54 protein-coding genes and 1 tRNA gene (1 of these 55 only partly in view) are annotated in these 57671 nt (G+C 48.9%); 27 read left to right on the top strand and 28 right to left on the bottom strand.

Translation table 11 applies throughout. From position 1 onward, the window contains the following. From BSZ32_RS05065 to tgt, 4 genes are all read right to left on the bottom strand, one after another. Positions 1-151, bottom strand: the beginning of a protein-coding gene (locus BSZ32_RS05065; RefSeq protein ID WP_105042427.1) for a hypothetical protein. 683 nt of this gene lie to the left of the window's left edge; the window shows 151 of its 834 coding nt (coding positions 1-151); its start codon is at positions 149-151; the stop codon falls past the left edge of the window. Between the two features lie 77 nt (positions 152-228). Then, entirely contained in the window at positions 229-1362 is a 1134-nt protein-coding gene (lpxB, locus tag BSZ32_RS05060) for a lipid-A-disaccharide synthase (protein WP_105042426.1), read from the bottom strand. A gap of 114 nt (positions 1363-1476) precedes the next feature. Beyond that, positions 1477-1800 carry a preprotein translocase subunit YajC gene (gene yajC / locus BSZ32_RS05055; protein WP_240610567.1) on the bottom strand — a complete coding sequence of 108 codons (324 nt, stop codon included), beginning with the start codon at positions 1798-1800 and terminating at the stop codon, positions 1477-1479. A gap of 11 nt (positions 1801-1811) precedes the next feature. Continuing rightward, positions 1812-2987, bottom strand: coding sequence for a tRNA guanosine(34) transglycosylase Tgt (gene tgt / locus BSZ32_RS05050; RefSeq protein ID WP_105042425.1), 1176 nt, complete (start codon positions 2985-2987; stop codon positions 1812-1814). A 679-nt stretch (positions 2988-3666) separates the two neighbouring features. Here tgt and BSZ32_RS05045 point away from each other — a divergent pair. After that, positions 3667-4008: a hypothetical protein gene (locus BSZ32_RS05045; protein WP_129589601.1), complete on the top strand. Its 342-nt coding sequence runs from the start codon at positions 3667-3669 to the stop codon at positions 4006-4008. Positions 4009-4150: 142 nt separating this feature from the next. Here BSZ32_RS05045 and BSZ32_RS05040 read toward each other — a convergent pair whose 3' ends face one another. Next, positions 4151-6133, bottom strand: coding sequence for a BamA/OMP85 family outer membrane protein (locus BSZ32_RS05040; RefSeq protein WP_105042423.1), 1983 nt, complete (start codon positions 6131-6133; stop codon positions 4151-4153). Beyond that, positions 6133-10263 carry a translocation/assembly module TamB domain-containing protein gene (locus BSZ32_RS05035; RefSeq protein ID WP_105042422.1) on the bottom strand — a complete coding sequence of 1377 codons (4131 nt, stop codon included), beginning with the start codon at positions 10261-10263 and terminating at the stop codon, positions 6133-6135. Before BSZ32_RS05035 ends, BSZ32_RS05040 begins: the two co-directional genes overlap by 1 nt. Before the next feature lie 653 nt (positions 10264-10916). On the opposite strand from BSZ32_RS05035, the gene BSZ32_RS05030 reads away from it, so the two are divergent. From BSZ32_RS05030 to BSZ32_RS04995, 8 genes are all read left to right on the top strand, one after another. Further along, entirely contained in the window at positions 10917-11114 is a 198-nt protein-coding gene (locus tag BSZ32_RS05030; protein ID WP_105042421.1) for a hypothetical protein, read from the top strand. A 127-nt stretch (positions 11115-11241) separates the two neighbouring features. Further along, the gene (locus BSZ32_RS05025) at positions 11242-11523 is read left to right on the top strand and encodes a hypothetical protein (RefSeq protein WP_105042420.1); all 282 of its coding nucleotides are present in this window, start codon (positions 11242-11244) and stop codon (positions 11521-11523) included. 331 nt (positions 11524-11854) lie between these two features. Next, positions 11855-12178 carry a hypothetical protein gene (locus BSZ32_RS05020; RefSeq protein ID WP_105042419.1) on the top strand — a complete coding sequence of 108 codons (324 nt, stop codon included), beginning with the start codon at positions 11855-11857 and terminating at the stop codon, positions 12176-12178. Between the two features lie 112 nt (positions 12179-12290). Then, on the top strand, positions 12291-13943 hold the full coding sequence (locus BSZ32_RS05015) for a hypothetical protein (protein ID WP_105042418.1): 1653 nt from the start codon (positions 12291-12293) through the stop codon (positions 13941-13943). 2975 nt (positions 13944-16918) lie between these two features. Continuing rightward, positions 16919-17515, top strand: a complete 597-nt coding sequence (locus BSZ32_RS05010; protein ID WP_105042417.1) for a BRCT domain-containing protein — start codon at positions 16919-16921, stop codon at positions 17513-17515. Between the two features lie 24 nt (positions 17516-17539). After that, positions 17540-18124 carry an HNH endonuclease domain-containing protein gene (locus tag BSZ32_RS05005; RefSeq protein ID WP_105042416.1) on the top strand — a complete coding sequence of 195 codons (585 nt, stop codon included), beginning with the start codon at positions 17540-17542 and terminating at the stop codon, positions 18122-18124. A 57-nt stretch (positions 18125-18181) separates the two neighbouring features. Beyond that, a complete protein-coding gene (locus BSZ32_RS05000) occupies positions 18182-18880 on the top strand; it encodes a hypothetical protein (protein WP_105042415.1) in 699 nt (232 codons plus the stop codon). A gap of 194 nt (positions 18881-19074) precedes the next feature. Further along, positions 19075-19617 (top strand): hypothetical protein, encoded by a 543-nt coding sequence (locus BSZ32_RS04995; RefSeq protein ID WP_105042414.1) that lies wholly within the window; start codon positions 19075-19077, stop codon positions 19615-19617. A 122-nt stretch (positions 19618-19739) separates the two neighbouring features. On the opposite strand, the gene BSZ32_RS04990 is transcribed toward BSZ32_RS04995, so the two are convergent. Both BSZ32_RS04990 and BSZ32_RS04985 read right to left on the bottom strand, forming a co-directional pair. Further along, positions 19740-20105: a hypothetical protein gene (locus BSZ32_RS04990; protein WP_105042413.1), complete on the bottom strand. Its 366-nt coding sequence runs from the start codon at positions 20103-20105 to the stop codon at positions 19740-19742. 91 nt (positions 20106-20196) lie between these two features. Beyond that, positions 20197-20718 carry a hypothetical protein gene (locus BSZ32_RS04985; protein ID WP_105042412.1) on the bottom strand — a complete coding sequence of 174 codons (522 nt, stop codon included), beginning with the start codon at positions 20716-20718 and terminating at the stop codon, positions 20197-20199. A gap of 95 nt (positions 20719-20813) precedes the next feature. On the opposite strand from BSZ32_RS04985, the gene BSZ32_RS04980 reads away from it, so the two are divergent. Beyond that, complete coding sequence (locus tag BSZ32_RS04980; protein ID WP_105042411.1) at positions 20814-21443, top strand: hypothetical protein; 630 nt, start codon at positions 20814-20816, stop codon at positions 21441-21443. Between the two features lie 10 nt (positions 21444-21453). Beyond that, positions 21454-21948 carry a hypothetical protein gene (locus BSZ32_RS04975; RefSeq protein WP_105042410.1) on the top strand — a complete coding sequence of 165 codons (495 nt, stop codon included), beginning with the start codon at positions 21454-21456 and terminating at the stop codon, positions 21946-21948. 52 nt (positions 21949-22000) lie between these two features. Here the strand turns inward: BSZ32_RS04975 and BSZ32_RS20010 are convergent, their stop codons facing one another. From BSZ32_RS20010 to BSZ32_RS04920, 12 genes are all read right to left on the bottom strand, one after another. Next, positions 22001-22129: a hypothetical protein gene (locus tag BSZ32_RS20010; RefSeq protein ID WP_276308402.1), complete on the bottom strand. Its 129-nt coding sequence runs from the start codon at positions 22127-22129 to the stop codon at positions 22001-22003. A gap of 3 nt (positions 22130-22132) precedes the next feature. Beyond that, positions 22133-22426, bottom strand: a complete 294-nt coding sequence (locus BSZ32_RS04970; RefSeq protein WP_105042409.1) for a hypothetical protein — start codon at positions 22424-22426, stop codon at positions 22133-22135. 51 nt (positions 22427-22477) lie between these two features. Next, positions 22478-23695, bottom strand: coding sequence for a tyrosine-type recombinase/integrase (locus BSZ32_RS04965; protein WP_105042408.1), 1218 nt, complete (start codon positions 23693-23695; stop codon positions 22478-22480). Positions 23696-23958: 263 nt separating this feature from the next. Further along, positions 23959-24642 carry a phosphate signaling complex protein PhoU gene (gene phoU, locus BSZ32_RS04960; protein ID WP_105042407.1) on the bottom strand — a complete coding sequence of 228 codons (684 nt, stop codon included), beginning with the start codon at positions 24640-24642 and terminating at the stop codon, positions 23959-23961. Between the two features lie 33 nt (positions 24643-24675). Further along, positions 24676-25476: a phosphate ABC transporter ATP-binding protein PstB gene (gene pstB / locus BSZ32_RS04955; protein ID WP_105042406.1), complete on the bottom strand. Its 801-nt coding sequence runs from the start codon at positions 25474-25476 to the stop codon at positions 24676-24678. Beyond that, entirely contained in the window at positions 25470-26618 is a 1149-nt protein-coding gene (pstA, locus tag BSZ32_RS04950) for a phosphate ABC transporter permease PstA (protein ID WP_105042405.1), read from the bottom strand. The genes pstB and pstA overlap by 7 nt, the downstream gene beginning before the upstream one ends. Positions 26619-26622: 4 nt before the next feature. Then, a complete protein-coding gene (pstC, locus tag BSZ32_RS19155) occupies positions 26623-28611 on the bottom strand; it encodes a phosphate ABC transporter permease subunit PstC (RefSeq protein WP_206018724.1) in 1989 nt (662 codons plus the stop codon). A gap of 259 nt (positions 28612-28870) precedes the next feature. Beyond that, complete coding sequence (locus BSZ32_RS04940) at positions 28871-29701, bottom strand: phosphate ABC transporter substrate-binding protein (protein WP_105042404.1); 831 nt, start codon at positions 29699-29701, stop codon at positions 28871-28873. A gap of 132 nt (positions 29702-29833) precedes the next feature. Beyond that, complete coding sequence (locus tag BSZ32_RS04935; protein WP_165788652.1) at positions 29834-31039, bottom strand: sensor histidine kinase; 1206 nt, start codon at positions 31037-31039, stop codon at positions 29834-29836. Positions 31040-31052: 13 nt separating this feature from the next. After that, the gene (locus BSZ32_RS04930) at positions 31053-31742 is read right to left on the bottom strand and encodes a response regulator (protein WP_105042402.1); all 690 of its coding nucleotides are present in this window, start codon (positions 31740-31742) and stop codon (positions 31053-31055) included. A 95-nt stretch (positions 31743-31837) separates the two neighbouring features. Further along, positions 31838-33580 (bottom strand): Na/Pi cotransporter family protein, encoded by a 1743-nt coding sequence (locus BSZ32_RS04925; RefSeq protein ID WP_105042401.1) that lies wholly within the window; start codon positions 33578-33580, stop codon positions 31838-31840. An 83-nt stretch (positions 33581-33663) separates the two neighbouring features. Beyond that, positions 33664-34551 carry a C1 family peptidase gene (locus BSZ32_RS04920; RefSeq protein ID WP_105042400.1) on the bottom strand — a complete coding sequence of 296 codons (888 nt, stop codon included), beginning with the start codon at positions 34549-34551 and terminating at the stop codon, positions 33664-33666. Between the two features lie 132 nt (positions 34552-34683). Between BSZ32_RS04920 and BSZ32_RS04915 the strand changes: the two genes are divergently transcribed. The 4 genes from BSZ32_RS04915 to ahr all read left to right on the top strand — a co-directional run bounded on the left by BSZ32_RS04915 (position 34684) and on the right by ahr (position 37680). Further along, positions 34684-35790, top strand: a complete 1107-nt coding sequence (locus BSZ32_RS04915; RefSeq protein ID WP_105042399.1) for a serine hydrolase domain-containing protein — start codon at positions 34684-34686, stop codon at positions 35788-35790. 71 nt (positions 35791-35861) lie between these two features. Next, positions 35862-35937, top strand: a tRNA-Ala gene (locus BSZ32_RS04910). An 82-nt stretch (positions 35938-36019) separates the two neighbouring features. After that, positions 36020-36421 (top strand): ribosome silencing factor, encoded by a 402-nt coding sequence (gene rsfS, locus BSZ32_RS04905; protein ID WP_240610566.1) that lies wholly within the window; start codon positions 36020-36022, stop codon positions 36419-36421. Between the two features lie 260 nt (positions 36422-36681). After that, positions 36682-37680 carry an NADPH-dependent aldehyde reductase Ahr gene (gene ahr / locus BSZ32_RS04900; RefSeq protein ID WP_105042398.1) on the top strand — a complete coding sequence of 333 codons (999 nt, stop codon included), beginning with the start codon at positions 36682-36684 and terminating at the stop codon, positions 37678-37680. A gap of 94 nt (positions 37681-37774) precedes the next feature. On the opposite strand, the gene BSZ32_RS04895 is transcribed toward ahr, so the two are convergent. Beyond that, complete coding sequence (locus BSZ32_RS04895; RefSeq protein ID WP_105042397.1) at positions 37775-39052, bottom strand: HD domain-containing protein; 1278 nt, start codon at positions 39050-39052, stop codon at positions 37775-37777. A gap of 104 nt (positions 39053-39156) precedes the next feature. After that, positions 39157-39798: a hypothetical protein gene (locus BSZ32_RS04890; RefSeq protein ID WP_105042396.1), complete on the bottom strand. Its 642-nt coding sequence runs from the start codon at positions 39796-39798 to the stop codon at positions 39157-39159. 121 nt (positions 39799-39919) lie between these two features. Here BSZ32_RS04890 and BSZ32_RS04885 point away from each other — a divergent pair, with 121 nt between their 5' ends. After that, positions 39920-40756, top strand: a complete 837-nt coding sequence (locus BSZ32_RS04885; protein WP_165788651.1) for an MBL fold metallo-hydrolase — start codon at positions 39920-39922, stop codon at positions 40754-40756. Here the strand turns inward: BSZ32_RS04885 and BSZ32_RS04880 are convergent. Next, on the bottom strand, positions 40748-40993 hold the full coding sequence (locus BSZ32_RS04880) for a hypothetical protein (RefSeq protein WP_129589596.1): 246 nt from the start codon (positions 40991-40993) through the stop codon (positions 40748-40750). The genes BSZ32_RS04885 and BSZ32_RS04880 overlap by 9 nt on opposite strands. A gap of 408 nt (positions 40994-41401) precedes the next feature. On the opposite strand from BSZ32_RS04880, the gene BSZ32_RS04875 reads away from it, so the two are divergent. Continuing rightward, on the top strand, positions 41402-42760 hold the full coding sequence (locus BSZ32_RS04875) for a hypothetical protein (RefSeq protein ID WP_129589595.1): 1359 nt from the start codon (positions 41402-41404) through the stop codon (positions 42758-42760). 258 nt (positions 42761-43018) lie between these two features. On the opposite strand, the gene tpiA is transcribed toward BSZ32_RS04875, so the two are convergent. The 4 genes from tpiA to BSZ32_RS04855 form a co-directional block, all read right to left on the bottom strand. Then, on the bottom strand, positions 43019-43780 hold the full coding sequence (gene tpiA / locus BSZ32_RS04870) for a triose-phosphate isomerase (protein ID WP_105042392.1): 762 nt from the start codon (positions 43778-43780) through the stop codon (positions 43019-43021). A gap of 58 nt (positions 43781-43838) precedes the next feature. After that, positions 43839-45041 (bottom strand): phosphoglycerate kinase, encoded by a 1203-nt coding sequence (locus tag BSZ32_RS04865; RefSeq protein ID WP_105042391.1) that lies wholly within the window; start codon positions 45039-45041, stop codon positions 43839-43841. Between the two features lie 135 nt (positions 45042-45176). Then, positions 45177-46178, bottom strand: coding sequence for a type I glyceraldehyde-3-phosphate dehydrogenase (gene gap, locus BSZ32_RS04860; RefSeq protein ID WP_105042390.1), 1002 nt, complete (start codon positions 46176-46178; stop codon positions 45177-45179). 184 nt (positions 46179-46362) lie between these two features. Next, positions 46363-47202 (bottom strand): metallophosphoesterase, encoded by an 840-nt coding sequence (locus BSZ32_RS04855; protein ID WP_105042389.1) that lies wholly within the window; start codon positions 47200-47202, stop codon positions 46363-46365. A gap of 176 nt (positions 47203-47378) precedes the next feature. Between BSZ32_RS04855 and BSZ32_RS04850 the strand changes: the two genes are divergently transcribed. The 10 genes from BSZ32_RS04850 to proB all read left to right on the top strand — a co-directional run bounded on the left by BSZ32_RS04850 (position 47379) and on the right by proB (position 56628). After that, positions 47379-47822, top strand: a complete 444-nt coding sequence (locus BSZ32_RS04850; RefSeq protein ID WP_105042388.1) for a deoxycytidylate deaminase — start codon at positions 47379-47381, stop codon at positions 47820-47822. A gap of 53 nt (positions 47823-47875) precedes the next feature. Continuing rightward, entirely contained in the window at positions 47876-48967 is a 1092-nt protein-coding gene (locus BSZ32_RS04845; RefSeq protein ID WP_105042387.1) for an ABC transporter ATP-binding protein, read from the top strand. A gap of 6 nt (positions 48968-48973) precedes the next feature. Beyond that, complete coding sequence (locus tag BSZ32_RS04840; RefSeq protein ID WP_105042386.1) at positions 48974-50479, top strand: ABC transporter substrate-binding protein; 1506 nt, start codon at positions 48974-48976, stop codon at positions 50477-50479. Then, positions 50476-52173 (top strand): ABC transporter permease, encoded by a 1698-nt coding sequence (locus BSZ32_RS04835; RefSeq protein ID WP_105042385.1) that lies wholly within the window; start codon positions 50476-50478, stop codon positions 52171-52173. The genes BSZ32_RS04840 and BSZ32_RS04835 overlap by 4 nt, the downstream gene beginning before the upstream one ends. A gap of 117 nt (positions 52174-52290) precedes the next feature. Next, complete coding sequence (locus BSZ32_RS04830; protein WP_105042384.1) at positions 52291-52515, top strand: hypothetical protein; 225 nt, start codon at positions 52291-52293, stop codon at positions 52513-52515. Positions 52516-52538: 23 nt separating this feature from the next. Beyond that, positions 52539-53489, top strand: a complete 951-nt coding sequence (locus tag BSZ32_RS04825) for a hypothetical protein (protein ID WP_105042383.1) — start codon at positions 52539-52541, stop codon at positions 53487-53489. An 82-nt stretch (positions 53490-53571) separates the two neighbouring features. Next, on the top strand, positions 53572-54108 hold the full coding sequence (locus BSZ32_RS04820) for a class I SAM-dependent methyltransferase (RefSeq protein WP_165788650.1): 537 nt from the start codon (positions 53572-53574) through the stop codon (positions 54106-54108). Between the two features lie 62 nt (positions 54109-54170). Beyond that, on the top strand, positions 54171-55313 hold the full coding sequence (locus BSZ32_RS04815) for a DRTGG domain-containing protein (RefSeq protein ID WP_206018723.1): 1143 nt from the start codon (positions 54171-54173) through the stop codon (positions 55311-55313). After that, complete coding sequence (locus BSZ32_RS19150) at positions 55310-55876, top strand: DHHA2 domain-containing protein (RefSeq protein WP_206018722.1); 567 nt, start codon at positions 55310-55312, stop codon at positions 55874-55876. The genes BSZ32_RS04815 and BSZ32_RS19150 overlap by 4 nt, the downstream gene beginning before the upstream one ends. After that, the gene (gene proB, locus BSZ32_RS04810) at positions 55873-56628 is read left to right on the top strand and encodes a glutamate 5-kinase (protein WP_105042381.1); all 756 of its coding nucleotides are present in this window, start codon (positions 55873-55875) and stop codon (positions 56626-56628) included. The genes BSZ32_RS19150 and proB overlap by 4 nt, the downstream gene beginning before the upstream one ends. On the opposite strand, the gene BSZ32_RS04805 is transcribed toward proB, so the two are convergent. Continuing rightward, the gene (locus BSZ32_RS04805) at positions 56585-57511 is read right to left on the bottom strand and encodes a YihY/virulence factor BrkB family protein (protein WP_105042380.1); all 927 of its coding nucleotides are present in this window, start codon (positions 57509-57511) and stop codon (positions 56585-56587) included. The two genes, proB and BSZ32_RS04805, sit on opposite strands and share 44 nt — an antisense overlap. Between the last annotated feature and the right edge of the window lie 160 nt (positions 57512-57671).

The following is a 57671-nucleotide window of genomic DNA, read 5'->3' as shown; positions in this document are numbered from 1 at the left end:
CGACTTGAAATTCTAGTTGAGCTTCCTTTTCATCGTTCTGGCGAAGGTGGTGAACGACACTGGTGATAGAGCCGACGACGAGGCCGATGGGAAGGATCATGATGATCCACCAAAATTTGCGCGCACTTTTTTTGTCGATAGATTTAGACATGTGAAAATGTTTAGTTGTCTTAGAGAAGACTCAATGGAGAGATCAATCTCTACGCAGAAGCTGTCACCTCGGAACGGCTATCTTGCAAGCACTTTTACAATGCTCTCAGCAGCACGTTTGTGGCATCCTGGCTCACCGAGCTTTGCCGCTGTTTTTGCGAGTTCAGTTTGGACCTTTTTTGTGAATTCTGAGTCTGCCAAGAATTTATCGAGAGCGTGCTGGATGTGACATGGGTCGGCATCTCCCTGGATAAATTCCTCCACGACTTGCTTGCCTGCTAGAATATTCACTAGTCCAATGTAGTCGACCTTAATGAGCACCTTGCCGATGAAGTAGGTTGGCCAAGCGATGCGGTATATAAGGCAGTAGGGTAAGCCGTAATACGCGGCTTCTAAAGTGGCTGTACCGCTGGCGATCACTCCGCAGCTGGCGTTTTGCATGAGTGCGTGGCTGTCGCCCACTGTGATTTTTACGAGCTCATTAGGAAACTTGGCTTTGTCGAGTAACAAGTGCATTTGCTCGCCGAGCTTTTCTGAGGCGGCTGGGGCTTGAAATCTGAGCGATGGGTGTTCGCCGCTGAGTCTCCGCGCGGTTTCCAGCATCACCGGGAATAGCCGGGCGACTTCACGCTCGCGGCTACCAGGGAAGAGTCCTACTAGCTTAGGGTCACGCTCGACAGTGGTTTTCTTTTCAATGAGCTCATCGACGATGGGGTGGCCGACAAAATCAGTGGGCAGGCCAGCGCCTTCAAAAATGGATTTTTCGAAGGGGAAAATACAGATCATTTGATCGAGCAATTCGGCCATCTTAGGGATGCGGCCCTTATTCCATGCCCAGACTTGAGGGCTTATATAGTAGATGATCTTGGTTTTTGGCAGAGCTTCGCGAACGGCTTTGGCCATACGAAGGTTGAAACCAGGGTAGTCAATGAGCACAAGAGCATCGGGCTTAGCCTCGATAACCTCTTTGAGCATGTGATCAAATTGTTCCTTGAACCAAGAATAGTGCTTGAGTACTTCCCAAATACCCATGACTGCGGCATCTTCCACCCAGTCGCGAGTGTTGCCGCCGCTAGATTCCCGCATCTCAGGACCGCCGGTTCCTAGGAGTTGGACTCCAGGGATAGCGTCCTTGAGTGCGAGCATCAGCTCGGCACCATGGGTGTCGCCGCTGACTTCACCTGCGATTAGATAGATGGAAGTGCTTCTCACTGGTTAGGTTATAGAGTGCTATGAGGGAGGAGAGAAGAGTGAAGTGCGCGGATGCAATAAAAAAGGCCCACTGCTATGCGAGGGGGCCTTTTAAAATATATGCGAACGGGTAGATTACTTAGCCGCCTTTTCGTCCTTGTTAGTGACAACAGTAGCGATAGCTGAGCGATCGTACTTCACAAATGTGTTGTCAGCGATGCGGAGTGATACGGTTGTGTCGCCAATAGAATTTACTGCAGCATGCATGCCACCGATGGTGATGACCTTGTCTCCCACTTTGAGTGAGCTTTGCTTTGCTTTGAGTGCTTTTTGACGTTTTTGTTGCGGGCGGATCATGACCACCCACATGACGACGAAGAGAATGCCGAACATGATGATGGTTTTCATTGGGTCGCCGCCTTGTGCGGCTTGGGCTAGAGTGAGAAATGTGTTAGTCATAGTGATAATGGTTATTTAGAATTTGCGGTGTAGCGACCTATGAAGGCATCTTTGAATTCCGAGAACGTTCCCGCCTCGATTGCTTCACGTGCTTGCTCCATGAGTTGTAAGTAAAAATGCAGATTGTGGTAGGAAAGCAATCTTAAAGCGAGCATTTCCTTGGCGCGCCAAAGATGGCGGATGTAGCTGCGGGTAAAACGCCTTACGCTGGGGTGGGTGGTTTCGGTGAGTGGTCGTTGATCGAGCTCGAACTCTTTATTTTTAATGTGGATGGGACCATCGTGGGTGAATGCGAGTCCGTGGCGCGCCACGCGGGTAGGCATCACGCAGTCAAACATATCAACACCACGAGCGATCATTTCTAACATCTGTGGCGGAGTGCCTAGTCCCATAGCGTAACGTGGCTTGTCTTCAGGCAGGTGAGGGACGGCATTGTCGATAGCGCGGATCATTTCGTGCTCTGGCTCACCAACGGATATTCCGCCAACAGCGTAACCGTCGAAACCGATTTCGATGAGTTCCTTGGCGGAGCGCTCGCGGAGGTGAGCAAAAGTAGAGCCCTGCACAATGCCGAATGCGAGCTGGCGCTTCACTGGAGTCTTCTTATCGTCGTCGATCTGGCTGGGGTCGACCTGCCACGGGACGACTGTGTCGATGTTCTCGTCGTGCCAGATTTTACAGCGCTTTGCCCAGCGAGTGGTGAGAGCAAGTGATTCCTCCGCGTACTTCTCGTCGCATGGGTACGGTGGGCATTCGTCGAAGAGCATGGCGATGTCAGAACCGAGGGTCGCTTGGATTTCCATGCTGTTCTCTGGAGTCATCATCATTTTCGAGCCGTCGAGGTGGTTGGCGAACTCGACTCCCTTCTCAGAAATTTTGCGAAGCTTAGCGAGCGACCACACTTGGAACCCACCTGAGTCGGTGAGGATTGGTTCGTCCCAGCTAGAAAACTTGTGGAGCCCCTGAGCGGCACGAATGACTTCAAGTCCCGGACGGAGGTTGAGGTGGTAGGTGTTACCTAAGATGATTTGAGATCCTAGATCGACGAGGTCGTCTGGGTGGAGGGTCTTGACGGTGCCCTGGGTACCAACTGGCATGAAGATCGGGGTCTGGATGACTCCGTGCGCGGTGGTGAGTTCACCGCGGCGCGCCTTAGTTTTTTCGTCGGTCTTGAGAAGTTTGAACATTCCTTGAAAATTTGCTTAAAGACTTCTAAGCATGGAATGGGCTGGTGGTCAATGGCAGTGGTCGACGGTCGTTTGTAGCGTCAGTGGTAGCCAAATGGTGGATTGCTATATCTTTATTTAGAGGGTTTTCTTCTGTGTTTGTGATGGAGTAGTGATACAAAATAATAACTTTAGGGTTGCGCAGTTTGAAATCTGCGCGTAGTTCTTTCTACGTAAAGCAAATCAACTGATGCCAAACAATTATCCACATTCTTATTTTAGCAAGTTCTCCTCTGGGGGATCTTGGTCGGGTATGATGGCGGGTGGTATTCAGGAATATTCCTTTATTTGCCATTGGTCCTTTAAATCGAAAGGAGGAATGCGAGCTACATAAACAAGTATACTACAATAGATACGAATTCAATGTTGCTCGCTTTCCAAAACTGGAAGCGAGTTTTTTTGTGCTCGATTTCTGGTTAGGTAAGCCTCCTCACTGAGTCGGATGTCGAACTTCCATGAAAGACGCAAGCGGCCGATCGCGTTTCTAACTGTGCGACAATTGCTGCCCGAGAAGGGTCAATCAACAATAAGCCTACCATGAGTAGGTCAATAAAATCACAGGTGTCTATATACCTGTGGTTATAAAATGCCATCTCCAAAATTTAAATCCGAGGCGAGTCCTCAAAACCAATTATCCAAAATGACAACTTTATTAGAAACTACGAAAAATGTACCAGTAACGGCTCCTAGCGAGCTTGATCTTTTGATTGAACTAACCGCCAAGGAGCGAATCGGGCCAGTGATGCTGGTGCGCAACGTTCTGGCAATTCTTGATGAAGAGCCAGGCTTGTTGGTGGACACGGTGCTTCAGTTGACTGATTCAAACCGTGACTTCAGCGTGGTGACCAAGGCTGACTACCTTGCAGCCTACCAATCTGTGGCAAATGCCCCGCGTGTCCGAGCGCGGCAGGTGCTGCTCTGCGCTCTGCAGCAAAGTGCCAATCTTGCCGGTTACGGCGCGATAGAAGAGCAAGCCGCGTAGCAAATATTTTACGCCATAGATTGTGTTGAAACTACCCTTTGCCGAGGGTGAAATAGTGATGAGCCATGGGTCAAGACCCGTGGCTCGTTTTATTTGGTGTGGACGACAGGGCGCACTGACTTGAGGGGTCGGCTCCCCCAGCTTAGAAGCTGGCGCCGATGGTGAAGTGGAAGGTGCCTTTTGGCTCTTTGACCTTTCGGTTGAGATTGTACCCGTACTCGAAACGAATCGGACCGATAGGGAGGTGGATGCGAGCGCTGAGACCTACGGCTTGGCTGGGGCTACTGAAGTTGAGGTCTTCATAGTCGCTATAGACTTGGCCTAGATCGTAGAAGAGTGCGAGGTGGAAGGGTTTTCTAATTTCCCTAACGAGCTCGGCGCTGCCGACCCAGTAGGATTCACCGCCGAGCGGGTCGCCTGAGCCTGAGCGGGGGCCTAAACCGCGTTCGTCAAAGCTACGGACGGAGTTGGTACCACCGCTGAAAAATCGTCTATCGATTGGCAGTTTCTCTGAATTGGCCGGGACAATGGCGCCGACGTCAAAGCGGGAGATGAGGTAGGTATTTTCAAGTAGTTTTTTGCGGTAGGAGTTGTTGAGGTCGATTTTAAAGTAGGATGTGTCGGCGTCACCGATGATAGAGCCGAACTCGGTGAGTAGTTCACCATTGTAGCCTTGGTTGGGGAGGATGGGGTCGTTGCGAAGATCGAGGCTTTGTATGATACCGATCCGTGTGTTGAGGTAGTCATTTGGGCCGAGTTCCTCTTGTGTCATGGATGAGGATGAAGTGCTGACAAAGGAACTACCTAAGTATCCTCGTATTGAGTAGTTGTCCGTTGGCTGCCAAGTCCAGGATGCTTCTGAGCCAAGTTCATATTTCTCGTAACCATCTGGGCTGCGCTGTAGGGCGAAGGCTCGGAGGTTGAAGCTGATGTCTTCTCCTGCAAAGAACGGCTCAGTGATTCCCACTTCACCAAGCAAGCCACGTCCGGTGTACTCAGCACGAGAGCTGAACTGCCACATCTTACCGCTCAGGTTGAGGTCGCTGTAGGTAACTCCTAACACGAGACCTTCATAGGAATCCGTTCCAATGTAGGCACTGGTTGTGACCGTTTTTCCTTCCTCGAGTTCAATGTCCAAATCCAGAAATCCATCATCGTGTGGTACCGGTGTGACTACTACTTTTTTGAAAACACCGGTATTGAGTAACCTGTTAGTGGCCTTATCTGCTGCATCAGCATCATAAACCTTATTCCGCATAGGTTTGAAAAATCGAAGAATCCTGCGAGTTTGCGTGTCTTGATGTCCGGAGGCTGAGACGTCTCGAAGGATGTAGCGCTTGCCTTGCTTTATTTGGAAGGCAAGTGTTGTACGACTGTTGTGGTGTTCTGTGGTTACATTTACTTCGGCGAAATGGTACCCAGTTCTACGAAAGTAATTACTGACGTCATTGTTTATTTTGACGATATTTTCAGTAGTGGAGGGTTGCCCAATCAAAGTACTAAATTCTTTGATCATCTCTTGTTCAGTCGTGCTTGAAATCCCTGTAAATCTCGGACGAGTGAGGGAGTGGAGACCACCTTGGTCGATGTCGAGCAAGACGTGGATTCTGCCAGTTTCTATATCAACGTATTCATTTTCGACTCTAACCTCAGCTTGCCAAAAGCCGGAGGACTTCAGGTAGTTTTCAACATTGCTAGCTCCGCGCTGGGTGTATTCTTTGATGTAGGGGGCGTTCTTGAGGCCGACGAGTTCCCCTTCAACGATAGGCTGGTAGAAGTAGTTAGTCAGAGTTTCATTATCGAGAGTTGTCTGAGTTTGTGACTGCACAGCACCATAGAATAGTCTAGGACCGTTGTTGACCTTGAGAATGATGGTATTGCCGCTGATACTCCATTGAACATCTACTTGTGAATAGCCGCGTCTAAGAATGAGACGTTCGAGGTAAAATGCAGCATCATCGGCACGCCATGAGGTGGCTGGTCGAGCCGAAATATACTGTAGCCTAGGCTTGAGTTGGTCTTGGTAGAGCGGGAGGCTCAGTTTATCAACCCCGACAATTCGGACTTCAGCTGCGGACGCTATGCCGCAGAGGAGTAGGCTACAAATGGCGAAGACAATTTTCATTAGCGAAACTTCAGAACAAAGACAACGAGGCCACGAGTTTGCTTTTTCTCGTCCACTTGGGCGGTGATGTAGATGCGGTCGTTGAGTTTGATTTTTGCGGAGGAAAACTTTCGCCCAGTGAATCCGTTAGTTTCGTTAATGTTGAACTCGAAGTCATCGATGCTAGAGAGGATGACTTCCAGTATTTTAGTGCTATGCGACTGGCCAGATTCCTGTTTGATTTTGGCTAGAAAAAGTTGGAGAGCACGGAGTGTAGCTGCTTCCTTATTATTACTCAGATCCTGGGCTGTGACTCCCGTGGCGAGCAAGGTCATGATGTCATTTTTGGCGAGTGGCGGGAAGGAGGTAAAAGTCGTTTTAGGAGATGTCGCTAGTCCATAGACGAAGATGCTGGTGTCATAGTTACTGACGACTGATTTGCCTTGGATGTCGAGGGTGGGAATGAGGCCGTTCTTTGGGTGGAATTTGATTTCACCTTTGTGGATTTTGAGTGTGCTGAAGGGTAGTTTAGCGACCACATATTTGGCGTAAATAGTCCCGTCTAGGGCTGGTTCGGCAAAGGTTCCAGTGACCTTGACGCCCCCTTCGATCTGGCCGCCGGCGATGTTGCCCCGAATAAGCAGAGGATCCTGCATACTCACTTTGAGGCCGAGCTTCCATGCGTCGAATGGCTTGGGGATAGGGATCGTGAAATTCTTTGAATCGATGGCTGGAAGTTCAACCTTTGAGACGGCTGAACTGGGAACTCCGATGGGTAAAATATCGATATCCTTATAGAAGAGCGATTCGACGAATCCAATGTCGCCGCTGAGCGTTGCGTCTTCTAAGGTGCCAGCTAATTTGAGCTTAGCGTTGGCTCTGACAGAAATGGAGTCATTGCGGAAGACCATTGCATAGTCGGTCTTGGCGTTGACTTCAAAGAGTGGATTTTTGAGGTCTGCAAGGTCCACTTTAGCATCGGCTTGGAACAGGCCACCATTGACTGAGGCTTTCAAGTTTGCGGTGATTTTCCGGTCGGAGTTCGCTTTGAATTCTATGAGGATATCGCTGATGTCATCGACAGTATCATCAGCAATGACGAGGAGCGGGATTTCAATGCGTGTGTCGAGCTCGATCTGAGGGTCAAGCAAGGTGCCGGTGATCGTTGCATTGCCATCGAGGTGGCCGGTGACCTCTTTGAGTTGGGGAAGAAACCTCGCTATGCGGTTGAGTGGGAGTGTGTTTATCTTGAGCTTGCCGTCGACCTTGGACTCTTTGAGGATAGCGTCTAGATTTTCAGATTTTTGAACCCATTGAAGGGGGGTGAGAGGGATAGCTAAATCTAGCTTCATCCTTTGGGTCTTTGCTTCGGTTAGCACACCTGTGAAGCTGAGACGTTGGTCTTGGGTTTCAAAGTCGGCGAGCATGTGGAGCGGAGCGAGATCTTTATTGGCAATTCCTCGAAGCCCCTCAAGCTTTAGATTTCCTTTGATGTCAGGTTTGTGAGGCGATCCAATAAGGTCAAGGCTAAGAGAGACTGAGCCTTCAAGACCATGCATCTGTTTGATGTTATCGAGTTTTAGCCATTGGCTGATTTTCTGAATAGGCAAGAGTTTGGAGTCGGCATCGACTAACCATGGATTTTCTTGCGCCAAAAAACTCTCGAGTGAGTTGATCTCACGTGTGAATGGGATCTTGGCAATAATGGTTGAGATACTCTCCTCGCCCTTAGAAACTGAACCCTTATTGAGGTGGATAAACTGTCCATCCCAGTGGAGTTCAGCATTGGCTGTGAAATCGTCATGTCTGATTTGCAGGGGTTTGAGGGTGACTGATTCTGGCCATTGATACTCTAATCCAGTGGTGAGTTCGAAGGCCTCCTCTTTATAGCTGAGCTTTAGTGGTTCAAGAGTAAGCTTGCCAACTTGAGGAGCTTCCAGGTCTGAGTGACCGGTCCCTTGCCAGTGGAGACTGAGTGAGTTCTCAACTTTAAGGCCAGTGTCGTAGGCTGCGAGGAATTTATTGATCCAAAGCGGGTGTTTTTCTACGACGGCGATCTCAGCCTGATACTTGTCGTCGTCGAAGGTGTAGCTAGCCTCTATTTCTATAGGAATGGACTCTCCGTCTGTGGCTGTCACTTTTACAGTTCCTTTTTGTAGCTGGCTATAGACGGCATCTATCTGGATAGAGGGAACGGGAGTCTGGTCGATATTGACTCCGTCGATTTTCAACTGAGTATCGAGGCTTACTAGCTCGAAGTCGTCGACTTTGATCTTTCCTTCTAGCGCTACGCTGGTTTTCCCTAGCTCTAGCGCGTCAGGAAGTGCGTGGATGAGGCTTGGGATGTTGCCGAGTTCGGCGCAGCTGATTTGATACTTTAAATCGGTGTAACTCCACCAGTTCTCGGCAGCTAAGTTAGTCCATTTACCCACAAACTCAGCCTGTAGCGGTGCCTTCTTATAGAGGCTGTCTAGCTTTAGTTCGTATGATCCATCATTTTGGGTGAAATGAAGATGAGTGTCTTCGAGTTGGTAATTCTCGTCTTTATAGCTGATGCTCAGTGGTGCAACGGCAAGCTTGCCTGTCTGTGGGGCGGCGAGGTCTGAGTGGCCATTCCCTTTCCAATGGAGATTGAGAGAGTTTTCAATTTCCAGGCCAGTGTCGTAGGCTGCGAGGATTTTATTGATCCAAAGTGGGTGTTTTTCTACGACGGAGATTTCGGCTTCATACTTGTCGTTCTCGAAGGTGTAACTCGCATCAATTTGGATGGGAATGGCGTCCTCATCTTTGGCTGTCACTTTTACCGCCCCCTTTTTTAGGTGGCTATAGACGGCGTCGATCTGGATAGAGGGAATGGGAGTCTGGTCGATTTTAGCACCATCGATTTTCAACTGAGTGTCGAGGTCTACCAGCTTGAGGTCGGCGATTTTGATCACACCCTCGAGAGCTACGCTAGTCTCTCCTAACTCCAGTTTTTCAGGAAGTGTGGGAATGAGGCTTGAGATGTTGGCGAGTTTGGCGCAGTTGATTTGATACTTTAGATCGGTGTAGCTCCACCAGCTCTCGGCTGCCAAGTTCGTCCATCTTCCCACGAGCTCAGCGTGTAGCGGCGCTTTCTTAAACACGGTATCGAGCTTTAGATCGTAGTCTCCCTCATTTTGGCTGAAATGAAGCTTGGTGTATTCGAGTTGGTACTCGTCGTATTCGATATTTGCGAGATCTAGCCCACAGGAGATTTTCCATGTGGGTATAGGGTCGAGCCAGTTGTCGACTCTGGCATCGAGCGCGTTGAGTGAGAAATCGAATGGGAGTTCTAGCTGAAACCGTTGAGCCAAGGTTGCTGCATCGAGCGACCCACTATGCAATTTGGCTGAAATTTCCTCACTCATTTCTACTGATATTTCCGCAGTAAGAATCTGTAATTGGGCCGAGCCTTTGAGCTTAGCTGACCAATCAGCATGCGCTTCGAGTAGAGCCACATCGGGTAAAATTTCTAGCCTGCCGAGGTCAATTTTCGAGTCAGTCCAAATGAGATCCACATCTTGCAGGGGAGTTTCTATATGTTCGCTATCCTTAGTTTGGAACCCTACTAGATGGTAGCTATCGCTCTGCTTAGTATGATGGAGCGACTGCAATTGGAATTCAGCAAAAAGTTCGTCGTCTCTGAGAAGTGAGACATCAATGTCACTCAGCTGAATTGCTGGCTGGCGTACCCATTCCCTGACTAGAAAGAGAGTCTTCTTGATTTTTTGAATACTGGTTTCTTCATCAGATTCAGAGGAGACAAATTTGGAGAGGTCGATCACCATGGTGGCATCGTGGAGGGTGACTCCACGTACTTGCCCATGAATCAGCTCTCTGAATAGCCGGTAGTCGGCTGAAGCTTGGCTAAACTGGATTTTCTGCAAACCTCCTGTTCCAATGTAGTCAAATTGGCTGAGGGTGAAGCCAGTTCTCAAGGTGCCGTTGACTTTACAATCGCCTTCCATCTCTTGACTCAGCAATGCTTGATCAATCGCGTAGTGCACACCCCAGCGGGCGAGCGGGCCATTGAGCGCCCAGACTAAAACACATAGGAAGCCAGTGAGCCAAAGCAGTCGCTTACGCCATTTGCGTTTTGGTTTGGTTATTGGGCAGGGATCATCAAGCATACAGTTTTCGCTTATCTCCACAATACTGAGTGCTCTGGTTAGAGAGGTAAAGAAAAGTCTACGCTGACTCTAGGGTGGGGGAGGTGTTCAGTGGGCTGAGTTCAGTTTCCAGACCAGCACTCTGAAGAAAATTCCAACCGCGAAAATGCGAAAAAGGACGAAAGCTTTTTAAGTGACCAGCGCGATGAACTAGTTGCAGTCAATAGTTGCAGTCATTCGACGAATTGAAAAGTAGGGAAGTTTATCCGAAACGTGCGACACGTCACGGGGCTTTTATTGTTGACTGGCTTTAAATCCTTTTAGATTAAGCAGTTAAAGCGCCTTTCTCGCCATTTTGCGGAGTCCTCTCTACTCTCGGGATTTATCAAATAAGGCGGCAATAAGGGATCTAGCGTGCCGTAACCGTGCCGATTAAGTTGGCTAAAATACGGAAATAGAGCTCGCGATCCAGTTTGCTGGCAAGTTGTCACGGGAGGCGGGCGACGCGCTCACGGGCGCGCTAGTGGCTCTTATGGTGACGCGGGGCTAACGCGGAAAGGAACGAGAACACGGCCTAGGTTTATCGTTCACGGGCGCGCTGTCATTCATTATAGAAAAAAGCGCGATGCGGGAGGGATTAAGCGGAAAAGAGTTGAATCCTCAGCAGAGAGTATATGGAACTTCAAAAAAACATCACAAACGAACAACCAGTTCTCCTCTCTCGTATCGAGTTAGCGAAGCGGCTCGGTATTTGCCCCCGCGTGGTCTCGCAAGAGAGTCTCAGCAATCGAATCCCTTTTGTAACGCTGGGTAAGTCCCGCCGCTATGACTTAAAGGCTGTTCTCGAAGCGCTCGGCGCAAACTCTAAATAGATTTCAAACCTCTTATATTTGTGTGGGTTCATGGAGTCCCGAGTTTAGCTCGGGGCTCTTTTTTTTGGCTTGATTGCTCCAATTCTAGCGAAAACAAGTAAGAAAGAGTTGATTTTGCGCCTTAAATATGAAGAAAATTTTACCCATCCTAGCTATCTTGACCACGCTCGCGCCCTTGGTGTCAGCTCGTTCAGCGACTTGCCAGCCCGAGGCGAGCGGTGCAAAGAATCCCTACACGGGCAAGCGCTCTATCCGCTATATCGTGCCCGTACTAAGAGACGGCGAGGTTTACGCGGTCAAGCGTGGCAAGGTCTTGATTCTGACGCGAGCGCGCGCGGCCCGATACGGCGCTAAAGTCTTCGAGGATCGCAAGACCGCTTTCTCGTATGCTAAGAAAACAAAGCGCTAGGGCTAATCACTTTGGCGATTTATGACAACCTACAGAGGGCTAACCCGCAAGATGATTTAGCGTGTGATCTCTCAAGATCCCGACAAACAGCCGTTTGATTTAGCTCTTTTCACCCCGTGGAATTTGGAAGTTTTTTCCTCGTTTTAGCAAAATGAAAACCAATAGGACAAGGGGTTAGTGAGTTTTCTGGCGCAAAATGTAACACGCTAGAGTAGTAAAACGTGAAGAGATCTAAAAAAAGTCACCCGTTAGTAGAGAGCGACGTTTACACAGCAGCACCTCACTCAATGTAAAGCAAATAAAGCAAATAACGAAAAATAACAAATACGATATGAAAAACTACAACACAACAGGCACAACGACAAAAGCAGCTCCAACAAAAGCGGCAATAACGAAAGATGCTCCAACGGGGCTTTTACGCGTGGGTGTCCACTCTATCAATCTTGAAGCCGTTCGCTCGGTTAGCTTCTCAGGAGGTGTGGAGGTTAATTTTTTAGGTGGCGGCTCAATCAAGTTCAAACATCGCGTCTCGGGCCTCTCGAATCTGCTAGAGATTTTCGGGTTGCCAGCTCTTAAGGAAGCGCCAACGAACCACCCTTTTCATGCTGATGCGTTCAATAAAGCGCTAATCCCAGAGCTTAAAAGCTTTCAATAAATTTTTGATAATACGCAACACAACCGACCATAAACAGACCGAACCACTGACCACGGGACTCAGCAAGGCGACAAAGCCAATACTAAGTTAAAATCGAAACACACAAAATAAGATGAGAAATACAGAGAATGAAAAGATTGATATTCACAAAGGATTGACCGAGCTAATAGCTAGCCAAAAAGAGGGTTATCCGAGCGGCGTGGCTGGGGCATTGGCGCGAAACTTCACAGCTAACGCACGTTACTCAGATGTGGAGTTTAGCATAGCTGCAATGCTAGGCGTGGCTTCTAGTATCGCGTCGCGCTCGTACCATTTCGACCAAGACACGAGCTGCAACCTGTATATGGCTGTACTTGGTGACTCGGGAGCAGGCAAAGACGACATCACAAAGAATATTTCTAGGACTCTTGAGGCTATAGACAAAAACAACAGGACAAACTTTCTTGGACGTATGTGCCAAACTATGCCAGCAAGTAAAGAGGGAGTCACAACCGCTTTAGCAGATCGCGGTATTGGCTCGGTCACTTTCATGAAGTCAGAGATTGACAAATATCTAGCCAAAGCACAGGCGAACGAGACGAGCAAGCAAAAGGAGATCATTGACGAGCTACTGGAGCTTTATTCACAATCGAGCGCTAGCTACATCAAACGAGCGCCCGCGCGCGCTGATAAGGGTAATATTGCGCCTGATATTTGTGCACCTTGTGTGACACTTGTCGGCGAGGGCACGCGTGAGATTATGTATGACTCACTTTCTCAAGACTCACTCACGGGCGGGTTCGTTTCTAGGCTCTTACTGATCGAGAGAAAAGAGAAAGGCCGCAAAATTCAATCCTCCACAATGAGTATGAGCAAGGCAGTCGAGAACCTGAAGTACTGCGAAGCCGTGGGCACAGCTACGGAGATCGCGAAAGCTCGCAAAGCTTTTGACGAGTTCAAAGGGAGAGATGAAAACGGGCGGCTACCAATACCCGTAAAAGTCCTAGAGTCGTTGAGTCGCCTAGGGGATGAAGCCGAGGCTTTATGCTGTTACACTAGAAACCAGCCCCCGCATAGTGATTATTATGACATCACAGGCACGAGTGAAGATGTGCAAGATCCAAAAGGCTCGCAAGAAGTCATCACGCGGCCAACTACTAGCGCGCCTAACACGAGATCCGTGATCTTCTCCCCTGATGCTAAGGATTTTATAGACAAGATGGACGATGGAATTGACGCACAGCTAACTTTGGAAGGTACAACTCGCGGCGCCGCGTGGACAAGAGTTACGCTCAAAAGTAAGAAAGTCGCTTCACTTCTCGCTATTCTTGAGAACCCCACATTGCCTATCATTACTTTGGAGCAAATGGAGTGGGCATTCAAATGGGTTGACGGTCAGGCAAAGATACTATCGAGATCAGTTGACAATGGCGAGATTGGCGGGGGAAGCCTTGCCAAGCAAAGCAAAGCACTAAAGGAGGCACTGGTTCGCACGATTGACCAAAAAGAAACTACATCAATAAACAGCTGGAAACGACAAACAGGCAAAGCTCTATTAATTCAAGGGGTGCTCAGTGAGTCAATGATCAAGGCAGTTGCGCGGGCCAATTACGCGTTCAGCGCTATTGAGGGACTATCAAGGAGAAAGGACGCTGTAGAGGGGGCTGTTCTGGCCCTATGTGACGAGGGCTTTATACAGTCAGTGAAAGCGGACACACATGGGTTACCTAAGGGCATCTACTATTTAGTCAAGCCCGATGTATTGCCGCACGGCTTGCCAGCATAACCACGGGTTAACACTAACCACCAATCACCAGCCCCGCGCGTTCACACGTGCGGGGCTTTTCACGTCTATGAGCATCAAGGCGTGCTGACGAGGCGCGAGGCGCGCGCACATGAGAAGTCATGAGACGGGCCGCGAGCCCGTGTGAGCGATCCTCGGGGCATTATTGACCTAATAGCGGCGCGTGGCTTAATTGGGTGACCACATAATCGAGCGCGCGCGCGTTTGAGACATCCTAGCCTTCTAGCACCTTGCGCGCGTGGTGACTAGCCGCAAGCCCCTTGCGCGCGTGGTGACTAGCTTTGGGGGAATCGATAGGCTGAGCGTTGCATGTCAAGTCGCGCGCGCGTGTGTGTGTGGTGACCTGGTGACGGGTTGCGGTGGCCAATTTACCACAGAATGACAGAAAATAGTCAAAAATAGGGAAGAAAATAGGGAAAAATAGGGATGTGTAGGGACGTTCCCTACACTACTTTCTTTATACGGGGTATGGGCTACAGGGGATTGTGTAGGGAAATAGGGACTTTCCCTCTAAATGGGGGTAAAAAATATTATTCACGGGATTGAAAAAATGATCACAGGTTTCTGAAATATCATTCACGAAACTTGCGAGAAAAAATGCTCACTCCCATAGGTCACAATGAATAAATAAATAATAATATACTATACTATATATCTATTCTATCTACATAATCTTCTACAGACCATACGTGGTATAAGAAAAGGCGTGTAGGGACTCGTCCCTATTTTTCCCTATATATCCCTATTTTTTAGCGGGTTTTAACTATTTAACGTGGTAAACCAGCCTTCCTGCCCCGCTTTACGTGGTAAACTAACCCCCACGCCGCACGCCGCGCGCGCTTGCTGTGCCTTGCCGCGTGGTAACCAGCCATCAGCGCCGCGCTCGCGTGGTAACCTAGCCATCAGCGCATTGCCGCGCGTGTGGCAAAAATGGAGGCCACGCTGTGCAATTCGTGAGTTTTGCCGTTTTCCATGAGCGTTTTCCATACTTTCCATGCTTTCCATAATCACTTATGGAAGGTTTAGAGCATACCACGTAAGGGCTAGAGCGATAATTCCATAATTCCATGAATTTCCTTATAAAGGGAGAGAACACACCCCAAGAGAGGGAGAGAGGGGAGAGTAATCTCATATATATATATCTATCTATATATTATAGAAAGTATGGAAACTAGACTCTAACCCTTACTGTGTATACTCCAATCTTTCCATAAGAATTTATGGAAACTATGGAATGTTAGAGAATGAAACGAATAAACCCTTGTGGCATATAGCCTAGGTGTTCCATAATCCCGCGCCGCTCGTTCCTTTCATTTCTAACAACGAAACGCCCGCGCCCTTATTCCATATACTTCAAAAGCCCTAAGTGGCTAACAGAAACGACCATTCGCGCTCTTGCCGCGCGGTTTGGTCATGAATCGCTCGATAACTAAGTAAACAGATACCACTGCTATCTGTTTGAGCCTACTATCTGTAGCCAATAGCCAATAGCTAATAGCTGACACCCGCCGCGCGCCAATAGCTAATAGCCAAGCGCCGCGCGTCTCGTCTCAAACTGTGACTAAGGAATCCCGATGTCGAAATCACGGTATCGGGCTTTATTCGAGTTGAATCGTGTTCTTTATTATAATAAGTTTCATCTTCTTGTTATTATTGTTTGTTTATCTTGTTTAGGCGCTCACTCCCAGTTTGGTTACTTGGGGGTGAGCGCTTTTTCTGTATCAAGATCATGCATCGTGAATCGTGACCAATGAAGGCACGCGCGATCGCACACACACGCACGCACGCGATCCTACAAGCGACACCCGCACGTATGCAAACGCGTAGAACTCGACTCTTGCCGGCTGAGGTACGCGACACGGACTTGTATTGCATTTCGCGACTCCATACTAATGGCGAGCGCTTGCGACGCGCTCACGGGCGAATATGGACGATTGTAAGAGATTAGTTGTCATGATAGCTACTAAAGCCCTTTTCATCGACAGGTCTAGTCAATAGGCTGCCAGCGTAAGCGTGAGGGCCGTGGTATAGGGCGTGAAGCATGAGGGCGTGAAGCATGAAGGTGTAAGCATGAGGGCGTGAAGCATGATGGCGTGAGGCATGAGGCATGGAGCATGAGCTATAGAGCTAGAAGGCATGAGGTCGTGAGGGCATGAGGCGTGAGGGCGTGAGGGCCTACGGCATGAGGCGTGGAGGTCTATAGCACAGGGCTCAGGGTATAGGCATGAGGGCATGAGGGCCTACGGCATGAGGGCGTGGAGGTGTGTTAGTGCCAACACGTAAAGAAAACTCAATTTCCTTTACATGTCAGGAATGAGGGCGTGAAAGGCACCAGGTGAATGCGCGGGGGTGTGTCTTACGTCACGGGTCGTGCGTTTCTAACACGGGCACGGGTGCACAAAATTGTATAAAATCGGCACGCACGTTTCGAGGCGAGTGAGTCGAGTCGGGTCAAGTCATCGAGTGAGCATGTCGCGTAAGTGCTTAAGGTGTAGGCACTTATACCCCCCGTAAGGACACCTCTTTGGGTACCCTCTATGGTGAGTGTGCTGAAGGCTTTGGTCAAAAATCGAGAAAGTCTCGAAAATTCGTTCCTCGACCTATTAGCGCCCGCCAGCGCCTCGGAGCTCACCAGTACACCCGCGCCAAGTCGCGAGCCCGTGAGAGCGATCCTCGGGGCGAGTACGCGCAACCTCACAATGTGGCCAATACACTAGCCGCAAGGGTTTGCTACAATCGCGCACGCGCGCGCGGGCGCTATTCCTGACAAGTTCAAGACACACCACGACCGCACGCGCGCTACGAGCGAACGCGCGCGCCGCGCCCGCCTGCTATCCCAAACGGCCAAGCGGCTGGCGTCTTCTTTTGTGGCCTCTCTCCTGACTTCCACGGGCTCAAGCGGTGTATTAGGTCATATTGAGTGACACCGAGGAAAACATCTGCTAGATGTTTGGATTATGGACACTCCCTCAAATAGACAGCTCAAGTTTCTCAACTTCTTCAAGATTCAATACCCGCCTAATTTAAGGGTTGGTCAGATTGGATTGATGATAGGAAAAATCAGCTCGACTCCAGAATATTTGGAGCGTTGGCAAAAGTACGTTTATTTGACTGGGGATTATGGACAAGATCTTGAATTGAAAGCATTTGACCCAAAAGAACTGGATGCGCTAGAAATCCCTGATGAATGGAATGAGGCTGATGGAGTCCAGAATTGGAAGGATCAGCAGATTCAAAATGAAATGGGTGAAGATCAGAGCCCATTTGATAAGCCTGAGCCAGCCATAGAATTTGAGGGCAAAACCTTCATGTTCACGGGTAAATTCTCTTTTGGTAAACGTACCGATTGTGAAGCTGCGATAGAATCCAAAGGTGGGATTGCCTCAAAATCTAAGTCAGCCTCATCTGTGGACTATTTGGTGATCGGTGAGAATGGGAACCCCACATGGAAAAAGGGTAATTATGGATCGAAAATTGAGAAAGCCATTTTGACTAGAGTCAAGAAAGGATCTCCCGTTATCGTTGGTGAAGGTCATTGGTCTAAATCCCTCTAGGGGTTGCCTAGCTGATTCAAGTTCATGAAATCAATCATCCTGCTCATCGCGCTCATTCTGCCCTTGGTGGCTTCCGAGCTTCCAAGCTATCAGGATTTATCCTCACTAACGAATCCAGAGAAACTAGCCACACTCAAAAAAGGCAATCGCTCAGGTAATGCTAGGTTCAAGAAGTTGATGTACTGGATTCACGAATACGAGGTTCAAGGCATCAAACCTAAAGCTTTCCTTGCTGAACTCTACAATTGCCACGACTCCGCCCCATACGCTAACACTCGCCACGTCTACGCGCCTTTGACTGAGAAGCTGAACCTTGAAGCACAATACAGACTTGGCAGAGCTTACGGACTCTACACCGCAAGCAATCTAGTCCTTTTAAGAAAAGGTAATGCCGCTATTGTTAGCAAGGGGAAGTATACTGGCGAGAAGATCGAAATAGATCACTTAATACCATACAGCAAAGCACCTGAGTTAGAGAACTCGATGGCAAATTTAACTTGGCTTCCACGTACTCTGAACCGCAAGAAATCGGCTAAGGTGACTAATGGAGCCTTGAGGCGTGAGAAGGCTTTGAAGGCTGAAGTGGGCTGGGTATGGAAGGGTAAGTGATTCTTGTTTTCCTAGAAAATGTTTGCCAGCTATAAAGCAATACTCTAACAATAAGGTGTGAAACTTATCTCCCTATTGTTGATTGCTTGTAGCTGTTCTCTTTTAGCAGCTGAGAAACCTACTTTTGAAACATTGACCACTGAGAAGGGGGATGTTTACCACGCTGTAACAGTGATGACTGTCAAACCAGATAGTATCTTTATCATGCACCGAGATGGAGGCCGTAATATCAAGGTAGAGGATCTATCGGCCGATCTACAGAAGGAACTAGGTATTGAGCTGAATGACGAAGCTAAGGAATACAGAGTGAAAGTTAATGCAGCAAGAAAAAGGCAAGCCAAGGCTGATCACAAGGCCTACCAAGAAGCTAATGAGAAAAAAAAGGCTGCCAAGTTAGCAAAAGAAACATCCGACAGAGAACAAAAATTAAGCGTTAATGCCCGACTAAAAGTCATTCAAGTCACTGATGGTGGTTTATTGTGTAAAGTTGGGTGGGGGTATGAATCCACTAACAGAAACTCAAAACTGGTTACAGATGCTTTCGGTCGAACTAAAACAGTTTACTCAAAACCGACAAAAAACATGAATTACCAGATGTATCAGGACGAGTGGATTCTACTGAGAGGTGACTACAAGGTTATAGACGGTGATATTTTCAATGCGACGATTATTGAAGATGGAGTCTATAAATATAAAAGCGTTACTGGTTCAGGCAAGACGATTCAAGCATATCGCCTCGCGGAGAATATAAAATAAGACCTTACGGTATAGGGCTGTTTATGAGTCCACGTCAGATACGAAGTCAGACTAGAGCTTCCATGTGTTGATTCTAACTAATTTTTTGATTCAAGGATTCAGAGTTCATTTAATATATTCAACATAACCCAAAACCTAAGTGCACTGAAGATCAGCGATTGGTGCGCTTTACGTTAGCTTAAAATATTACAAATATGTCTAACCTTTTAGATTTGAAACGAGAGCTTCTCTTATTGAAGCAGCAAGGGCGTAAATTTATTTCCTTAGACCATGTAGTCGATTACTGTGATCTAAAAGACACTGAGACCAATGATGATGATGCTAGTGAAGCACGAAGAGGTCAATATGAGCATGATATGGAGCTGTGGCGTGAAGGTTCTATCGATTTACGAGAATCAGCACGTGTAGTAAATGAATCAGCATTTCACGCACTCAGAACATTAGTAATTGTAGCTGGAGGATCATCAGCTGCATTGTTGGCATTCTTAGGATCTATTTGGACTAAGGCCGACTCTGAAACAAAGGCTAGCTTAGCCGATGGATTAGCATATTTTGGAGGAGCTTTGATTGGAGCATCTCTCGCTTATGGACTAACATATTTGACCTTACTGTCCTTTCATGAGCTGGACTGGAATATTCGAGGGAGTATCCTGCGAGGTGCCATTATTTTCTTAGTTGTAGCGTGTTACATTTCTCTATGTCTTGGGGTACGAGCTTGCTACGTATCCATAATCTAATTTGCATAACCTTCTCATGGAAGACGCGGCACCAATCGCGGATCAGCTACGAGAGCGCCGCGCGACACGCAAAAAGCCCCACGCGATCAAGTCGCGTGAGGCTTGTGAAAGTTGTTTAGCTCCTAGCCGAGGGCTTTGATTTTGCAGTCCAATAACTTGACCGCTTTGCGTGCTTCAATTCGTTTCGCGCCGGCTGAAAGGCTGGCATACATCAACGACAAGGCTTTCTTTTCTGTCTCAAGCTCGGCACGCTTGCTCTCGAGGGGGCTGAGAGTGCTGACAGGCGCGGGCTTAGGCTTGTCATCCTGCTTTGGCGCTGGCTTTGGAGTTTCCACGGGATTAGACGCGGGAGCTGTGGGCTCGTCCTGTTTGGGTTCGTCCTGTTTCTTAATCTCAGGATTTGCAATTTGAGCTTTTAAGGCGGCGATTTCGAGCTTTTGCTCTGCGATCTTATCGGTGCTTATTTTGTCGGTGAAAACGAGGGACATAATTTTATCTATTTGTATGTGTTTTGTGTTTGTGTGATTTTGGCATAAGCGGCGCGAACCGAAGTCCACGCCGCCACATGCCAAGAAATTTTTACGCTTTGCAGATGGATGCAATGCGCGCGTTGCGGCGCTGAACCACCTGATTTGCTGCGCGCCGCGCCTCGGCGAGTTTGATTCCTGCCGGTGACGCTTGAAATTCAGCGTCTTTTCGTGCCTTAGCATCAGCCTCGGCCTTCGCTTGAGATTTTGCCAGCTTGGTAGCAGCCTTGATCCGTGCCGCGTCGCGGGCGTCCTTCTCCTCGGGGCTCAGTGGCTGATTTAGCGCCGCTTGTAAGCGACGCTTGCGGCGGGTGGCTGCGTGAGCAAATTCCACATAAAGGAACTCCTCGCAATCGTGTTCATCAAAAGCGGCGACTGAGCTGATGAGCTTCTTATAGGCTTTCTTTAAAATTGGAGTTTCGCGGCTAATAGCGATACACTTAAATGAAGGGGTATCGTCACCCATAATAATGGTGCTTTGTCCTAAAATCATAGCCTTGGGCGTGTAAGTTCCGCCAGCCTTGCCCACGAGTGGGAGTGAAATTGCCTTGTCGTTTTCTGTGTCTGTATTCATTTTCTTTTCTTGGTGTAGCTCGCGTTAGTCGAGAGCCGTCACTTAAGATCTGAATGCAACCCTGCTTTTGTCCTGATTCTTCCCAAATCGTCCCGATGATTGAAAAGCCACCCTTTAGCATGGCGAAGAGTAAAACGGCGAGCACGGTTAAAATATCAGGCAAACAACTAGCGACGATCAGTAAGCGGAGTTTCATCGGCGTGACCGCGCTCCGGGCTATGCTGAATCGCGGAGTAAACATCCACAGCCATGAGGCAATAGCTGAGGAAATCTTGAATCAGCCAGCGAACAGAAGGCCAAAATCGTGGCGGTTTGGATTTGTGGCTGAGTTCTCAAGTAGGGGAGAAGCTCGCGAGCAAGTGGACGCGCTCGAGGCTCTAGAGCTTGAGGGCTTACCCGAGATCGATATGGATCAGGAACTCAAGCGCTTGAATAGTTTGCTTTCAGAGACGACAGATCCCGACACGGTTGACATGCTCGCCAAGAAGATTTCGAGCCTGCACAAATCTGTGGTCACGCAAGCCAGGCTCGATTCGCTCGTCCCCCGCGGCGTGGTCGATAAGCAAGAGGCTCAGGCGATGCAATTAGTTCGCAAGCATCTAGCCCCGCTTTATCTCGACCTTCCCCGCTTGCTGATAAACCTCGAAGTGAGCGAGTTAACTCAAGCGATTCAAGCAAATGTGGAAACGTCAGTTCTCAAGCTTCAAACAGCACTAGCAAACTAATCAAAAATTTATGGCAAATAAACACACAGAATCAAGAGAGAATCTAATCCAAGCGATAAGGGCGTCTCACGCGAAAGCTGAGCACGACGTAGCATGGGCTAGACGCGCAATGGACAAGGCAATAGCTAGCAAGCTGGAGACTGCTGCGCTCACGGAAACTTATTCAAGAAAGGCCAAGCATACGATTTGCCACGATCTGAGGGGCATCATGAGCGGCGAAGAGGTAAAAGACCATATGTGTTTACATCGCATATCCAAGCGGCGGGCCCTAAAATCTGACAAAAGACAGCTTTCTATCGTTGGGCTACTGGACAAAAGCGTCCGCAACGTGGCCACGAAGGTTCAGCCATCGAAAACCGTGAGCACGATTATGACAAAAACCAGCAAGGAGCTCACGAAAAAACTCAGACAGCGACCCGTCACCGCGTGGACAGTCGAAGAGAAGGAGAACTTCAAGCGATCGCTCGCGCCCTATTTGCAGATCCTGAAAGAGTCTCAAGAGTAAGGCATAAAAAAGCCCGCGATAGAGTCGCGGGCTTTCGTGTCTTATAATGCTTCTAAGGCTCAGGAATAGGTTCCACGGGCTCGTCTAGTGGCAAAGGGAAATCCAGCGGCGTGTCGAGCGGCGTGTCAACTGGGGGCGTGTCGAGTGGTGGCGTGGCGAGTGGTGGGAAGTGAAAGCGCATGATCTAGTTTTTTGAAAGGCTAGATTTAGGTTTGCTAGTTGTTTGACCATCGATGAACCCTTGCTGGCGTGCTACTTTCTTCGTGAGGTCTACTAAGTCGCCCCGCAATTCCTTGCGGTCATTCTCGTAGTCCATTGTTGCCGCTTCGAGTTTTGAAATCTTGGCGCGTACTGTATGCAAGCCACCTTGCATAAACTTGCGGTTGTCGTGGTGTAAGCTGCCAATGGCCGCCGCAAGTGTGATTGCCACACTGAGAGTTATTGTTGTGACCTTCTTATTCAAATTCGTTTTATCCATTACCAAAGAGAAGATTTCAACCGAATCTGGCAAGATTGGGAGCTTACAAAGCTAGATTCCGTGGATGTCAAACAGGCTCAGGTTTTGCTTATACGTCGCGGGCGCGCGATAGCTGAAATACTCCTTGCTCAGGGCTTTAGTGGCTAGCCCGTCATAATGTGCACGGATGACGCTCGGGCTATTGCCACAGGCGGTTGCCGTGGCTTCAATCCCATTCAGCGCGGCGCTGTAGGTGATGCAAGTCTTTCTCATGCCGTTGTTAAGAATCGCGACCCCGCTTCTCGCGGTCGCCTTATTGCGCGCGTTTTCGATTCGATATTCTGTAATTTTGCCGATGCGATTTTCCGCGGGGACAAGCTCAATAAAAGAGAACGCCATTTCGTTAATCGGGACGGCTCGATAGCCCGTCTTTCCTGACACACGTACAAGGCTGCTTTCGCAATCTTCGCCAAGCTCAATGTCTGACCAATCTAATCTCTCTATCTCGGACGTGCGGAGCCCAAGCGCGAAGCCTAGGGCAAATGGTATCGCATCGAGAATGTTTAAGAATCCATCTCCTAAGAACGTAGCCACATCCTCAGGCGAATGAGACTGGGGGCGCGTGTGTTCGATCCTTACGTGCTCTATGGCTTTGTAGGGGTTATCGCTCTCTAAAATCCTCTCGCCTCCTTTTGAGGATATTAGCCAAGAGTACAGGGAGCTTGTGCGTGTTAGGGCAGCATTCCGCGTAATGGGGACTTTTATCAAATCGAGGAACTCCTCGGCATGCGCTCGCGTTGTCTTGCCTATCGAGAGCTTGCCTATCTCCAACTGAGAGTTTGAGGGTTTAAATTTAGCCCACCTAGCAAGAGCGCCGCGGATCGTGGAGACGTGGCGCGTGCCTGTCCGCTTTTCAAGGGATAGCATAAACTCGTCGATGGCTTCTTGATTGTTGACCTTGTTAGCTTTTGCTATCGCCACATGAGTATATGAATTGACCACATGGGCTAGAGTGGTTCCGCTCTCTATCGCGCCAGACTCAAGCAAACTGTGAAACAAGCGCAAGCCTAGCACGTCGTCGGGGGCTACGTCCCACTTGCTCCCATTATCCGCAAGGCTTCGATTTGCCTTGGCTGTGATTTTCTTTGCTTCCTTCTCTGTGGCTCTTATCATCTTCCTGCGCTTAGCTCTCCCACTTTCAGGGCATAAAATCGAATAGCTGATTCGATACTTGCCAGCATCTTTTCCGCCCACGACCTTGTGGTAGACTGCTTTTTTCAAGGTGTTCATGGCGAAAACGTAGTCACAAAAGGGGAATAGGGCAAGAAAATAACTTGCCGAAAGCGTGCGCGTGCATTTCTTGAAAGTTTTTTTCTTTATAGATAAAGGCGCTTCAGGGGGTGTCGTGCGTCTATCCGAAACGTCCGGCTAGCTTGACCGCTCGGAGCGCCAATCCCTAGCTTGGAAGCTAGAACCCTTCTTCTAATGAACCGCACAGATTGAGTAACCTGTGGAATCCACGAAAAGATTCTTTATAAGAAGGCAGTTGGTCTTTACTCTGGGAGTTCACCGCCGTGGCGGATGTCGGTGGCGGTTTCCATGTAGACGACGTCTTCCGCGATGTTGACTGCGAGGTCGCCGACGCGTTCAAGCCAGCGAGAAATGAAGACTAAATGAAGGTAGGACTTATGGGCTGCGGCTTCACCTTCGAGACATTTGGTGAGTTGCTTTGTTGCTTTCTTGTGAAGTTTGTTGAGCTCTACATCAGCGCTGATTACTGAGAGAGCCAAATCTTGATTGCCGTCTGAGTATGCGGTGAGCGCATCAGTTAGCATGCTGTTAGCGTGCTTAAAGATGGGTTCTATTAGTGAGACTTCTGGTAGCTCGGGGCTACGTATGAGTTTACGGCTGCGTTTCGCGATGCTGACTGCGTGGTCAGAGATGCGCTCGATGACGTTGGTGATTTTCATCGATGCCACCACCACTCGCAAGTCACTGGCGAAGGGACGGTATTTTGACATAATAATGAAGCCATCGTCGTCGATTGAGATCTCTAGTTGGTCTACGTCTTCGTCGTCTGCGATGACTTTATTGCAGAGTTCGGTGTTGCGATCGAACAGTCCTTGGAGCGAGCCTTCTAAGTTTTGTTGCGCAAGACAACCGATGTTGATGGTCTTTTCTTTGAATGCCTTGAGAGCTGAATCAAATTCGCTGAGGATGTGTCCGCCAGTGTGCATAATGTGATAAGTTGTTAGTGTGAATAATGTGGTTTAGCCGAATCGGCCAGAAATGTAGTCTTCGGTTTGTTTGACTGAAGGATTGGAGAATATCTTGTTAGTGTCACCGTATTCAACGAGTTCACCGAGGTAGAAGAATGCTGTGTTGTCTGAGATGCGGCTAGCTTGCTGCATCGAGTGAGTCACGATGACGATGGTGAAATCGCGTCTTAGTTCAGAAATGAGCTCTTCGACTTTTGCTGTAGCAATCGGATCGAGCGCGGAACAGGGTTCGTCCATCAAGATAACTTTAGGGCTAACAGCTGTGGTGCGAGCAATACAAAGTCGTTGTTGCTGCCCTCCAGAAAGTCCGAGGGCTGAGTCCTTAAGGCGGTCTTTAACTTCATCCCAGAGAGCGGCACCTTTGAGAGCTCGCTCGACGGCTTCATCTAGGGTGCTTTTATTTTTGATACCTTGGATGCGTAAACCATAGGCGACATTCTCGTAAATGGATTTTGGGAATGGATTGTATTTCTGGAACACCATGCCGACTTGCTTGCGCAGTTCGATGGCATCAACATCAGGCGCATTGATATCCTGTCCCATGATGTTGATGGATCCACGCGTGATTTTAGATGTCTCGACCAGGTCGTTCATCCGGTTGATACAGCGCAGCAGGGTGGATTTACCACAGCCTGAGGGCCCAATAAAGGCGGTCACCTGTTTTTCTGGGCAGTGGAGTGAAACTCCTTGGATGGTTTCTGTCTTCCCCTGATTATAGCTGAAACCAAGGTCATCGATGTTGATCAATGCTGGATCAGTGGAGCTGTCTTGAGATGTGGGTGAGGCTACCATTTGTTGCGTTTACGGATGCGGCTACGAAGAACCATAGATATGAGTGAGAAGCCCATGACGAGCAGGAGGAATACGAGGATGGAGCCGTATTGCATCGGCTTTACGTATTCGCTGTCCGGGAACTTCGCGAGAGTGTAGATATGAAAAGGTAGAGCCTGAACGGACTGTGTTAGGAACGACCAAAACCCTTCGTCAGCGAGCACTTCTGTTGGGAGCTTGCTTTTATCACTAGCAGCAGCAGTGAGCATGATGGGAGCCGTTTCACCAGCAACTCGGGTGATGCCTAACACTGAAGCGGTGAGGACTCCTGGTAGGGCGTAAGGGAGAACGGCGGTGCGGATAGTTTGCCAGCGGGTGGCGCCGAGTGCAAATGCTGCTTCGCGGAAGCCTTTAGGGACAGCGCGGAGGCTTTCTTCACAGGCGGTGATGATGACTGGCAGCACCATGATGGCTAGAGTACACCCACCCGCGAGGAGCGATTGTTCCCAACCTTCAAAGCTGATGTAGCCGCCACCGATCGAGAATGCGAAGAGACTGCGGTCGGAAATCTCTGTGACGTAGTTCGGCGCCATGTAGCAAAAGACCCCCCAGCCGAAGAGCGCGTAAACGATGGACGGGACGCCTGCTAGGTTAAGAATGGCAAGTCTGATGAGAGACATGAGCTTGCCTGTACCGCAGTATTCACTGAGGTAAATAGCAGCCGAAACACCAATGAATAGAGCAATGGCCATACAGATGGTAACCAGTAAGGCTGTACCTAAGAGTGGTCCAAGAATACCACCACCACTTGCTGTGTAGTTGTGGATGTCGATGACTTCGATGGTTGGGTTTTCGATCACCCAGATGTCGTGTTTTTCTTGAGTCATCGAATACTCGTTTCCAGCTGAGTCGTGCCAGACCGTGAGGATTTGTGGGCTCTCTGTGAAAAATTCTGTATTGATGAAGGGGGCTTCGCTTTTCACTAAGGTAGGTACACCCTTGATGAAAATGTCACTAAAGATAAAGAGAGCGCATGCTATGATGATATAGGTTGCCAGGCGCAGAAGGTTGATGCCGAGCATTTCCTTACGCTGGAACCAGCCTTTCTTCTTTTGAAAAGGATTACAGCTAGGTGTGAGGGGAGGATTGATGGATTCTCTCATGAGCTTAGGCTTTGTTACGGTTGATGATGCGCTGGCATAAACTGTTGATGGTAAGTGAAATCATAAACAGCACGAGCCCTACCATGAATAATCCTTCCCAGAGGATGGAGCCTGGGACGGCCTCACCATTTTCTGAAGCTATGATGCCAGTCATAGTGTGCACGGACTGGCCGATGACGTCAAAACCGGCAGTGAAGTCAGGCATTTTCGCCATATTTCCTGCGACTAACAGAACCACCATAGTTTCCCCTATAACCCGGCCGAAGCCTAACATCACTGCTGCGATGATTCCTGATAGAGATGCTGGAACGATAACCTTTAGCGTGGTTTGCAGTTTGTTGGCACCCATCGCTAGAGATGCTTCGGCATGTGCTTTGGGCACATTGTTGAGAGCATCCTCAGCGAGAGTGAAGATGGTGGGGGAGGCCATGAAGGCGAGTAGGATTCCAGCGAGAAGGACATTGAGTCGATCGGCGATTGGAAATCCTGGGATCCATTGAAGCCAAGCAACCTGGCTGATGTCCTTGAGTAATCCTGCTACCACAAGAACACCGAAGAGACCGAGAACAACGGAGGGAATTGCCTGAATGAATTCGATGGTTGGTTTCAGAATTCCAGCTTCACGCTTGTTGGCGAATTGATTGACATAGATAGCAGCACCGACAGCGAGGGGGATGGCAAAACACATAGCGACTGCCGAGATGAGCAATGAGCCTGTAAAGAGAGGGAGGATTCCGAAGAGACTTTGGCGACTGCTTCCTGTGTTCCAAACTGAACCGAAGAAGAAGGCCTTGAGGCTATCAAATGTGGTGAGTTCCTCATCGTGTCTCCAATTTTTGAGGATCTCTCGGTTCTCGGATATGATGGGGTCGAATTCGACTAGGAGCTTGTTGGCGAGTGTGACGGAGTCTTTGGCTTCTTGAGTGACGATGCTTTCAACTGGGATCATGGAAATCCCAGCTCTTAGCTCTTCCTTCATGGTGCCGACTGTGGCGTCGTGCTTCTTGAGCAGTGCGTAGACCGGTAGAATGCGGGCATTCGTGTCGACTTTGATAATGGTTGATTCGGCGGTGTTGATTTGCTTTTTGCGTTTGGCCACCTCTTCCGCTGAGGTGCCAACTTTTTGAATTTTCTCTAATCCAGTTGTAAGAGTCTTTACTGATTCTTCGGCTTCTCGATTTTTCTTAAGAAGATCGAAAGTGGCGAGGGCGTTTTGTTCGATTGCTTCATGCAGGGTATTGAGGTCCTTAGCTGATGCCTTGCAGTGATTGAGAGCCTTGCCGTAGTCTCCCATTTGGCTGTTGATGTCCTTGTTAATGGCTGCGATGGCTGCAGGCGTGGTGTAGTCATCGAGCGCGTACTGTTGCGCATAGCCGATTGCTTGTGCTAGAACTTCCTCGGAAATATTTTCGAGACTTTCGATGCGTAGCTTGACAGGATCGAGCAGTTCTGCGGCTGGGATGGCACGGCTGGCAGCATCGATCTTGGCCTTCAATCCCACGGCCGCTGCCGCTTTTTCAGGGCCGTCATCGAGGTTAAGGTAGGCGTCGATCTCGTCTTCAAGGGCGTCATCGGCTAATGCCTCTAGTTCTTCGTAAACATAAATGACAGCTTCTTGCTGACCGAAGCTGTGACGCTTCTCGTGGACGAAACCAGTGCTGAGGATGTTGTAAATTCCTTGGTGTCCTTTGGTTTCGTCAGCAATGATGTTCGAAAGTTCGATGCCTGAGCGGCGTGCATCTTTGAGCTCAGTTCTGTAGTGTGGCACAAAGCCGATAGCGGACTTCCATAGGAATAAGCAGATAAAGAGGAGAAAGAGAATTGCGAGGTAGGCATTGCCCCCAAAGAAGCCTTTAACCAGACCATCAGTGCCGAAGTTGAGCCCCATGATGCGGAGGCCTCTCTTTCTTTTGAAAAGTGACTTGCTAGCAACCTCACTCGAAGCTGTTTGCTTGAGCTTGGCGCTTTTGTGTTTGTCTGTGTTGGGCACCACGGACTCATAGTGGGTGAGGGAGTCGGGGAGAAGAGATCAAATGTGTCACTAATGACACATTTGTGTAGTGCGTATATGTAGGGTTAGTTACGTGGATTTCATTGCTGGTTTCTTGAGGAATTTCGGAGTGGTAATTATTTAGTTCATCGAGCTATCAGAGCAAAAAAATGCCGCTAGAGCGAGAGCTCTAGCGGCTGTTATGAATTGGCTTACCCCTTGTTTCTGATTAAGCGAGCCTACTACTGAGTAAGGCTGGCTTTCATGGATGCGTTAGCAACAGGTGTTGGAACGAATCCAATTTTTCGACAATAGCATTCGCGGCGTCATTGCTAGTAGCATACTTGAGGAATGCTGCTACTTCTGATGTTGGCTCGCCTACTGTGTAGTAGTAGAGCTTACGAGCGAGCGGGTATTGGGCAACTTTTGATGGCTTAGCGGATACGCCGTCGACTTTGACTGTTTTGTAGTCATTGCCCTTTGCGTAGGCGAGACCGACGTAGCCGATGCCGTTTAGGTTGTTAGCTACTTCAGTACAAATTGGTTGATTGCCTTCCATCTTCTGGCTGTTTGAAGCGTAGTCTTTCTTGGACATTGCGAGTTTAGCGAAGCTCTTGTAGGTGCCTGATGATGTGTTGCGAGTGTAGAGAGAGATTTCCCCAGCTTTGCCGCCAACTTCTGACCAGTTGGTGATAGAGCCAGTGAAGATGCCTTCAATTTGTGCGAGGCTAAGCTTCTTTACTGGGTTCTTCTCGTTGATAATCACTGCGATCATGTCCCATGCAGCAACGTGTTCGACGAGTTTTTTGCCCGATACGTTGAACTTGTCTACTTCGGACTGCTTGACCTTGCGTGAAGACATACCGATGTCAGCTGTGTCAGCGAGGAGGTTTGAAAATGCGTGGGAGGAACCTTGTGCGAGGATCTCGATGTCTACTCCCTTGTTTGACTTGAGGTAGTCAGCTTTGAGTTGGGGGACGAGTTTTGCGCCGAGTGTGTCAGAACCTTTGATGGTGAGCTTAGCTTGGCCAAATGCTGTGGAGGCGATTGCTGCTCCAGTGGCGACTACAATTGCGATTTCTTTGAGTTTCATTGTTTTATGTTTTGTTGTGAAATACGTCTTCTTGCTTGAGACGTTGTTACTTAACAACATGGCAAATGATTTCTCAAATTTTCTATAGCGACAAAACCGACACACAGAGCGTGAGCCTTGGGGAGTAGCGGCCTAGGCGATAGGGACTGTGATGATGAAGCTGGTTTTTATGCCAGGCTGAGATGTGGCTTCGATGGTGCCATCGTGGGCTTCGACTGCGCGTTTGACGATGGATAGGCCAAGGCCAGTGCCTTTGATGTCGGACTGGCTGTGGTGTTTGTCTACGCGGTAGAAACGTTTGAAAATGAAAGGCAAGTGGGAAGATGGAATGCCTATGCCATTGTCGCTGACGACGATCTGAAGTTTATCGCCAGAGAGTTTTGAGATGCTGAAGGTGAGTTCGAGTTCACGGTTGGGATTTTGCTTAATGGCATTTTCCAGCAAGTTGAACATCACTTGAGTCCAGTAGAACCTGTCACCATTGAGTATAGTTTGTTCGCTTGGAAACTGCAGGATCAGCTTCGTACCTGAGTTGGAGATGATTTGATCGAGGCGTTCTACCACGTCATTGGCGCACTCGGTAATATCGAACGGTTCGCAGTTGAGAGCTGTGTTTTCTCCAGACTCTAACCTTGAAACAACTAACATGTCATCGACTAGTCTAGAGAGGCGATTGCCGTGTTTACGCATGGTGGTGAGCATCCGGCGCGAGATGGCTGGATCTTCTAGAATGTCGTCGTCTACCAGGTTTTCCAGATAGCCATTGATGACGGCAAGTGGGGTGCGCAGCTCATGCGACGCGTTTGCGACGAAGTCGGTGCGGATTTGATCAGCCCTGTGCTCGGTACTGACGTCTCGGAGTACGATGCAGAAGAGTGGTGCTCGGTCGAGGTTGGGGAGAGGTGTGAGTTGAATGATCCAAGCTGTTTCGCCTTCAGAGGGTTTTCCGCCAAGGCTATGGGAGCTAGAGGGGATGACTAGACGTTCTTGCGCAGGCTTCGCTGCTGTAATTAACGATTGGATGAGCTCACTAACAGCGGGGTGGAGGATTACTTCAGGTAAGCTTCTGCCTATGAGATCCTGGTCTCGGAAAGTCTCTCGGGCTCGAGTATTGAAGCGGCTGATCTCGAGCTCTGTGTTGACGATGAAAAAGGCATCGTTGATCGCGTCGAGCGAGACTTGGCTGTCGGTGAGGACTTGCTCCAGTTTGTTGTTGGTATTGTCGCGAAGTTTTCGGGCGATTTTGATTTGCCCTGCCAAATTGGAGCGAAGAGTCTTGAGCCGGTAGGCTAGTACAGCCACGGCAATGATAAGGACGATTGTAAGCGAATCGGGCATCGAATGGAAACTACTATGAAGCAGATGGCTTGTCGACGATACGGTAGCCAATCCCACGCACGGTCTCGAGGTGGGCCGCATATGGTTCTAGTTTTTTACGTAAGCGCTTCATGTGGGTGTCGAGCGTGCGTGAGTGAACCTCGTCGCTGTATCCCCAGACTTCTTTGAGCAGAGTACTGCGGTCCTGTGGCGCATTGACGCGTTCGCAGAGAAAGATCATGAGCTTGAACTCGGTGGCTGTGAGGTCTTCTAACTGGCCATTGAGATAGAAGCTGAGTGTGTTCTTGTCGAACTTGAAGGGACCGAGCTCTAGCACAGCGCCGCTACTTTTGAGGGTAGTGCGTTTGAGGATTGCTTGGGTGCGGAGCACGAGTTCCTTTGGGCTGAAGGGCTTGGTGATGTAGTCGTCAGCTCCCGTTTCTAGGCCGGTGATACGGTCTTCGGTCTGGGCTTTTGCCGTGAGCATGATCACAGGGATGCGACGAGTACGTGGGTCGCGCTTGAGCTGCTTGTTCACATTGATGCCATCCATCCCCGGAAGCATGATGTCGAGGATGATCAGGTCAGGCTCGATACTCAGCGCTTTATTCAGGCCCTCTAAACCATCGTGAGCGAGAATGGTGTCGAATTGATTGCGCTGGAGATTGAAGGAGATTAACTCGGCAATATCTACTTCGTCTTCGATGATTAGAATTCTTTGCATGGTGTGTCGTTCTTAATGTAAAAAGCCGAGACTGCTATGAAGGGCAGCTCGGCTTTTATCGAAGTTATGTTGGTGACAATGATGTCACATGCTTGCTAGCTCACCTCCGCAGAGGTTTGTACCACATGCATCAGATGGTTAGCGATGACATTCAACTGGTTATTGGTGTCGATGTTGAGCATCTCGACCTTTACATTGCCTTCAGCCATGCGGCCCATTGCTGATTTGTTGGAGCTCTTTGTGAGGGACTTGATTTTCTCGCGAATATCTTCAGCTTTCTGAGTCTCAGCTGGGCTGATTTGACCAAGAATGCGTTCTTCACAGAAGGTTAGGAACCCTGAGATGAGCGAGGCAAGTTCACGGATGGTCAACAATTGTTCCTCGCTGAATTGGCGTCCTTTGTTGTATCGGCGCTCAGCGATTTTGATGAGGCGGTAGATAGCATCGGAGCATTCTTCTAGCTCAGCGGTCATGCGCAGGAGCCCAGTGATGCGCTCGGAGAGATGAGGAGAAACTTCTTTTGAGGTGCAACGGACGAGGTACTCGGTGATGTCGTGCATCATGAGATCCGCTTCATCTTCCATCGCCTTCAGGCTTTTGACCTGCTCAGACATGTCGATCTCAGGGTGGTCGAAGACTTCGCTGTAGCCGGCAAACATCTTGGTACAATGCTTACTGAGGTTACTCACCGCCTGCTCTGCCTCCACGATGTTAAGTTCACCGAGGTCGACGAGTGACTGAGAAATGTACTTGATGCGTACTGGTTCAGAATTGGAGTCGTCGTCCTTGTCCTTGACCATTTTTTTAACGATATTGGCAATTTGAGGGACAAACCAAATGAGCACACCTATGTTGATTAGGTTGAAGAGGGTGTGGAAAACGGCGGTTGAAAACGCAATTTTTGAGCCTTCTCCTGCAGTTTTGTATTTAGATTCGATAATGTCCTTGAGGTTTTCAGGCAGGACGTCTGTAAGGTTCCAAGCGAAATTTGTGAAATGCTCAAAGATGACGAGCATCCAGACAACTCCAATGACGTTAAAAAGTAGGTGGGCTCGGGCCGCTCGTTTTGCGGCCACGCTGGCTCCAATGGAGGCAAGCCAGGCTGTCACTGTTGTACCGATGTTCTCCCCGAGTACGATAGCTGCGGAGTTTTTGAAAGCATCCTGACTTTCGCCTAAGTATCCACCAACCGCTAACACAATGGTGATTGCCATAGCTGCAGAGGAACTTTGTACGATAAGTGTGAGTAGGACTCCGGCGAGCATGAATAGAACTGTAGAAAGCATTCCAGTGTCTTGGATCCAGAGGATGATGCTTCTAAAGGTTTCCATCGTCTCTACATCTCCAGCCTTAGCTGCAGCCTTTAGGTCTGGCACAGCATGCTTGAGTTCACCGAGACCGAAAAATAGAAGACCAAAACCAATGAGGACTTCTCCGATAGATTTCCATTTGCCCTTACCTGCAAAAAAGAGCGGGAGGCCACAGCCAATGATTGGTAGTGCCCAAGAGGCTAGACTTACTTTGCCCCCAACAATAGCTACGATCCACGCCGTTACTGTCGTTCCGAGGTTTGCTCCCATGATGACACCGATGGATTCGACCAAGGTGAGTAAGCCTACATTTACAAAGCTAACAACCAGCACAGTAGTGGCTGACGAGGATTGAACTAATCCAGTGGTGAAAAGCCCGGTCAGCATCGCGCTGAAGCGGTTCTTTGTCATCGTGGCCAATGCTGTACGCATGCCGTTTCCAGCGACTTTTTGGATGCCCTCTGACATGACTTTCATACCATAGAGGAAAATGCCTAATGCGCCGAGGATCGTGAGGATAGTGAGCATGTATGTATTGGGTGTGTCTAGGGAGTCACATTTATGACTCCCGTTGGTGTGTAGATTCAGTTAACAACTGTCAAGGTGGAAGGCTAGTCTGAGGCTTTATTTTTCACCAAATAATAAAGCTGGTAGGTTCCACGGCTGAGAGCGTCTGCCGAGACATTAGTCGAGCCTTTGTGAGTCGAACTGCGGATCGTGAACTGATCAGTAGTTGGTTTGTAATGGCTTACTACTAGGCTGTGTCGTGAGTAGGTGGAAGAGAAATATTGCGCATGGCTGCTGAGCTCGGTGAAATTAGTGACATCGACAGCGACCGGACGATGAGTGAGTTGGGAAATAATCAATGACTTAGCTTGTGTACTAGTCTTGGGCTTTAGTTGTCTAAGCTTGTAATTTGCTAGCCATTTTCGTGTCCAGTCACGCGTGTGAGTAGAGTTGGGGAGTGCTAGGGCTTTGTTGATTCCCTTGAGTTGCTCGTGAGACTGTTGGATTTTATGCTGAGCCACGGAGTCTGACCATTGGCGTGCCTTTTTAAGTTGAGAGGCCTCGGTCGCAAGTTGATCGCGTTGGTGACGGAGGCGTTTGACAGCCATCGCGACACCATTGCTAAAAAGAGGGTTGTATGGGAGCTCGCGTTCGCTCGCGATGCCATATTTCTTAGCCAAGGCGAAATCGTGGTCAATGTGACCAGCCTCGTTGTAATCCTTTGGAAGCTTTTTTTGCGTGGAGATTTTGAGCTGGTGAGCAATCATTTGGCTACTAGAGCTAAAGCTTTTTGAATAGTGGCGTAGGAAAAGATCGCGTTCGGAGAGGTTGATAAATTTGCCAGTGGTACGCCAGTATTCGGCCTCAACTAAGGCTACGGTGGCAAATGCGTGGCAAGCGCCGACTAGCCCTTGTTGTTCACTGTGTTTCCAATAGTCCTTGGCGCTCAGTGCGCCTGAGCTGAGGCAGATGTAGAGAATGAGCCAATTCACGGGGCAAAAACTAGATGATAACCAGCTGAGTGTAAATAAAATCTCGTGAGACGAGGGCTAAAAAGGAGTAGCATCTCGGGCACGGGTTATTTTTCAGTTGATTCCTCAGGGCTCTCGGAGTGGGGTGTGGCCATGGATTTGGACGCAGTAGAATTGGCATTCAGCAAAAACTTCGAAGAGTTCGGCGAGCTAGGTGCCTCTGTGTCGATTTGGAAAGAGGGTGTCGAAGTTCTTAATCTGGCTGATGGCTGGTGCGAGCGTGAGAAGGTTCATCCCTGGAACTCAGCCACGATAGTGCCCTTTTATTCAGCGACCAAGGCTCTGGCATCCGCTACTTTATTGATATTGCTAGAGGAAAATGGGTTGTCGCCAGATGACCTAGTGTGTCGGGTGTGGGCTAACTTCCCGAATAGCTCAGCGACATTTGCCGAGCTCCTTAGCCACCAATGTGGGTTAGCCGCGCTAGACCAAAAATCTAGCGTGTTTGAGCACGAGGAAGTGATTGCAGCGATCGAAGCCCAAGAACCCAATTGGGATCTCGGCGACGGCCATGGCTATCACCCCAGAACCTTTGGCTTTTTAGTGGATGAGCCAGTACGGCTTCTCACGGGGAAACGTCTCGGTGAAGTATTCCGCGAGCGGATTGCTGAACCTCTGGGCTTGGAGCTTTGGATTGGCTTGCCTGAATCTGAGTTCGACCGAGTAGCCACACTTTATCCAGGGAAAATGAATAAGAGCGATCTGGCTAGTGGGTTCTATAAAGAATTTAACCAGTCTGGCACGCTCGTGCGTCAGGCATTTAGCTCGCCAAGTGGGCTCCAAGGTGTGCACGAGATGAATACTTCAAAGGCTTGGCAAGCGGGTCTCCCTGCGATGGGTGGTGTTGGTACAGCCCAGGGGCTCGCCAAGTTTTACCAAGTAGCTATCGGAGCGATTCCATTTTTCTCAGATGATGTGTTAAACTGGATGCGCACCCCAGTGGTGACAGGCGATGATCGCATTCTGATGACGCCTACGCGCTTTAGTTGTGGATTCCAGCTCGACCCCCTCGATGAAAATGGCGACAAGATTCGTCATAATTACGGTAAAGGTATGCACGCATTCGGCCATCCTGGAGCTGGTGGTAGTCACGCGTTCGGAGACCCGGACACTGGTATATCTTATGCTTACATTATGAATCAAATGGATCTCTCCGTCTTGCCTGGTGCTAAGAGTATGGGAATTATTGAAACTCTTTAGTAGCTATAAATAAAAAAGGCTTGCAAGGATAAGGAACGGAGGGTAAATCCTCCGCGCACTCGAAGGATTACGGGGCATTAGCTCAATTGGTAGAGCGTCTGCATGGCATGCAGAAGGTCAACGGTTCGATTCCGTTATGCTCCACCATCCATTTAAATGGTGAATGCGATGGGAGGTTTTCCAAATCATTCTGGTAGAAACACTAGATGCTTGGTAAAGAATAGCCCTGATGAGGCTTTTTTTTGCCCTCCGAGTGGTAATCAAACTAGCAGAACAAATGAAAGTAGAAGGTAAAGAACTCGCGATCGCATGTGCGCGTGCAATCGACGAAAATAAGGCTGAGGACATTTGTGTGCTCGACGTCAAAGGACTCTCGTCGATTACAGACTACATGGTAATTTGCTCAGGAAATTCCATGCCGCATCTCAAGGCTCTCATGCGTGACACGGAAGTGATCGTATTAGAAAAGCACGGTGTGAAGCCTTACAGCGGTGAAGGACGCGCTGAGACAAAGTGGGTAGTCCTCGACTACTTCGATGTAATGGTGCACATCATGCACGTCGATTCACGCTCGCTCTACGACCTAGAAAATCTTTGGCCAGATGCCAAGGAAGTAGAGTGGGAAGAGTAAAATTCTTAAAAGATCAATTTTTTAAAAAGCCGTGCTGAGATTCAGCACGGCTTATTTTGTATTAGGTCTGAGAGCGATGAAGCTGTGAATTTCTTTCGGATAGCTTGAGTAGAGGTTTTCCGTTTTCGTACCTCTATAATTTTCGAACCTCTATGATAAAGTGATCCAGCTTGGCTCGGACTGTCTAGGGAATCGGATGTCTAGAATTTTTAAGAACTCTTCTAGCGAAATGTTAGTTTATGGTGTAATGATGGACCACTATGATAAGCGCATTTGCAGCAAACGAACAAGGGGCTGAACTCGAGCCTTTCCAATACGACCCAGGTGCGCTAGGGGAAAATGATGTAGAGATCGATGTGCTCTACTGTGGGATCTGTCATTCGGACCTGAGTATGATTGATAACGAATGGGCGTTTTCTGAGTACCCGCTCGTGCCGGGCCACGAGGTGGTGGGGCGGATTGCCCAAGTCGGTGATGGAGTAGTTGGTTTCGAAGTGGGGCAGGCTGTTGGCCTGGGCTGGCATTCAGCCTATTGTGATCACTGTAATCATTGCGAATCTGGGGATCAGAATCTCTGTGCTGCTTCCACTCCGACTATCGCAAGTCACGGTGGGTTTGCTGACAAAGTACGCGCAGCTGCAAATAGTGTCGTAGCTATCCCGGATGGAGTAGATCTAGCAAAAGCGGGGCCACTCTTCTGTGGCGGAATCACAGTTTTCAACCCGCTTGTTCAATTCGATATAAAGCCGACCTCTAAGGTGGGTGTGATCGGTATTGGCGGATTGGGCAGCATGGCTGTTCAGTTTCTTAATGCCTGGGGGTGTGAGGTGACCGCTTTCACATCGACCGAATCAAAACGCACCGAGGCATTGGAACTAGGAGCGCATCACACACTCAACTCACGCGATGAAGCGGTGCTCGAGGCCGCTGCGGGTCAGTTCGATCTGATCATCTCGACAGTCAATGTGAAGTTAGATTGGAATCTTTATCTAAATACTCTCGCTGCAAAAGGGCGACTCCACTTTGTCGGGGCAACACTAGAGCCGCTGGATATCGGAGCTTTCGGTCTCATCATGTCCCAACGTTCGATCTCTGGCTCACCAGTAGGGAGTCCAGCAACGATTGCTCAGATGTTAGATTTCGCCAAACTGCATAACATAGCTCCAGTAGTAGAAGAGTTCGCTATGGAAGATGTCAATGCCGCCATCAAGCACCTGCGCGACGGTAAGGCGCATTACCGTATTGTGCTAAAGCGCTAGGAGAGTAATTCGAGATTTGTAACTAAAAATGCTCCAGTGACCATAAGTCACTGGAGCATTTTTGTGATTATTTAAGGCAGCGAGCCGGCTTTGGCTAAAAGAGGTCGCCGGTAAATGGCTGCGCCTGAAATTCGTCCTCTAATTCTGGAGCGTCTTCAGGTTCTTTACCTTTCTTTGGAGCCGTTTTCACGGGTTCCTCTTTTAGTTTTGGCTGCGGAGGAGGCTCGGCTAAAGGAGTTTTCGGCTTTGGAGACTTTTTTGGAACTGGCTTGGCCTTTGAAGTTTCGACCACTTGCTCAGTGGCTGTCGCCGTTACCATTGTTGGAGCGGCTGAGCGCGGAGTCTCGGCGTCCTTAGGATAATGGGCGAGGGGGGTGACTAGGTTGGCTGGGAGTGGGAATTGCTTTTGATGAATCCCTGGTGCCAGCTCTGGGGCTACGTTGTACGCTTGCTTGAACATCTCGTACTTGGCGTCGATGTTGTCAATATGATGTAGTACGATAGCCTCTGGGGTGCGTGGCAATGTGGGTGAGCCAAATTCGTATGTGCCGTGGTGGCTGGCGATCAGATGGAGCAAGTGAATGCGGACGTCCGAGCTGAGTGGGAAAAGGTCGTTCCAGACCTTCGGGCTGTCGCCAATCATCTCTGACCAAAGTCGGCTAGCGAGATCGATGCCGAGCGGGATGTGTCCGAGCATTTCGCCTTGCAGGTCGAAAGGTTGGGCAAAGCCAGTTTCTGGATAGGTGTTCTCCCACATTTTTCCGCAATCGTGGAAAAGAATACCAGTGATGAGAAGGTCGGTGTTGAGATCGGTGTAGACCGTGGTGAGCGCCATGGCTGAGCGCATCATTTGCGCAACATGCTCTACTAGACCACCGCGGCGAGCATGGTGATTCTTTCTCGCAGCCGCAGTGCGTTGGAATCTGAGTCCGTAGCGTTCGGTGAAGAGCTGGCAAAGTGCGTGGAGGCGAGGATCAGAAATGTCCTGACAAAGCTGCGTAATGGTCTGCCAGTCTTGTCTTTGCTTGGCGCTGGTCTCTGGGTCGCCAGTGAGGAGGTCAGCGGTTTCACTAGCATTGAGTGGTCTGAAATCCCAGCGTTGGGCGTCGAGACCGTATTGGTTTTGAGTCCAGTCGCCAGCGAGGCGGAGGAATGACTCAGCTGGAAGTTTCTGAGCGGATTTGAACTGAGGCAGGTTTTCCCAGATTTTGAGAGTAAATTGGTCAATCGAATCCGCGAGGACGAGCTCTAAGTAGGGCTTTCCAGACTTCGTCGTCTTGGTGACACAGGACTGGAGTTGGACGTCGACGCTGGCGCTGATAGGTGAGTCGCCGGCGGATTGTTTGAGTTGAGTGATAGTAAGCTGATCCACGCCGTGAGTGTAGTCGTGACCAGTGGTGTTTGGGCAACAAAAAAGCGAGCAGATGCTCGCTTTTTACAGAGTGGGGGGTGGGTTCCTTAAATAGTGGTCCAGGATTAGTTAGGCGGGAGAATGAGCTCGTCGCCAAGTTGGATGTCGATGCTGCCACCCATGAATGATCCCGGAAGTGGGTCCGCGATGCCTTGGTTACGGTCGATCATGCCAATAGTGAGGCGGCCAATGATGCCTGAGTTGCGGCGGATGCCGAGGACGTCGCCAGTATTGACGTTGCCTACGCGTTCGATCTCGATTCCAGCGATTTTTTCGACGTTGTTGTACTCGGTGATCTTAGCCATGACGAGGGCTGACTTTATAAGGTTAGCTCGACGGTCGTTCTTAGCAGGTTGAGCGCCGAGGGCTTCTTCGATGACGGCTGCTGCTTGATCTTCGATTTTGTCACGCTCATCCTTGAGGACGCTGAGATCACTACGAAGGCGCTCGAGTTCAGTGGTATCTGCCTGCTGGACGGCAGCTTGTTGAAGTGGTGACTGGGTGTTAAAGGAATTAGAGAAGCCTTGGTTAGCATTGGTACCTTTGAGCCTGGCTGATTCTAGTTGAGCTATGCGTTTTTCCAAGCGAGCTACTTCGAGGGTATCAGGATCACTGATTTCACGATTATTCATGCTGCTGTAGGAGATAAAAAAACCAGCAACAAGAAGTGCGAAGGTGGAGCCGATGATCACGTTCATGACATTCATGGAGCTAGATGTAGAGTATTTAGCTAGGGACGGAAGGCAAAAGTTCTAGATTCTATTGAATCAAACAATCTGGCTTGAGTGCTGGGCAATTAGGCTTACGATCCGGCTTGTGAGAATGCGGATGGCAGTTTTAGGTAGCGGTAGCGGTGGTAATGCAACAATTCTTGAGTGTGGTAAGACCCGTTTGTTGTTGGATGCAGGACTCAGTGCCAAGCAATTGACTGTACGGATGGAGGATATCGGGGTTGATCCAGATTCCTTGACGGGCGTTTTGCTGACTCACGAACACAGCGACCACGCTCGTGGATTAGATGTGCTGCTACGCAAACGTAAAATCCCCGTCTACGCAAATGCGATGACGAAGGAGGCCCTGCAGTGGGGAATGAAAAGTGATGTGCCTTGGAAAGTCTTCCACACTGGACAAGATTTCCAGCTAGACGAATTGACAGTCCATCCATTCCCAATCCCTCACGATGCCGCGGAGCCAGTTGGGTTTACCGTCCGCGGTGGGACTACAAAATTTGGGCTAGTGACAGATGTGGGCTATGTGACTCAGGCAATGCGGATGCATTTGCGTGAGACTCAAGCATTGTTTGTTGAAGCTAATTACGATGAAGAATTGCTCGAAGCTGATACTAGACGGCCGTGGTCAACCAAGCAACGTATTGCATCGAGACACGGACATTTATCTAACACGCAGGCGGGAGAACTGATTGCTGACGTTGGTTGCGAGCGACTTGCTCATGTGGTGTTAGGTCATCTCAGTGGTGACTGCAATTGCCCAGAAGTGGCCAGCAAAACTGTGAGTGGATTGTTAGCTGACGGCGGACTATCAGAAGTTCAAGTGCTCTGCGCCAATCAACAAGAGCCAACTGACTGGCTAGAGTTTGGCGAGAGCAATCGTGGCGCGATTCTCGAAAAACTCTCAGGCAACCTCAGCCAAGAGGAGTTATTTTAGCTTGAGCGATTTTCTGAGCGGAACCTGTGGTGTCTCAATATTGTCCTCAGAGATAGTAGCTGCTGGCAGAGAGATTCGGTGGAACTGTTGCAGGTGGTCTTGAACGACATTACTACAGGATGCTTGGTCTCCGGTGGAGAAGAACATGCTGTGGCAAAGTGGACAGGAAAAGGCGAAGCCTTCAGAGTCTTTTTCGAGAGTAATATCGATCGGGCCGTATTTTACGTGTACTGACATAGCTGGGGTTTCTGGTTTAGGGTTCAGTGATGTATACGGCATTCTATCATAATAGGTTACAAAATGCTTGTGTTGAATTTATCGGTCATCTTTGAATGCGCTGAAATCGCGGAACGATTCAATGTCGTCAATTGTGTGGCATAATAGGGGGTGTTTTGGTGTGGCACGTCCGACTAAAAAAGAGCTTGGCATTGCGAACGGGCGAGTCATGTTAATTTTCAGTAAACTGGCACATGACTTTTCTGGCGAATCGTTCAGTTTGCTCACTTATTACGATAATTGAGCATTCCAGAGTATTCTTCCTCTATTCAAAATTCCCGCCCCAGCTCAATGCTCTCAATACACCACCGCAAAAGTCAGTTCTTAGCAGCCATTTTTAGCCTAGTTAACCGGTATATAGCTGTCTTGATGGCTGCCCTGATTGCATTCGTTTTTTGTGCTCCCATTGTGGCGGGCGGGGAAGTCGTCGAGGAAATCACGGATAAGAAAGGTCGGTCGCTGACGGTCGTCATCCTTGAAGTGAAGGAAAAAGAGATCCGAGTTCGTAGGGCGAATGATAGTCGAAAATTTTCAATACCCCTGGCCAAGCTTTCGGATTTTTCGCGGGAAAAGCTCAAAGATTTTAACAAGATTGACTCTAAGAATACTGAGTTGGGCTCTGACAATACGGAGGAAAAACCGTCTGTCGAGGTGGTGATTTCGAATGAAGTTCTGAAGTATTTCAGAAATCAGATGGAATATATCAAAGAAAGCCTACCGAGCCTCGAAGACCCCAATTCGGTATTTACCTGCCGGCAGCTCATGCAGCTCATTACTTTGGAGCAGGACTTGATTGCGGTAGTTTCTCCTGAAAATCCATCTATATTGATTGACTGGCCTGAAGAAATTACAAGTAGTAGGGTCAAGCGTGCTGTGGGGGAAATGAGGCAGAGCATAAGAGATGCCGAGAGGCAAAGAGTCCTCAAGAAGGCTGGTTTTGAGATAAAAGAACGTGACAGAAGCTCTACTCGACAGGAAAACGTCGTGAAATTGAGAGAACTTTATGAGAGTTCCATCAAACCCTTGGGCAAGGAGATCAATAAATGTAATGAAGGTATAGCTCAGGAGAAGAAGTGGAAGGGCGTAAGTAAGCAGGATCTCATTACCTCACTGGAAGAAAAGGGGGAAGCTTTAGAGGAAGCCATCACTGCAATTCACCAGGCATTTTACGGGTTTCAGCCTGGGAAATGGATGGAGCAGGAGCCAGGTTGGCCGGTTGACCACTCTGCGGAAATTCTTCGTAAGGAAATAAGTGCCTTGCGTAAAGTTATTCACAAGAAGTTGATTGAGGCGGCTGATCACTCGGGTGAAATGGATTATCGGACGGCCGAAATTGATGGGATCTCGGTATATAGCGCCAACTTCGGGGTGATTTTGGATATTTCTGGAAGTATGACTAGCCACATAGACCGACTTAAAAAGGATATTAAAAAGAAATTTCAGAGCCCAGTCTATCGGGAGGTGGTAGGTTGTTCACTAAAAGCGCCAGCATTGGAATATGGCGCGGTGGCTAAGCTGAAGCCTGGTACCCTGTCTTGTGTGGAGGAAATGCTCCTAGTATATAAGGTGGATACAATTTATTGGTTTTGCGATCTGAATGACCATCGCGAAGAAGCCGCTTTGTATCGTCTCGCCGAATTGTTGCGTCTCACTGGCGCCAAATTTTATGTGCGCTCTGTTGGCCAGAGGCCTGACCGGGATCTAAAGGCTATAATAACTGACTTTTAAAGAAAATATGGCCGCGTTGAAAATGTTGGAAGCACTGGATTTACAGATATCACTCTGTGTGAGCATTCTGTGAATTTGGCTGCCTCAGTATTGCTGCATCTTGATTCTTCTTTGCCGAGGCGGAACTATTTTTTCTCAGCTTGATGGGGGGCTAAGGCGTTTTAGGTGCTTTGATGAAAAAGCCCCGCACTGTTAGGTGCGAGGCTTTGTTTTGAAAGATGTTGTTTCTTGGTTGTGTAAGAGGTTGGAAACGCTCTTTTACGATGCTGAGTTCTCGAGGATACCGAAGAATGACTCGGCTTCGAGGGCTGCACCGCCGACGAGTGCGCCGTCGATGTCTGGCTGGCCGAGAAGCTCAGCTGCGTTAGCTGGCTTTACAGAACCGCCGTACTGGATGCGTACTGCGTCTGCAGCGGACTGGCCGTAGAGGTTAGCAATGACGGAACGGACGAACTTGTGTGTGTCCTGTGCTTGCTCAGCAGAAGCTGTTACGCCGGTGCCGATTGCCCAAACTGGCTCGTATGCGATGACTACGTCGGAGAGGTCTGCAACGTCCTTGAGGCCGTCAGTTATTTGAGTGGTGAGAACGGACTCGAGCTTGCCGCCTTCGCGTTCTGCGAGAGTTTCACCGATACAGAAGATTGGCTTGAGGCCAGCTGCGAGAGTTTTCTTTACCTTGGCGTTGATGAGAGCATCAGACTCGCCGTAGATAGAACGACGCTCTGAGTGACCGAGGATGACGTACTGAACGCCAACTTCCTTGAGCATGCATGTGCTCACTTCACCAGTGAATGCACCGGACTCTTGCTCAGAAACATTCTGAGAAGCCACTGCAATACGATCGCAACCGTCGAGCTTAGTTACAACGGATGGGATGGTGAGGAATGAAGGTGCGAGTACGATGTCTGCAGTGCCTTTGAAGTCTTTGGCTACTACGCAGAATGCGTCGAGGAATGCTGCTGCGTCTGCTGGGCCTTTGTTGAGCTTCCAGTTTGCTGCGATGATTAGATTACGTGACATGATGTTTGTTATTTTGATTGGTTATTTGTGATTTGGGAAAAGAGGCTGGAAGCCTCTTCTACGACTTATCAGTGAGTGCTGCTACACCTGGGAGAGTCTTGCCTTCGAGAAGCTCGAGGGAAGCACCGCCACCAGTGGAGAGGAAACTGAAGTTAGATGCGTCTGAGAACTTGTTTGCTGCTGTGACTGAATCACCACCACCAACGATGGTGAGTGCGTCAGATTTAGCAACTGCTGCTGTGAGTGCCTTTGTGCCTGCTGCGAAGTTGTCTAGTTCGAACACGCCCATTGGGCCGTTCCAGAGGATTGTCTTAGCGCCTGCTACTACTTTTTCGAAGTCACCGATAGCAACGGCGCCGATGTCGATGCCTTCCCAGCCGTCGGGGATTTCTCCGCCGTCTGAGTAGGGAGCTGTTACTTTAGTGACTGCTGTTGGCTTGAACTCCTGAGTGATACGTGTGTCAGCAGGAAGGTGGAAGTTGATGCCTTTTGCTTCAGCTTCTTCGAGGATCTCTTTGGCTAGTTCTACGAACTTAGGCTCCACGAGGGAGTCACCTACCTTGTAGCCCTGAGCGAGACGGAATGTGTAGGCCATTGCTCCACCGATGATGAAGGTGTCAGCCTTAGCCATCATTGCTTTGATGACCTGGATCTTGTCGGAAACTTTTGCGCCGCCCATGATCGCCACGAATGGCTTTTCTGGTGAAGCGAGTTTGTCTTGGAGGAACTCGAGTTCTTTCTCGATGAGGAAACCTGACACGGACTGGGAAACAAAGTGAGTCACGCCTTCTGTGGAAGAGTGTGCGCGGTGCGCTGTGCCGAATGCATCGTTGACGAAGATCTCAGCATTGCCAGCGAGGGCTTTGGAGAATTCAGGGGCATTTGCTGTCTCGCGGTTGTCGAAGCGTGTGTTCTCTAGGACCATCACGTGACCAGCATGGAGAGTGGAGCGAAGTGTTGTGGCGTGATCGCCGATAGTGTCATCAGCAAATGCTACTGCTGCGCCGAGGTGCTCAGAGAGACGCTTTGCTACTGGGCGCAGTGAGTACTTCTCCTGAGCTTCGCCCTCTGGACGGCCGAGGTGGGAACAAAGAACAAGCTTAGCGCCGCCAGCTAGGAGGTGTTTGATAGAGGGAAGAGCTCCGAGGATGCGGGAGTCGTCGGTGATCTGGAGATTGTCGTCGAGTGGGACGTTGAAGTCCACACGCATGAGGACTTCTTTGCCCTGGACGTCGATGTCGCGGATTGTGAGTTTAGCCATAGTGAATTAGTTTCGGTTAGTGGTTAACTGTTGTTTGAAAAGTGGGTGGCACTGAGTTGCCAGATGGAGCGCGGGTTGTAAAACAAAACAGGGGAGACTCTATGAAAGCCTCCCCTGTTGAAGTTGATAGTCGGATTAGAGTCCTTTACCGAGAAGGGCTAGGCCTTCTGCGGCGCGGCTTGAGTAGCCCCACTCGTTGTCGTACCATGAAGCGAGCTTCACCATTGCGCCGTCAACCATTGTGCAGCCTGAGTCGTAGACTGAGCTGTGTGGGTTAGATACAACGTCCTGAAGAACGATTGGCTCGTCTGTGTATTCGAGGATGCCTTTCAGTGGGCCGTCTGCTGCTGCTTTGAACGCTGCGTTCACTTCCTCAAGTGTCACTTCGCGCTTAAGGATACAAACGAGGTCAGTGATAGAACCTGTAGGAGTTGGCACACGGTAAGAGTTACCGTTGAGCTTACCTGCGAGTTCTGGGATCACTTTACCGATTGCTTTAGCAGCACCGGTAGAAGTTGGGATGATGTTAACAGCTGCTGCACGGGAGCGACGAAGGTCACTGTGTGGAAGGTCAAGGATACGCTGGTCGTTTGTGTAGGAGTGGATGGTAGCCATCATTCCCTGCACGAGACCGAAGGAATCGTTGAGTACCTTCACCATTGGTGCGAGGCAGTTAGTTGTGCATGATGCGTTAGACACGATGTTGTGCTTAGTAGCGTCGTACTCGCTATCGTTGATGCCGATACACATCATGAGATCTGGATCAGGAGCTGGAGCGGAGATAAGAACTTTCTTAGCGCCTGCGTCGATGTGCTTCTGTGAACCTGCCTGTGATGCGAAGAATCCTGTGGACTCAAGAACAACGTCAACCTTGAGCTCAGCCCATGGGAGTTGTGCCGGGTCGCGCTGAGCGAGTGCTACGATCTTGTGACCGTTTACGATCAGGTGCTTCTCGTCGAACGAAACATCTGCGTCGAGCTTGCCCTGTGAAGAGTCATACTTAAGAAGGTGAGCAAGAGTCTTGTTGTCAGTCAGGTCGTTGATAGCGACAACTTTTTCAAGTTCGCCTTTTTCAATGAGTGCACGAAGGACGTTACGTCCGATGCGCCCGAATCCGTTGATTGCGTAATTAGCCATAAGAATTTGTGGTGAAATAGGAAAGAACTCTCCAGTGTGGAAAGTCGATCAATTTTTTGCCCGCTGAATGCGGGCGGCGACTATGGGGAAGAATACCAGTACGTCAATACTCTGGTTTGGCATATGGTTGTGCCTTGTTCATTACTAACGAGTAGTGGGCGAACTCTGATGGGTTTTGGAAGGCTTAGATGGCGCAACGGAGGGTGAGTATGGCGATTTCCGGTGCACAAGCAAAGCGAACTCGCATGCCCGAGGTCCCTATACCACGCGAGATGAAGAGTTGGGAATTGGCTTCTTGATAATGCCCATACACGTAGTTTTCTCCATATTTCACCTTCACTGGAGCATAGCCAATGAGAGGGACTCGGCATTGCCCACCATGGGTGTGGCCAGAGAGCTGCAGGTCGATGTCGCGGATCGCACGCATCGTGTCGAAGTAGTCTGGTTCGTGGACGAGTGCAATCACTGGGGAATTAGCGGGGATACCCTTGAGGGTTTTTGCCGGATCTGGCGAGCCTAACCATACGTAGTCGGTACCTGCTATATGAAGCCGGGTGCCTTTGATATTGAGTTCGGTATTCTGGTTGATGAGAAAGGGGATGCCGGCTTTGGTGAAGATTTTACGGTAATAATCTCCCGAGTGTGTCCACCCATCGTGATTGCCCATGGAGGCGGCTATGCCATGTTTTGATTGTAGCTGGCTAAGATGCTCCATGAGTGGGGTGATCACAGCTGAGTCATCTGTTACATAGTCACCAGTGAGAGCGATGAAATCAACATTTTCGGCATTCACTGCATGCACGGCTTTGACCATAAGATCGTGATCTTTATCCGGCTTATAATGAAAGTCGCTGAGTTGTGCGATGGTGAATCCGTCTAGTTCAGATGGAAGTCGTGGCAGGGTGATCTCGCGGCGCGTGACACTGAGAAGGTTTGGCTCAATGAGGAATGCATCGATTACCGCAGCGACAGGAGCGGCTGCGAGCAAAGTCTGGATGGTCTGTCGGCGAGTGAGTTTAAACATGCGGCTAGAGAATTAGTATACTGTGAAGAGAGGATGAAGCCAATGTGAAAAACTTGCAGTAAATGAAGGCCTTGTGATGCATTGAGGAGTTTCTCGTGGAAAGGTCGTTGCGTGCTCTACTACGTGTGTGAGAAAAAGTATTGAGCTAGTGGTGGTGGCTGTGTTGAAGTCTCACCATGAATTCGGAACGACTATCCATCCCTCAATATGCAATGGCGTTAGCCCATGTGGCTAGCCTCCGAAGTGAGGATCCATTTCGTAAAGTAGGAGCGGCCGCGTTAGATTTTGATAACCGAGTTATTGGTACAGCCTACAATGGGCTCGCTCCGTGCTTTGATGCGCCAGAGGGATTTTGGGATGACCGCGATAGTAGGCAGAAGTTTATGCTACACGCCGAAGTGAATCTATGCAGCTTGTTCAAGCGAGGGGAGGCAAAAGTGATCGCTACAACGACAATGCCTTGCACCGCCTGTATGCAGACACTTTGTGCCTATGGGGTGAAGGAGATCTACTACAGGGATGTGTACAAGAAGTCTGATGCACCAGAGATCGCGAAGGTCTACGGCATCAAGCTTGAGCAAGTGGCTGAGTACCCACTCCATCCGGTTACTCTAGATTAGAGAATCTCTATTCTTGCATTACCCCGCGCATAAGGAAGTATACCGAGGAAGCAATGGATGCGATTCAGATAGATGGTGTAAAAAAGAGCTACGGCAAAGATGTCGTTGCGCTCAAGGAGGTGAATCTTCATGTCGGTGAAGGTGAATTGTTCTTTTTGTTAGGTGCTAGCGGATGCGGTAAAACCACCTTGCTGAGAACTATTGCTGGGCTCGAAGAACCTGATGAGGGGAAAATATTTTTTGGTGAGCGGGATGTCACTGGTGTGCCAACCCACAAGCGAGAGGCAGCCATGGTGTTTCAATCGTATGCGCTCTGGCCACATATGTCGGTGGGGGAGAATGTGGCCTTTGGCCTGCAGGAACGCGGGATCCAAGGCGATGAACTAGTGGATCGCACTCTGGAAGCGCTTAAGGGTGTTCGGCTCGAGGGCTATGAAGACCGTAGAGTGGACCAGCTTTCTGGCGGGCAACAGCAACGCGTGGCACTGGCTAGAGCGCTAGTGGTGCGGCCTAAATGTTTATTGTTAGATGAGCCTCTTTCCAACCTTGATGCTCAGTTGCGGCTTGAGATGCGTACTGAAATTCGCCGTATCGTGAAAGAGTTTGGCCTCACTGCTGTCTATGTGACGCACGACCAAGAGGAAGCACTTTCCGTGGCAGACAAAATCGCTGTGATGCGAGACGGACACATTGCACAGGTGGGAACTCCTGAAGAGGTGTATAGAGCTCCGCGCAGTAAACACGTAGCTCAGTTCATGGGGGAGACGAACTTCCTAACAGGGAAAGTTGACTGGATCGTGCATGACGACCACCGCGGCTATTGTGTGCGCGTGATTTCTGCAGCGGGTGAGATTTTTCAAGGTCATGTGACTGAGCCGGGATGGAAGCCAGAAGTGGAGGACTCAGTTGTGGTGTCCGTGCGGCCTGAGGCATTACGATTTGACGATTCTGGTGACGTGATAAATCAAGTATACGGTATGGTGATTGAGAGAGTGTATCAAGGGGCTACAATCCAATATCTAGTCCAAAGCGACGAAGGTGTCTATATTCAGGTCTCTGAGTTAAATCCTCGTCATTTGCGTGAGCCAAACGAGCATGTGGCTCTAACTGCGCGACAACAAGACGTGGTGATGCTGAAGCCGTAATCAGAGATGAAGAAATTCTGGAATAAACGAATTGGAGTGATCGCCGCCCTTGTGTTGGTGGCTGTTTCGCCACTCATTTTACAGAGGCCAGAGGCGGTTAGTCGATCTGAGGCTGATGAGGTATTGGTGGTGATTACGCCGCACAATGAAACAATTCGCAGTGAATTTACCGAAGCTTTCAATGCCTATTGGCAGAAGAAAACGGGCAAAAAGGTATATATCGACTGGAGAACTCCAGGTGGCACATCCGAGATTCGTATGGTGCTAGATAGTAAATTTACCAATGCCAAAGGTGGTGGAGTGGGGATAGATGTGTTTTTTGGTGGCGGTGAATACATCTTTGAGAAAATGGCGAAAGCTGGACGATTTGAGAAGCTTGATGTCTTTAGTACTCACGAGGATTGGTTCGATGGTAAGTTGGGGATTCCCCGGATGTACACTGGGGAAACCTATTACAATAAGGAAAAATATTGGGTGGGTGTATGTCTCTCACAATTTGGTATTTGTTATAATGTAGATAATCTTGAGCGATTACGCATTGAACCACCAAAAACCTGGGATGACCTTAGTGACCCTAAATATCTAGGCTCAATCGCAATGGCTGACCCAACGAAAAGTGGCTCAGTCGCGCGAGCATTCGAGATGTTAGTGCAGCAAAAAATCCACCAGTCTCTGGCGAGCACCCGGAGGCAACCAGGAGAGACTGAGGAGATGCGCCGGCAGCGAGCTATCGGTTATGGTTGGGCAGATGGGCTCAATTTGATTCAAAAAATAGCAGCGAATGCTCGCTACTTTACCGATGCAGCAACCAAGATTCCTCATGATGTTTCTCAGGGGGATGCCGCTGCAGGAATGTGTATCGATTTCTACGGTAGAGCGTATAATGAAAAGCTAAAGAAGCCTGACGGTTCCTCTAGGCTTCAGTGGGTAGCTCCAGATGGTGGCTCCTCACTGAGTGTTGATCCCGTGGCCGTTTTCAAAGGGGCTCCGAACTCCGAATTAGCGCAGGGGTTTGTGGAGTACTTATTGAGCGAGGACGGGCAGGTGCTCTGGAATAAGCGTGTGGGCTCTGAAGGTGGGCCGAAAAGGCGAGCTTTACGCCGGTTACCAATCCGTCCCTCAGTCTACAGCCCTGAGAATTTAGCTGACTTTACGGATCCGGAGGTGAGGCCTTATGCTGAAACTCCTTTGTTTATCTATCAGCCAGAAATCACAGGCCCGGTCTTTGACGCGCTGCGGTATATCATCAAAAGTATGTGTATCGATGCCCACCATGAGTTGCAGGCGGCATGGGTAGGGCTAGTGCAATACGATATGCCTGAGATGACGATGTCTCGTTTTCAGGATGTCTCATATGTGTCCTATGTTAAAGCGATGGGTGAGATGCGTGAGCAATTGAATTCTGGTAATAAAATAGAATCAGCTAAAGAGGCAAAACGTATGACCGGTATTTTCCGAAGAAACTACAAAGAAGCTGCTGAACTAGCAAAAGAGGAGGCTAATAGGCCATGAAGCGTGGTAAGGCAGTATTGATCACGTTTTTGGTGACTTTCTTTTTTGGCGTGTTCTTTTTAATGCCGGTGGCAGATGTGCTGAAGCAGGCCTTTCTGGATCAAAACGGGCAGTTCTCGATCGCTTACCTGTGGATCATTTTCAGCAACCCAATCTATCTAGAAGGGCTTTGGAATGCCTTTGCTCTGGGTGTCATGAGTACTATTTTCACCTTTTTCATAGCGTTGCCTTTGGCTCTGGTGTCCTACCGTTGGACGTTTCCTGGGAAAAAGTGGCTCACGGTGTTGGTGCTGGCCCCCTTGGTTTTGCCTCCATTTGTTGGGGCTGTGGGTGTGCGTCATATGTTAGGGGTTGAGGGGGCTCTGAATGCATTGCTCATAGATTTAGGCTTTATGTCTGCAGCGGCTCCAACGGACTGGTTAGGTGCCGGCAAGTTCTGGGGAATTGTTCTACTGAATGCTCTGCACCTCTATCCTATCTTGTATATGAATATCTTGGCTGCTCTAGGTAATCTGGATCCAGCAATGGAGCAAGCGGCACAGAATCTAGGTGCTTCGCCTTGGACTCGCTTTAAGCGCATTACATTACCTTTGTGTATGCCTGGGATATTTGCGGGTGCGGCGATCGTCTTTATCTGGTCGTTTACGGAACTCGGAGTGCCTTTGGTATTTGATTACACTCGTGTTGCGCCAGTGCAAATTTTCGAGGGAATTAAGGATCTGAGTAGCAATCCTATTCCCTACGCTTTGGTCGCAGTGATGTTGACTATTTCGGTGCTGGTTTATGCTGTCTCGAAAGTTATTTTAGGGCGTAATAAGTTGGGCTTATCGACCAAACCCAAAGCTGATATTCAAGAAAGAAAACTTAAAGGGCTTAAGGGGTGGCTTATCTCACTTAGCTTTGCTTTCGTCTTCATCTTGGCCACCGTTCCCCATTTCGGAGTCTTCTTCTTGTCTGTCTCTTCGGATTGGTATGGCACGATCTTTCCTGAATCACTCACACTTCAGCACTATGGTGAAGGTTTGGGGCATCCATTGGTATTAGGCTCTATAAAGAATAGCTTGTTGTATGCCTCAGGTGCTACGTTTTTGGACGTAATTCTTGGGGTGGCTATTGCTTGGGTTATTGTCCGTAGTAAAATGTGGGGACGAAACGTCCTAGATGCGCTAATGATGTTACCTCTAGCTGTTCCAGGTCTTGTGTTAGCCTTTGGTTACTTGTCCATGAGTGAGAATGGTGGAGCATTTAGTTTTTTGATTGGAGCGAATGGTAGTCCAGCTTTACTTTTGATTGTGGCATACGCTGTTCGTCGATTACCTTTCGTAGTGAGGGCAGCAGTGTCTGGTCTTCAACAAAGTAATGTTGAACTAGAGGAGGCGGCAATGTCTATGGGGGCTTCTCCTGCCCGTGCATTCTGGCGCGTGGGATTACCATTGATTGGCACTAGTTTGATTGCTGGTGCTATCCTAGCATTTGCTTTCGCAATGTTAGAGGTCTCTGATAGTCTCATTCTAGCACAGCAAGCCGAACACTATCCAATTACTAAAGCGATATACGCTTTGTTGAGTACTCTAGGCAACGGTCATGAAATTGCCTCAGCTTTGGGGGTTTGGGCGATGATATTCCTTGGTGTTGCACTCGCTGGAGCCTTTGCTCTAGTTGGGAAACGAGGTGGCAATCTCTTTAGGTTCTAGATCTTTTTGGCTGAAGTAAAATGTGGCTAGGATTGGCTGGCGTGTCACCTTTATTTGAGTATTAGCTATATTGAGGTCTTGATTTTAGTCTAATGTCGGGTATGGATTTTTCTCGTAATGAAATTTTTCATCCTTAGCGCAAGCATCCTCGCAGTTTTCGTAGGTCTTTCTTCCTGTGAAAAGCACGAATGGGACAAAACAAAGCAGCTCTACGAATCTCATGATGCGCACGGCCACGATCAGCATGCTGAGCACGGCGATGCTGATAAAGAGCACGGCGAGCACAAAGTTGAGGCTCCTTCTAAGAAGGAACATGATCATTCCGGTCACCCTGCCCACTAATTTCTCCACTGGAGGACCTATTTATGAATAAGCGTCCTCCAGCTTGGTTGCTTCCTAACCTACTGAGTCTCGATGCACCCATCGTAGCCTTGGTTTGGATGTGGATGGTGGCCGAGGCATTGAGAGTTCAATACCTTGAACTCTCGTCCTATTTACTTCTAGCTGCCGCTGTCTGGTGCATCTACGTCGTCGATCGTATTCGCGATGTGAGTCGTGGCGTGCACCCAATCGAGGGTGAGATGCCATGGCGTCATCGATTCCATTGGAAAAGCCGATGGATCTTGATTCTGCTGGCTGTAGGAATCATAGGATATAGCAGCTATTTTGCGCTGTTTCACATGTCACGCGTGTTGCTCACTGTGGGTGTAGTGGGAGCAGTTCTAGTCGGTTGTTACTGGCTAGTTTCTTTGTTTGATAAGGCTGATGTAGCCTACGCCAAAAATATGGTGGCTGGTTTGACCTTTGCCTATGGTGTTGCCGCGCCTATAGTTGTAGCCTCTGAGCCGTTGGATCTAGTGCTCTCAGATGTGTTTCAACCATTTCAAGGAGCTGAGGGCTTTCAACTCGTGGTCGCATTTTTTTCATCACTTGCAAAATTCGTTGGGATGGTTTTGCTGACACTCAATACGGTATTGCTCTCAGTGCATGTGCTTTTGTTTGGTTTGCTGTGTGTCATGAATATCAATGCTATAGATCTTTGGGAACGCTCCAGACGTTCGAGTGACCCCGAGGTCAAGCAAGAGAGTGAGGTGGCTCTGTCTATGGGCTTGTTTATGTTAGTTGTCGGGACCGTGTTTGCAGTTGCCTTTGTTGTTGACGATTACAGTGCTCCTTTATGTTACGCAGTGATGGCTTCAGCTGGACTGTTGCATGTAATCAACCGCTCGCGTTCCCGTTTTTCAGTGGCGGCTTTGAGGGTTTTGGCTGACTTAGCATTGGTAATTCCTGTGCCCCTCGTCGTGTGGCTAGCATAGATTACTCACGGGTGCTGAAGCCTACCGATGGCTTGAAATGCTGGTCTTTTCTTCAACCTTACAAAAAGCAAGATTGAGTTACTTGGAGGCACTTCTTCAAAGTCTGATAGAGGTGGAGTGTCCATCTATTGCAGTCGTGGGCGATGGCGATGGTCGATTCTTAGTTGAACTTTTGAAATCCGAGCAAGACTTTAAAATCGACTACATTGATTGTAGCCCTGGGATGCTTCGGGTCGCTCAGAAGCGCGCCGCTCATGACTCTAGAGTGATATGGCGCTGTGAGAAGTTTGAGAGAGGAAGCCAAAAATCTTACGATGCTATTGTGTGTCACTTTGTGCTTGATGGGTTTGGCTGCGAACATCGAATGAGTTTTGTTGGGGCCATATCAGCAAGCTTGAATCCTAACGGCATATTATTAGTGAGCGATTTTGATTCTAGAGCCCACCGTAAGGCCGCAGCTCTGGTTGTTTGCATGCAATGGTTCTTTCACGCGTTTGCAGGAGTTCCCTTCGTGGAGTTTTCAAAGCCAGACGAAATACTTATTGAACATGAAATGACGAAGATTGGAGAAAATGAATGGTGGAAGGGTGCGATTTTCAGTCAGATATGGAAGATGTGACAACTCGCTATTGCATTGCTGGAAAAATGTGTTGAGCTTACCCGCCTATAGTAAATTAAAAAATGACTCTGAATAGCCAGAAACCCACCTACGTCGTCGGTCACCTAAACCCTGATACCGACGCAATCTGTGCCGCCATAGGTCAGGCTGAATACCTTCGTAGAGCTGAAAATGTAGATGCAGTCCCTATTCGCTGCGGTGCTGTGCCGTCTCGCGTTGCTTGGGTTCTCGAACAGGCTGGAATGGAAACTCCAGCGCTGGTCACAGATGTTAGGACTACTGCGGAACTTATTTGTGACAAAGATCATGTGTCGGTTGGCGAGGATGCGACTTTCTATTCCGTTTATCGAGCTATGCAGAAATCCGAGGTCAAGTCGGTCCCAGTTGTTAGTGCGAGTAATGAAATCCGAGGAATCCTGCGCTTCACCGATCTAATGCAACTTTTGATGCCAGATAGCCTCGAGGGGCAGCAGAGCGTGAAGACGATTCATGTGTCTCAGCAGCATATTAAAGAAACTCTTAAAGGGCGTTCAGTGGCTGCAGACTTGAGCGAAGATGAGGAAGATCTTATCATGTTCGTAGGAGCATCGAGTAAGGAATCTGTGTTAGAGAGCATCAATGCGGCCAAAGAAGAAGGACTCTGCGATAAACAGGTAGTGATCTGCGGTGATCGTGAGGATATTCATTTAGCGGCAGTGACTAATAGTGTGCGGGTGCTCGTCGTGACAGGTGGCTATAAAGTCCAAGACGAAGTTATTTCTGAAGCAAAGGAAAAAGGAGTGGCAATTATTCTTTCGCGTTTTGATACTGCTACGACCGTGCAGTTAGTTCGCTGTTCTCGCTCTGTGAGTAATGCTTTGGGTGACGAATTTCTTTGTGTGAATGCTGACGAGGCTGTCTCAGATATGCGGAAGCGTCTCAGTGCCGCGCGCCAAGATCTTTTTCCGGTAGTGGAGAAGGGGACGCGTAAGCTTGTCGGAGTTTTTCGTAAATCAGCTCTTGTTGACCCACCCTCGACCACTTTGGTGTTAGTCGACCACAATGAATACGCTCAGGCTGTCCGAGGGGTTGAGGAGGCCAATGTGATCGAAGTTATCGACCATCACCGGCTTGGTGGGGATGTGATGTCACGCGAGCCCATTCGTTTTTTGAACGAGCCCGTGGTTCATCCTCCACTCTGGTTGCTCGGAAATTTAGATATATGAGTATACCTCTATCAAAAGGGGTTGCCATGTGTCTCTGTGCTGGTCTTATTTCAGACACGCTTAACTTAACATCACCTACGACTACTGAGTTGGATAGAGATATGTTGGCTTGGTTGACGAATATTGCAGAGGTGGATGCTACTCAATTCACTCATGACTTTTTTGCTTCAGGTTCATTACTGAGAAAAGGATCAGTAGACGAATTGATAGGTACAGATCGCAAGCAGTTCAACGAAGGAGGGAAGTTTATCAGTATTTCACAGGTCGAAGAAATGGATCTTGAGCGCTTTAGCGAAAGGGCTGATGAAATGATCACTGGCCTGGAGCGGTTGATCAGCAATAAAGGCTACGATGTGGCATTGCTTGCTGTGACAGATATAACGAAGCATTATAGCAAGATAGTCGCAGTTGGAGATCCTCGGGTGATCGAAGCTTTGCCCTTTGATGAAATTTCAAAAAATGTACTTGATGCCGATGGTGTAGTGAGTCGTAAAAAGCAAATTTTCCCGGCCGTGAGTGATGCAATTCGTTGCGCTGCGGCAATTTCACTTGAAAGTATATGAAGCCGATAGTTATCAAAATTGGCACTGGGGTGCTGACTCGTGAAATTGACGGTAAGTTAGATCGTGTAGCGCTTACAAAGTTAGTGACGGCCGTTGCTGACCTCGTGCGTTCTGGTCAACCGTGTGTGCTAGTGTCTAGTGGTGCGGTGGGAGCAGGTATATCTCAGTTAGGTTTGAATGAGTATCCCTCAGATGTGCCAACGCGCCAGGCTTGTGCTGCAGTTGGGCAAACTCGTTTGATGCATGCCTACGAAAATCTATTCAATAACTTCGAGTTGAATGTCGCTCAATTACTTCTCACAGCTGATGATTTTCGTGACTCTGCACGCCGAGTTCGTGTGGAAGACACTCTAGAACGTTTATCTAAATCTCCTCAAATTATTCCTATTATAAATGAGAATGATTCAGTGGCTGTGGAGGAGCTAAGCTTTGGGGATAATGATATGCTCTCAGCTAGAGTTGCGGCACTTATCGGAGCATCTCAGCTTATTTTACTTTCTAATATCGACGGGTTACTAGCTCCTGAGTCGACAGATGTTGTCGAGTATGTAGAAAATGTGGATGATGTCTTAGGTTTCATCAGAGCAGATAAAGGGAAGTTTTCCATTGGAGGAATGGCTTCTAAACTCAAAGCTGTGAGAATTGCTGTCGATGCCGGTATTGAAACAGTCGTTGCTCATGGCAAGCACCCTGAACGACTAGATGCAATTACTCAGGGGGCTGGTTTGTGCACTCGCTTTCAGGCTCGATAGTGTTCGAGTCGTCTATCACCCCCTCAGCCTCTCTACGCTCTTTCGCTAAAATTGCTGAGAACTCGGCACTATAGAGAATAACTTGCATCGCAAAATAGATCCACAGCAGGAGCAATACTAAAGTCAAAGCGCCGCCGAACATGTTGCTGATGTTAGCGTGCCTTAAGAAAATCATTAGGCCGTATTTTAGGGCAACGATAAGTACTGAGCAAACAACCCCTCCTATGATGGCTTCTTTCAGGCGTGGCGGGCGCTTTGGAAGCCACCTCATCACAATAGTGGTGAGAAATGTCATCGCCGTGAAAGTAGCCAAGGGGGATAAATAGTTAATGAAGAGTAATAGGTAGGTGGAGTCGGTCAGTTGTTCTCTAATCGCATTTAGAATGGACTCACCAATGACAGAACTAGCAATGACCACCCCTAGGCTGAGGATAATTATCAACGATATAAATCGTCCAAGTAGGTTTGATAGAGCCTCATGACTACGCTTTTTGTACTTAGGGTTACCGAAGATATTGCTTAGAGCTCTCCTTAGTTCATTGATGACTTTGGTTGCTGAAAACGCAAGTACCAGGCCGCCTATAATAGGTGAGTACTTGCTGCCGATCCACTGCATGTCTCGGCTTAGAGCCTGCTGGAGGTAGTCGCTGGTGCTAAATCCGGTCACATTGTTGGTTTGTTCCAATAGACTGGATGTAGCTGTGTCTTTACCGACTAGGACCGCAGCAACAAATAAACCGATCAGTAATATCGGGATTAAAGAGAACAAAGAGTAGAAGGCGAGCGCTGCTGCTTCATTCGCGTGGTTTCGCTTCCACCAGATATAACCAGCGGAGACGAAACGTCGAAGCCAAGGATTTGTGAATTTGGGGGACTTAAACATGAAATATATACTAACAAACGATTTCGAACCGAGAAACTCCTAAATTCTGATTCATAATCATCCAGCTTGTATGGCTGGATACGAACTTTAGTCCTTTTTGAGGAATAAATGTAAATGCCTATTTACTGAGTTTACAGAGGGTTGTGAGAGGTAGTTTAAG

It is taken from the genome of Rubritalea profundi (genome assembly GCF_002954445.1).
Classification (GTDB): domain Bacteria; phylum Verrucomicrobiota; class Verrucomicrobiia; order Verrucomicrobiales; family Akkermansiaceae; genus Rubritalea; species Rubritalea profundi.
The sequence above is the reverse complement of the archived record's forward strand: the minus strand, read 5'-3'. Positions and strand labels throughout refer to the sequence as shown.

Coding starts and splice junctions, on each gene's coding strand:
- yajC (WP_240610567.1), bottom strand. CDS start 1,800: ATGACTAACACATTTCTCACTCTAGCCCAAGCCGCACAAGGCGGCGAC.
- tgt (WP_105042425.1), bottom strand. CDS start 2,987: ATGTTCAAACTTCTCAAGACCGACGAAAAAACTAAGGCGCGCCGCGGT.
- BSZ32_RS05045 (WP_129589601.1), top strand. CDS start 3,667: ATGACAACTTTATTAGAAACTACGAAAAATGTACCAGTAACGGCTCCT.
- BSZ32_RS05040 (WP_105042423.1), bottom strand. CDS start 6,133: ATGAAAATTGTCTTCGCCATTTGTAGCCTACTCCTCTGCGGCATAGCG.
- BSZ32_RS05035 (WP_105042422.1), bottom strand. CDS start 10,263: ATGCTTGATGATCCCTGCCCAATAACCAAACCAAAACGCAAATGGCGT.
- BSZ32_RS05030 (WP_105042421.1), top strand. CDS start 10,917: ATGGAACTTCAAAAAAACATCACAAACGAACAACCAGTTCTCCTCTCT.
- BSZ32_RS05025 (WP_105042420.1), top strand. CDS start 11,242: ATGAAGAAAATTTTACCCATCCTAGCTATCTTGACCACGCTCGCGCCC.
- BSZ32_RS05020 (WP_105042419.1), top strand. CDS start 11,855: ATGAAAAACTACAACACAACAGGCACAACGACAAAAGCAGCTCCAACA.
- BSZ32_RS05015 (WP_105042418.1), top strand. CDS start 12,291: ATGAGAAATACAGAGAATGAAAAGATTGATATTCACAAAGGATTGACC.
- BSZ32_RS05010 (WP_105042417.1), top strand. CDS start 16,919: ATGGACACTCCCTCAAATAGACAGCTCAAGTTTCTCAACTTCTTCAAG.
- BSZ32_RS05005 (WP_105042416.1), top strand. CDS start 17,540: ATGAAATCAATCATCCTGCTCATCGCGCTCATTCTGCCCTTGGTGGCT.
- BSZ32_RS04995 (WP_105042414.1), top strand. CDS start 19,075: ATGTCTAACCTTTTAGATTTGAAACGAGAGCTTCTCTTATTGAAGCAG.
- BSZ32_RS04990 (WP_105042413.1), bottom strand. CDS start 20,105: ATGTCCCTCGTTTTCACCGACAAAATAAGCACCGATAAGATCGCAGAG.
- BSZ32_RS04985 (WP_105042412.1), bottom strand. CDS start 20,718: ATGAATACAGACACAGAAAACGACAAGGCAATTTCACTCCCACTCGTG.
- BSZ32_RS04980 (WP_105042411.1), top strand. CDS start 20,814: ATGATTGAAAAGCCACCCTTTAGCATGGCGAAGAGTAAAACGGCGAGC.
- BSZ32_RS04975 (WP_105042410.1), top strand. CDS start 21,454: ATGGCAAATAAACACACAGAATCAAGAGAGAATCTAATCCAAGCGATA.
- BSZ32_RS20010 (WP_276308402.1), bottom strand. CDS start 22,129: ATGCGCTTTCACTTCCCACCACTCGCCACGCCACCACTCGACACGCCC.
- BSZ32_RS04970 (WP_105042409.1), bottom strand. CDS start 22,426: ATGGATAAAACGAATTTGAATAAGAAGGTCACAACAATAACTCTCAGT.
- BSZ32_RS04965 (WP_105042408.1), bottom strand. CDS start 23,695: ATGAACACCTTGAAAAAAGCAGTCTACCACAAGGTCGTGGGCGGAAAA.
- phoU (WP_105042407.1), bottom strand. CDS start 24,642: ATGCACACTGGCGGACACATCCTCAGCGAATTTGATTCAGCTCTCAAG.
- pstB (WP_105042406.1), bottom strand. CDS start 25,476: ATGGTAGCCTCACCCACATCTCAAGACAGCTCCACTGATCCAGCATTG.
- pstA (WP_105042405.1), bottom strand. CDS start 26,618: ATGAGAGAATCCATCAATCCTCCCCTCACACCTAGCTGTAATCCTTTT.
- BSZ32_RS04940 (WP_105042404.1), bottom strand. CDS start 29,701: ATGAAACTCAAAGAAATCGCAATTGTAGTCGCCACTGGAGCAGCAATC.
- BSZ32_RS04935 (WP_165788652.1), bottom strand. CDS start 31,039: ATGCCCGATTCGCTTACAATCGTCCTTATCATTGCCGTGGCTGTACTA.
- BSZ32_RS04930 (WP_105042402.1), bottom strand. CDS start 31,742: ATGCAAAGAATTCTAATCATCGAAGACGAAGTAGATATTGCCGAGTTA.
- BSZ32_RS04925 (WP_105042401.1), bottom strand. CDS start 33,580: ATGCTCACTATCCTCACGATCCTCGGCGCATTAGGCATTTTCCTCTAT.
- BSZ32_RS04915 (WP_105042399.1), top strand. CDS start 34,684: ATGGATTTGGACGCAGTAGAATTGGCATTCAGCAAAAACTTCGAAGAG.
- rsfS (WP_240610566.1), top strand. CDS start 36,020: ATGAGGCTTTTTTTTGCCCTCCGAGTGGTAATCAAACTAGCAGAACAA.
- ahr (WP_105042398.1), top strand. CDS start 36,682: ATGATAAGCGCATTTGCAGCAAACGAACAAGGGGCTGAACTCGAGCCT.
- BSZ32_RS04890 (WP_105042396.1), bottom strand. CDS start 39,798: ATGAATGTCATGAACGTGATCATCGGCTCCACCTTCGCACTTCTTGTT.
- BSZ32_RS04885 (WP_165788651.1), top strand. CDS start 39,920: ATGGCAGTTTTAGGTAGCGGTAGCGGTGGTAATGCAACAATTCTTGAG.
- BSZ32_RS04880 (WP_129589596.1), bottom strand. CDS start 40,993: ATGTCAGTACACGTAAAATACGGCCCGATCGATATTACTCTCGAAAAA.
- BSZ32_RS04875 (WP_129589595.1), top strand. CDS start 41,402: ATGGCTGCCCTGATTGCATTCGTTTTTTGTGCTCCCATTGTGGCGGGC.
- tpiA (WP_105042392.1), bottom strand. CDS start 43,780: ATGTCACGTAATCTAATCATCGCAGCAAACTGGAAGCTCAACAAAGGC.
- BSZ32_RS04865 (WP_105042391.1), bottom strand. CDS start 45,041: ATGGCTAAACTCACAATCCGCGACATCGACGTCCAGGGCAAAGAAGTC.
- gap (WP_105042390.1), bottom strand. CDS start 46,178: ATGGCTAATTACGCAATCAACGGATTCGGGCGCATCGGACGTAACGTC.
- BSZ32_RS04855 (WP_105042389.1), bottom strand. CDS start 47,202: ATGTTTAAACTCACTCGCCGACAGACCATCCAGACTTTGCTCGCAGCC.
- BSZ32_RS04850 (WP_105042388.1), top strand. CDS start 47,379: ATGAATTCGGAACGACTATCCATCCCTCAATATGCAATGGCGTTAGCC.
- BSZ32_RS04845 (WP_105042387.1), top strand. CDS start 47,876: ATGGATGCGATTCAGATAGATGGTGTAAAAAAGAGCTACGGCAAAGAT.
- BSZ32_RS04840 (WP_105042386.1), top strand. CDS start 48,974: ATGAAGAAATTCTGGAATAAACGAATTGGAGTGATCGCCGCCCTTGTG.
- BSZ32_RS04835 (WP_105042385.1), top strand. CDS start 50,476: ATGAAGCGTGGTAAGGCAGTATTGATCACGTTTTTGGTGACTTTCTTT.
- BSZ32_RS04830 (WP_105042384.1), top strand. CDS start 52,291: ATGAAATTTTTCATCCTTAGCGCAAGCATCCTCGCAGTTTTCGTAGGT.
- BSZ32_RS04825 (WP_105042383.1), top strand. CDS start 52,539: ATGAATAAGCGTCCTCCAGCTTGGTTGCTTCCTAACCTACTGAGTCTC.
- BSZ32_RS04815 (WP_206018723.1), top strand. CDS start 54,171: ATGACTCTGAATAGCCAGAAACCCACCTACGTCGTCGGTCACCTAAAC.
- BSZ32_RS19150 (WP_206018722.1), top strand. CDS start 55,310: ATGAGTATACCTCTATCAAAAGGGGTTGCCATGTGTCTCTGTGCTGGT.
- proB (WP_105042381.1), top strand. CDS start 55,873: ATGAAGCCGATAGTTATCAAAATTGGCACTGGGGTGCTGACTCGTGAA.
- BSZ32_RS04805 (WP_105042380.1), bottom strand. CDS start 57,511: ATGTTTAAGTCCCCCAAATTCACAAATCCTTGGCTTCGACGTTTCGTC.